The organism is Kinneretia sp. DJ1R-11 (genome assembly GCF_025717595.1).
In the GTDB taxonomy this organism is placed as follows: domain Bacteria; phylum Pseudomonadota; class Gammaproteobacteria; order Burkholderiales; family Burkholderiaceae_C; genus Paucibacter_A.
The window spans coordinates 558687-608093 of the sequence record NZ_JAJIRR010000002.1; the positions used below are offsets into that span (position 1 = coordinate 558687).

Annotated in this window: 31 protein-coding genes, 4 tRNA genes and 2 pseudogenes (1 of these 37 cut by a window edge); 18 read left to right on the plus strand and 19 right to left on the minus strand. The window is 60.5% G+C overall.

Features of this window, described 5'->3' with window-relative positions:
* The 5 genes from mnmE to rpmH all read right to left on the minus strand — a co-directional run.
* A protein-coding gene (gene mnmE / locus LNV23_RS06555; RefSeq protein ID WP_263562239.1) for a tRNA uridine-5-carboxymethylaminomethyl(34) synthesis GTPase MnmE crosses the window boundary here: on the minus strand, window positions 1-630 show its start. It extends 753 nt beyond the left edge of the window; 630 of the gene's 1383 nt are visible here — the first part of the coding sequence; it begins with the start codon at window positions 628-630; its stop codon lies beyond the left edge, outside the window.
* A gap of 284 nt (window positions 631-914) precedes the next feature.
* Entirely contained in the window at window positions 915-2627 is a 1713-nt protein-coding gene (yidC, locus tag LNV23_RS06560) for a membrane protein insertase YidC (protein ID WP_263562240.1), read from the minus strand.
* Window positions 2624-2932, minus strand: coding sequence for a membrane protein insertion efficiency factor YidD (gene yidD, locus LNV23_RS06565; protein WP_263517122.1), 309 nt, complete (start codon window positions 2930-2932; stop codon window positions 2624-2626). Before yidD ends, yidC begins: the two co-directional genes overlap by 4 nt.
* A 54-nt stretch (window positions 2933-2986) precedes the next feature.
* Window positions 2987-3448 (minus strand): ribonuclease P protein component, encoded by a 462-nt coding sequence (locus tag LNV23_RS06570; RefSeq protein WP_263562241.1) that lies wholly within the window; start codon window positions 3446-3448, stop codon window positions 2987-2989.
* A gap of 23 nt (window positions 3449-3471) precedes the next feature.
* A complete protein-coding gene (rpmH, locus tag LNV23_RS06575; RefSeq protein WP_054021782.1) occupies window positions 3472-3606 on the minus strand; it encodes a 50S ribosomal protein L34 in 135 nt (44 codons plus the stop codon).
* 676 nt (window positions 3607-4282) lie between these two features.
* On the opposite strand from rpmH, the gene dnaA reads away from it, so the two are divergent.
* From dnaA to gyrB, 3 genes are all read left to right on the plus strand, one after another.
* Window positions 4283-5809, plus strand: a complete 1527-nt coding sequence (dnaA, locus tag LNV23_RS06580; protein WP_263562277.1) for a chromosomal replication initiator protein DnaA — start codon at window positions 4283-4285, stop codon at window positions 5807-5809.
* Between the two features lie 240 nt (window positions 5810-6049).
* Complete coding sequence (gene dnaN / locus LNV23_RS06585; RefSeq protein WP_263515988.1) at window positions 6050-7186, plus strand: DNA polymerase III subunit beta; 1137 nt, start codon at window positions 6050-6052, stop codon at window positions 7184-7186.
* Window positions 7187-7293: 107 nt separating this feature from the next.
* A complete protein-coding gene (gene gyrB / locus LNV23_RS06590; protein WP_263562242.1) occupies window positions 7294-9846 on the plus strand; it encodes a DNA topoisomerase (ATP-hydrolyzing) subunit B in 2553 nt (850 codons plus the stop codon).
* A gap of 431 nt (window positions 9847-10277) precedes the next feature.
* Here gyrB and LNV23_RS06595 read toward each other — a convergent pair whose 3' ends face one another.
* From LNV23_RS06595 to LNV23_RS06635, 10 genes are all read right to left on the minus strand, one after another.
* The gene (locus LNV23_RS06595) at window positions 10278-12383 is read right to left on the minus strand and encodes a UvrD-helicase domain-containing protein (RefSeq protein ID WP_263562243.1); all 2106 of its coding nucleotides are present in this window, start codon (window positions 12381-12383) and stop codon (window positions 10278-10280) included.
* Window positions 12384-12387: 4 nt separating this feature from the next.
* Window positions 12388-18789 carry a DEAD/DEAH box helicase family protein gene (locus LNV23_RS06600; RefSeq protein WP_263562244.1) on the minus strand — a complete coding sequence of 2134 codons (6402 nt, stop codon included), beginning with the start codon at window positions 18787-18789 and terminating at the stop codon, window positions 12388-12390.
* Between the two features lie 129 nt (window positions 18790-18918).
* Window positions 18919-19647: a hypothetical protein gene (locus LNV23_RS06605; RefSeq protein WP_263562245.1), complete on the minus strand. Its 729-nt coding sequence runs from the start codon at window positions 19645-19647 to the stop codon at window positions 18919-18921.
* A 6-nt stretch (window positions 19648-19653) separates the two neighbouring features.
* The gene (locus tag LNV23_RS06610; RefSeq protein WP_263562246.1) at window positions 19654-21813 is read right to left on the minus strand and encodes a KAP family P-loop NTPase fold protein; all 2160 of its coding nucleotides are present in this window, start codon (window positions 21811-21813) and stop codon (window positions 19654-19656) included.
* Between the two features lie 50 nt (window positions 21814-21863).
* Complete coding sequence (locus LNV23_RS06615) at window positions 21864-26936, minus strand: DNA methyltransferase family protein (protein WP_263562247.1); 5073 nt, start codon at window positions 26934-26936, stop codon at window positions 21864-21866.
* Window positions 26937-26938: 2 nt separating this feature from the next.
* The gene (locus LNV23_RS06620; protein ID WP_263562248.1) at window positions 26939-29875 is read right to left on the minus strand and encodes a DEAD/DEAH box helicase; all 2937 of its coding nucleotides are present in this window, start codon (window positions 29873-29875) and stop codon (window positions 26939-26941) included.
* Window positions 29876-29894: 19 nt separating this feature from the next.
* A complete protein-coding gene (locus LNV23_RS06625; protein WP_263562249.1) occupies window positions 29895-30101 on the minus strand; it encodes a type II toxin-antitoxin system TacA family antitoxin in 207 nt (68 codons plus the stop codon).
* Window positions 30102-30661: 560 nt separating this feature from the next.
* A complete protein-coding gene (locus LNV23_RS24060; protein WP_411910544.1) occupies window positions 30662-31084 on the minus strand; it encodes an HAD domain-containing protein in 423 nt (140 codons plus the stop codon).
* Window positions 31085-31128: 44 nt separating this feature from the next.
* Window positions 31129-31572, minus strand: coding sequence for a hypothetical protein (locus tag LNV23_RS06630; protein WP_263562250.1), 444 nt, complete (start codon window positions 31570-31572; stop codon window positions 31129-31131).
* A 211-nt stretch (window positions 31573-31783) separates the two neighbouring features.
* A complete protein-coding gene (locus tag LNV23_RS06635; RefSeq protein ID WP_263562251.1) occupies window positions 31784-32341 on the minus strand; it encodes a hypothetical protein in 558 nt (185 codons plus the stop codon).
* Window positions 32342-32463: 122 nt separating this feature from the next.
* Here LNV23_RS06635 and LNV23_RS06640 point away from each other — a divergent pair, with 122 nt between their 5' ends.
* The 5 genes and pseudogenes from LNV23_RS06640 to LNV23_RS24065 form a co-directional block, all read left to right on the plus strand.
* A complete protein-coding gene (locus LNV23_RS06640; RefSeq protein ID WP_263562252.1) occupies window positions 32464-32904 on the plus strand; it encodes a helix-turn-helix domain-containing protein in 441 nt (146 codons plus the stop codon).
* A 190-nt stretch (window positions 32905-33094) separates the two neighbouring features.
* Window positions 33095-33766: a PDDEXK family nuclease gene (locus LNV23_RS06645; RefSeq protein WP_263562253.1), complete on the plus strand. Its 672-nt coding sequence runs from the start codon at window positions 33095-33097 to the stop codon at window positions 33764-33766.
* Between the two features lie 10 nt (window positions 33767-33776).
* Window positions 33777-35741 carry a TnsB C-terminal domain-containing protein gene (locus tag LNV23_RS06650; protein WP_263562254.1) on the plus strand — a complete coding sequence of 655 codons (1965 nt, stop codon included), beginning with the start codon at window positions 33777-33779 and terminating at the stop codon, window positions 35739-35741.
* Window positions 35738-36694 carry a TniB family NTP-binding protein gene (locus LNV23_RS06655; protein ID WP_263562255.1) on the plus strand — a complete coding sequence of 319 codons (957 nt, stop codon included), beginning with the start codon at window positions 35738-35740 and terminating at the stop codon, window positions 36692-36694. The genes LNV23_RS06650 and LNV23_RS06655 overlap by 4 nt, the downstream gene beginning before the upstream one ends.
* Window positions 36687-37028: pseudogene (locus LNV23_RS24065) on the plus strand (TniQ family protein); the annotation flags it as partial. The gene LNV23_RS06655 and the pseudogene LNV23_RS24065, both read left to right, overlap by 8 nt.
* Window positions 37029-37649: 621 nt before the next feature.
* Here the strand turns inward: LNV23_RS24065 and LNV23_RS06660 are convergent.
* Window positions 37650-38156 (minus strand): hypothetical protein, encoded by a 507-nt coding sequence (locus LNV23_RS06660; protein ID WP_263516006.1) that lies wholly within the window; start codon window positions 38154-38156, stop codon window positions 37650-37652.
* A gap of 476 nt (window positions 38157-38632) precedes the next feature.
* Here LNV23_RS06660 and LNV23_RS06665 point away from each other — a divergent pair, with 476 nt between their 5' ends.
* The 5 genes from LNV23_RS06665 (at window position 38633) to LNV23_RS06685 (ending at window position 43409) form a co-directional block, all read left to right on the plus strand.
* Complete coding sequence (locus LNV23_RS06665; protein WP_263516007.1) at window positions 38633-40066, plus strand: hypothetical protein; 1434 nt, start codon at window positions 38633-38635, stop codon at window positions 40064-40066.
* A 172-nt stretch (window positions 40067-40238) separates the two neighbouring features.
* Window positions 40239-40577: a hypothetical protein gene (locus tag LNV23_RS06670; RefSeq protein ID WP_263562256.1), complete on the plus strand. Its 339-nt coding sequence runs from the start codon at window positions 40239-40241 to the stop codon at window positions 40575-40577.
* 224 nt (window positions 40578-40801) lie between these two features.
* Window positions 40802-41860: a hypothetical protein gene (locus LNV23_RS06675; protein WP_263562257.1), complete on the plus strand. Its 1059-nt coding sequence runs from the start codon at window positions 40802-40804 to the stop codon at window positions 41858-41860.
* A gap of 5 nt (window positions 41861-41865) precedes the next feature.
* Window positions 41866-42729, plus strand: coding sequence for an MbcA/ParS/Xre antitoxin family protein (locus LNV23_RS06680; RefSeq protein ID WP_263562258.1), 864 nt, complete (start codon window positions 41866-41868; stop codon window positions 42727-42729).
* A 329-nt stretch (window positions 42730-43058) separates the two neighbouring features.
* Entirely contained in the window at window positions 43059-43409 is a 351-nt protein-coding gene (locus tag LNV23_RS06685; protein ID WP_263562259.1) for a hypothetical protein, read from the plus strand.
* A 438-nt stretch (window positions 43410-43847) separates the two neighbouring features.
* On the opposite strand, the gene LNV23_RS06690 is transcribed toward LNV23_RS06685, so the two are convergent.
* Together LNV23_RS06690 and LNV23_RS06695 are read right to left on the minus strand one after the other, a co-directional pair.
* The gene (locus LNV23_RS06690; RefSeq protein ID WP_263562260.1) at window positions 43848-44048 is read right to left on the minus strand and encodes a hypothetical protein; all 201 of its coding nucleotides are present in this window, start codon (window positions 44046-44048) and stop codon (window positions 43848-43850) included.
* A 539-nt stretch (window positions 44049-44587) separates the two neighbouring features.
* A pseudogene (locus tag LNV23_RS06695) lies at window positions 44588-44796 on the minus strand (IS30 family transposase); the annotation flags it as partial.
* Window positions 44797-45049: 253 nt separating this feature from the next.
* On the opposite strand from LNV23_RS06695, the gene LNV23_RS06700 reads away from it, so the two are divergent.
* Entirely contained in the window at window positions 45050-46687 is a 1638-nt protein-coding gene (locus tag LNV23_RS06700; protein ID WP_263562261.1) for an AAA family ATPase, read from the plus strand.
* A 1126-nt stretch (window positions 46688-47813) separates the two neighbouring features.
* Here the strand turns inward: LNV23_RS06700 and LNV23_RS06705 are convergent.
* Window positions 47814-48179, minus strand: coding sequence for a hypothetical protein (locus LNV23_RS06705; protein ID WP_263562262.1), 366 nt, complete (start codon window positions 48177-48179; stop codon window positions 47814-47816).
* 525 nt (window positions 48180-48704) lie between these two features.
* Between LNV23_RS06705 and LNV23_RS06710 the strand changes: the two genes are divergently transcribed.
* The 4 genes from LNV23_RS06710 to LNV23_RS06725 all read left to right on the plus strand — a co-directional run bounded on the left by LNV23_RS06710 (window position 48705) and on the right by LNV23_RS06725 (window position 49131).
* Window positions 48705-48781: transfer RNA gene (locus tag LNV23_RS06710), tRNA-Arg, on the plus strand.
* 12 nt (window positions 48782-48793) lie between these two features.
* Window positions 48794-48868: transfer RNA gene (locus LNV23_RS06715), tRNA-Glu, on the plus strand.
* 101 nt (window positions 48869-48969) lie between these two features.
* Window positions 48970-49046, plus strand: a tRNA-Pro gene (locus LNV23_RS06720).
* A gap of 9 nt (window positions 49047-49055) precedes the next feature.
* Window positions 49056-49131, plus strand: a tRNA-Asp gene (locus LNV23_RS06725).
* Window positions 49132-49407: the final 276 nt, after the last annotated feature.

Sequence of the window (49407 nt, forward strand, 5' to 3'; positions counted from 1 at the left end):
GGCGTCCAGGCGCTGCTGCAGCCGGCTCAGGCGGCCGAGTGCATCGGCCTGCTGCAGGAAATCGATCTCTTCTTCCGGGAAGTCCAGGGTCGCCTCGACCAGCATGCGCAGCTTGATCAGGGCGTCGCGCAGCTCGCCCACCTCGCCCGAGAGCGCGCCGCCCAGCGCCCGGCTGGCGCTGCGGGCCGCGGCCTCGGTGCTGGCGTCGATCAGGTCGCTGACGGCCTCGGCCTGGGCCAGGTCCAGCTTGCCATTGAGAAAGGCGCGCTGGGTGAACTCACCCGGCTCGGCCAGGCGCAGGGCCAAGCCCTGTTCACGCCCCGCTTCCAGGCAGCGCGCCAGCAAGAGTTGCAGCACCACCGGGCCACCGTGGGCCTGCAGCTCCAGCACATGCTCGCCGGTGTAGGAATGTGGCGCCGGGAACAGCAAGGCCAGGCCCTGGTCGATGGCCGCACCGGCCGCGTCGCGAAAAGGCAGGTAGGTGGCCTCGCGCGCCTTCAGTGCCTTGCCGCAGACGGCGGCCACCAAGGGGGTCAGGTCTTGCGGGGACGAGACCCGAACGATGCCAACGGCGCCTCGACCGGGTGCGGTGGCGATGGCGGCAATGGGGTCGTGGTGGCGGGAGAGCATGCTGAATTATCGGTGGCCTGTACCAAGCGAAGACGCCGGCGTTGCTTTGTGCAACGTCGGCGTCAAGTCTTCAGTATGTGGCGCGGGGGAGGCCGGGGCCCAGCGCTCGCGTGAGCCTGGATCTCGGGCCTGGGTCCATCGTCCGGAGTCGGCGATGAAACTCTGCCCCGCATGATCGGATTGGAGGCCTGTCTCGCGCAAGAAAAAAGCCCCCAGCTATGGGGTAGCTGGGGGCTTCGTGAACTATTGCAAGTGTCGGGCACTTGCGAGCGGCTGCGGCAGATCTAGTTCTGCACGCCCAGCTGCTTGTTGATCACCCATTGCTGGGCGATCGACAGGATGTTGTTGGTCAGCCAGTACAGCACCAGGCCCGAGGGGAAGATGAAGAACATGAAGCTGAAGGCCAGCGGCATGATCCACATCATCTTGGCCTGCATCGGGTCCGGCGGGGTCGGGTTCAGCCAGACCTGGAACAGGCTGGAGGCCGTCATCAGCAGGGGCAGGATGAAGTAGGGGTCCTTGGCGGACAGGTCAACGATCCAGCCCAGCCAGGGCGCGCCACGCATTTCCACGGTGGACAGCAGCACCCAGTACAGGCCCATGAAGAAGGGCATCTGCAAGAAGATGGGCAGGCAACCGCCGATGGGGTTGACCTTCTCCTCGCGGTAGATCTTCATCATCTCCTGCTGCATCTGCTGCGGCTTGTCCTTCAGGCGCTCGCGCATTTCCTGAATCTTGGGGCCGACGGCCTTCATCTTGGCCATGCTGCGGTAGGCGCTGGCGTTCAGCCAGTAGAAGGCGATCTTCAGCAGCACCACCAAGGCGATGATGGCCCAGCCCCAGTTGCCCAAGATGGAGTGCAGCTTTTCCAGCAGCCAGAACAGGGGCTTGGCCAGGATGGCGAAGATGCCGTAGTCCTTCACCAGCTCCAAGCCCGGGGCCAGAGCGGCGAGCTTGTTTTCTTCCTGCGGGCCGACAAACAGCTGATCCAGCTTGGTGGCGGTGGCGCCCGGTGCCAGCTGGGGCAGGGTGAAGACCATGCCGACGGCGTACTGCTCGGGAGCGGCGCCCTTGACCTTGTTGACGAAGAACTCGCGCGGCGCGGCTTCGTTGTGCAGCCAGGCGCTGGCGAAGTAATGCTGGACCATGGCCACCCAACCGTCATTGGCGGTCTTTTCGTGGTCGGTCTTGCCCTTCTCGATGTCCTTGAACTCGAACTTCTGGAACTTGTTCTTGTCGTTGTAGATCGCCGGGCCGGTGAAGGTGCCGGTGAAGGCCGTACCGCCGGGGCCGGCCACGCCGTCGCGCACCAGCTGCACATAGACCTGCGGGGTCAGCGGGGCCGCGCCCTTGTTGATGACCTCGTGCTTGACGCCGATGACGTAGTCGCCGCGCTTGAAGCTGTAGGTCTTCACATAGACGACGCCGCCGACTTCGGCCGACTCCAGGCGCACCAGCAGCTCGTTGGCGCCATCGGCCAGCTTGCGCTCGGGGGTGGTCACCGTCATCAGCGTGTTGTGCGTGGGCAGCTGTTCGCCGCGCGTGCCGACCAGGCCGGTCTGGGCCTTGTAGCTTTGCGTGGCCGCGTCCATCAGCACGATGGGCTTGGGCTCGACCTTGGGCTTGTCCTTCAGGCCCACGGCTTGCAGCAGCGGGTCGAACAGGCCGGGCTCGGGCGAAGCCAGGTACTTGGGCAGCTCGACATGGGTGACATCACCGCCCTGGGTGTCCAGGGTGATGGTCATGACATCGGTGCTGATGTTCAGCTTCTCGCTGCGGGCGGCGACGGGCGCACCCGGCACGGCCGTGGCGCCAGCGGCCAGGCCCGCGGCTGCGGGCACACCCGGCTGCGCGGCCGAACCGGCGGCGGCCACCGGCTTGGCGGCCGGCGGGCTGAACATCGACGGATGTCCGTTGTGCTTTTGCCAGCCGTCCCAGAGCAGGACGAGGGACATGGTGAACACCACCCACAGGACGGTGCGGCGAATATCAGTCATGAGGAGGCTTCTGATTGGGTGGAATTGCGGGGGGAAGGGGAAGGCGAATTCGGCGCGCACAGCCCGAGTCGGCTGAACAGCGCAGGCGGATTGTCAGGCACAGCGTCATGGCCGCCGGCACACAAAGGGTGGCAGCGCAACAGACGGTGCAGGGTCAGATAGCTGCCAGCGGCGGCGCCATGGCGCTGCAAGGCCTCGATCGAGTAGACCGAACAAGTCGGCTCGAAACGGCAGGCGCTGCCCAGCCAGGGGCTCAACAGCAGGCGGTAGCCACGCACCAGGCCGACCAAGGCGCGCTGCGCAATCGAAGGGGCGGCGGGGTCGTGGGCCATGGCGGCTGGCAGGAATGCGGCAGCCGCTCAGGGCTGAGCCGGCGTGTTGCGTGGCAACAGGCGGTTCAGCAACTGGGCGAGTTCGGCGTGCGCAGCAGCGCGCAGCGCATCGGAGGCGGCGCTGGGGAACTGCTTGCGATCAAAAGGCGTGCGCAAACGCACCACCCACAGACCCGGCGGCAAAAGCGGCTGGTCGGCAAAGGCGGCGCGGATTTGGCGCTTCAGCAGGGAGCGCGTGACGGAGCGGCGGGCATGGCGTTTGGGCACGATGACCCCCAACCACTGGCCGTCCGGCAGTGCTTCATCCACAGGGCTGTGGGCTTCTTGTGCATCGCCTGTTGATAACTTGCCTGCAGCGGTGGATAAGACCTTGGCAGGCAGGCTCGGCGAGGCCGACAGATGGTGCACGGCGAAGTGACTGCTGCGCACGCGGCTGGGGCGACCCAGCACGCGTTCAAAGTCGGCCGATCGCACGATGCGGCCGATCATGATTCAGGAAGAAAGAACCTGAATTAGACAGCCAGACGCTTGCGGCCCTTGGCGCGGCGCGCGGCGATGACGGCACGGCCACCGCGGGTCTTCATGCGGACCAGGAAGCCATGGGTGCGGGCGCGACGGGTCTTGGATGCTTGGTAAGTACGTTTCATGATGGAGGCCTCTTGAGAAGGTCTAAGGTCGTCGGATGACGCTTTAGCTGTGGTTGGCGATCAATCGCCGGGTGCAAAACGAGTTGCGGATTGCACCTCAAGCGTCGGCTGGCTCAGGGCTGGTGCTCTGCAGGGCGATGGATCGCCCGGCGGGTTACAGCTCTTTCACCAACAGCCACTGATGTGTGCCGCGCCGGGGCGCCGCTCATGCGTTGGCAACATCGAAACCCTGTGCCGCCAGCGGACCTGTGTACAAGTCGCGCCGCCGGTGGCAGAAATTCGATGCTGCGTTCATTGCCAAGTTCGGCCAAAGCCGAAGTCAGCCATTGTCGCAAGGATGATTGCCTGGCGCCGGGTATGGGCTCACGGTTTTCGGATCCGCTGCTGTGGCTGGCATTTATGCAATGCCGCTCGCCAAGGCAGCAGGCCCAAGGAATGTGCCCACCTATGCACCAAACACCCGACCCAAGGTCCGCAGCGTCCGGAAAACCCGCGATTACACCAAAGAATGCGGCCGCGGTCAATGCCCGGGCATTTGCTAGCGGGGTTTACCGGGGATTGACCGCGCCGAAAAATCTGTGGATAACCTTGGATCCGGCGGCCTTGAACCCGTACAATCTGGCCGCTCTAGAACAAGTTTTCCACAATGAGCGCAGACATGTTTGGCGCTGAGGGCATGAGCCCGCAGCCGGTGCCGGAGCAGGGCTTTGACCAGGGGTTCGACCTCTGGCAGCGCGGCTGCGAGAGGCTGGCCGCCGAGTTGCCCGAGCAACAATTCAACACCTGGATCCGCCCCTTGCCGCCCGCCGTGGTGGCCGATGGCGCGGGTGCCGAAGGCCTGGTCGTCTCCCTGCGGGTGCCCAACCGCTTCAAGCTGGATTGGATCCGCAACCAGTACGCCGGCCGCATCGAATCCATCCTCAGCGAACTCGCCGGCAAGCCGGCGCGCCTGGAGCTGGCCCTGGCCGCCCGCGAACCGATGGCGCCCATGGGCCGCCCGGCCACTTTGAGCTCGCCGTCCAGCCCGGCCATCTCGGTCGGCCAGGTGCTGCACAACGGCCTGCGCCCGGTTTCCCACCCGGCCGACCCGCGCCCTGACTCCCGCAGCGCCGCGGCCGGCGCGTCGCCCGCCCAGGCACAGCAGGCGGCCATGCCGGCTGCCAACCTGCCGCCGAGCGCCAGCCGCCACCGCATCAACAGCGCGTTGACCTTTGACAACCTCGTGCCCGGCCGTGCCAACCAGATGGCTCGCACCGCCGCCCTGCACGTGGCCGGCGCTCCGGGTGCCATGTACAACCCGCTGTTCATCTACGGCGGCGTTGGCCTGGGCAAGACCCATCTGATCCACGCCGTGGGCAATGCCTTGCTCAAGGACAAGCCCGATGCGCGCGTGCTCTACCTGCACGCTGAGCAGTTCATCTCCGACGTGGTGAAGAATTACCAGCGCAAGACTTTTGACGAGCTCAAGGCCAAGTACCACTCGCTCGACCTGCTGCTGATCGACGATGTGCAGTTCTTCGCCGGCAAGGAGCGCACGCAGGAGGAGTTCTTCAACGCCTTCGAGGCCCTGCTGGCCAAGCGCGCCCACATCATCATGACCAGCGACACCTACCCCAAGGGTCTGGCCGATATCGATGAGCGCCTGACCAGCCGCTTCGACGCCGGCCTGACGGTGGCCATCGAGCCGCCCGAGCTGGAAATGCGCGTCGCCATCTTGATCAAGAAGGCCGAGGCTGAAGCCACGCCCATGCCCGAGGACGTCGCCTTCTTCATCGCCAAGAACGTGCGCGCCAATGTGCGCGAGCTGGAAGGCGCCCTGCGCAAGGTGCTGGCCTACAGCCGCTTCAGCCACAAGGAAATCAACATCCAGCTGGCGCGCGAGGCGCTGAAAGACCTGCTCTCGATCCAGAACCGGCAGATCTCGGTGGAGAACATCCAGAAGACCGTGGCCGATTTCTACAAGATCAAGATCGCCGACATGTACAGCAAGAAGCGCCCCGCCAGCATCGCCCGGCCGCGCCAGATTGCCATGTACCTGGCCAAGGAGCTCACGCAAAAGAGCCTGCCCGAGATCGGCGAGCTGTTCGGCGGCCGCGACCACACCACCGTGCTGCACGCCGTGCGCAAGATCGGCGGCGAGCGCCAGAAGAACACCGAGCTGAACCAGCAGCTCCACGTGCTCGAGCAGACCTTGAAGGGTTGAAAAACCGCCGGGAGCGGCCAGCTCTTCAGGGCCCAGCCCCTCCCGGTGCGCCCACTGTGCAAAGACAGGGTTCCCACCCCCGGGAAACACCCCATTCCTGGGTCAAAATGCGGGTTGTTTCCGCGCGCGCGGTCTGAATGAAGCGTGCCCGTGGACTTGGGTTTGATCTCAGCGCCGCTGAACAGACCGACGTACGAACAAATAAGCAAGTAAGCAAACAAGCGACAGAGCGAGGTTGACATGATTGTGTTGAAAGCCACCCAGGACAAGGTGCTGAGCGCCCTGCAGGCGGTCGCCGGCATTGTGGAGCGGCGCCACACCCTGCCCATCCTCGCCAATGTGCTGATCCGCAAGACCGGCGGCCAGCTGGAGCTGACCACCTCCGACCTGGAGATCCAGGTCCGCACCTCGGCCGAACTCGGCGGCGACGCCGGCGACTTCAGCACCACGGTCGGCGCCCGCAAGCTGATCGACATCCTGCGCTCCATGCCCGCGGACCAGACCGTCTCGCTGACAGCCAACGGCTCCAAGCTGACCCTGCAAGGCGGCAAAAGCCGTTTCACCCTGCAGACCTTGCCGTCCGACGACTTCCCCCTGGTCCAGGAAGCGGCCGACTTCGGCCCCGCCTTTGCCGTGCCGCAGAAGACGCTCAAGCACCTGATCAACCAGGTGCACTTCTCCATGGCCGTGCATGACATCCGTTACTACCTGAACGGCATCCTGTTCGTCGCCGAAGGCAAGAACCTGACCCTGGTCGCCACCGACGGCCACCGCCTCGCCCTGGCCCAGGCCGAGCTGGAAACGGAAATTCCCAAGCAGGAAGTCATCCTGCCGCGCAAGACCGTGCTGGAGCTGATGCGCTTGCTGAAGGACGGCGCCAAGGCCGACAAGGGTGGCGAGGGCGAAGAAGCCCCGATCGAGATGCGCTTTGCCGGCAACCAGGCCAAGTTCAGCTTCTCGGGCATGGAGTTCGTGACCAAGCTGGTCGAGGGCAAGTTCCCCGACTACAACCGCGTCATCCCCAAGAACCACAAGTTCAACGTCACCCTGGGCCGCCTGCAACTGCTGTCCAGCCTGCAGCGCGCCGCCATCCTGACCAGCGAGAAGTTCAAGGCCGTGCGCCTGTCCTTCGAGCCGGGCCTGCTGAGCATCGCCTCCAGCAACGCCGAGCAGGAAGAAGCCAAGGAAGAAATCGAAATCGATTACGGCGGCGACCTGATCGAAACCGGCTTCAACGTGACCTACCTGATGGACGCGCTGCAGAACATGAGCCAAGACATGGTCAGCATCGACCTGAACGACAGCTCCGCCAGCGCCCTGATCACCATCCCCGAGCAGACCGGCTTCAAGTACGTGGTCATGCCGATGCGAATCTAAGCCACGGCGAGAAATTCAACAGCGGGCGTGGGCTTTGAAAGCCCAGCCCGCTTCAGTGCTTTTAAGGGGCGGTATTTTTGCCCCGTGAGTGAGAGAGAGAGTTCCCGATGAGTGATGTGCCGAGCAACGAAACAAACCCCGAAGGCCTGACCGACAAGCAGCAGGCTGCCGCCGATGCGGACGTGAGCTCTGGCGCGGTCTACGGCGCCGATTCCATCCAGATCCTCGAAGGCCTGGAAGCCGTGCGCAAGCGCCCCGGCATGTACATCGGTGACACCTCCGACGGCACCGGCCTGCACCACCTGGTCTTCGAAGTGGTGGACAACTCCATCGACGAATCCCTGGCCGGCCATTGCGACGACATCGTCGTCACCATCCACACCGACAACTCCATCAGCGTCAGCGACAACGGCCGGGGCATCCCCACCGATGTGAAGATGGACGACAAGCACGAGCCCAAGCGCAGTGCCGCCGAAATTGCACTGACCGAGCTGCACGCCGGCGGCAAGTTCAACCAGAACAGCTACAAGGTCTCGGGCGGCCTGCACGGCGTGGGCGTGTCCTGCGTCAACGGCCTGTCCAAGAGCCTGCGCCTGACTGTGCGCCGCGACGGCAAGATCCACCAGCTGGAGTTCAAGCAAGGCGTGCCGCAAGACCGCGTGCTGGAAATGCGCGAGGGCTTCGAAGTCAGCCCCATGAAGATCGTCGGCGACACCGACAAGCGCGGCACCGAAGTCCACTTCGTGCCCGACACCGAGATCTTCCAGACCAACAACGAGTTCCACTACGACATCCTGGCCAAGCGCCTGCGCGAACTCAGCTTCCTGAACAACGGCGTCAAGATCCGCCTGGTCGACGAGCGCAACAACAAGGAAGACAACTTCGCCTATGCCGGTGGCGTGAAGGGCTTTGTTGAGTTCATCAACAAGGGCAAGAACACCCTGCACCCGACCATCTTCCACGCCCAGGGCGACAAGATCAGCGAGAACGGCACCAACGTTGGCGTCGAAGTCTCCATGCAGTGGAACGAGAGCTACAACGAAAACGTGCTCTGCTTCACCAACAACATCCCGCAGCGCGACGGCGGCACCCACCTGACCGGCCTGCGCGCCGCCATGACCCGGGTGCTCAACAAGTACATCGCCGACAATGACCTGGCCAAGAAGGCCAAGGTCGAAGTGGCCGGTGATGACATGCGCGAAGGCCTGGCCTGCGTGGTGAGCGTCAAGGTGCCCGAGCCCAAGTTCAGCTCGCAGACCAAGGACAAGCTGGTGTCCAGCGAAGTGCGCGCCCCGGTGGAAGACATCGTCAGCCGACTGCTGACCGACTTCCTGCTCGAGAACCCGATCGACGCCAAGATGATCTGCGGCAAGATCCTCGACGCCGCCCGCGCCCGCGAAGCCGCCCGCAAGGCCCGCGAAATGACCCGCCGCAAGGGCGTGCTCGACGGCCTGGGCCTGCCCGGCAAGCTGGCCGACTGCCAGGAAAAAGACCCCGCCCTGTGCGAGATCTACATCGTGGAGGGTGACTCCGCCGGTGGCTCCGCCAAGCAAGGGCGCGACCGCAAGTTCCAGGCCATCCTGCCGCTGCGCGGCAAGATCCTGAACGTCGAGAAAGCGCGTTATGAAAAGCTGCTCACCAGCAACGAAATCCTGACGCTGATCACCGCACTGGGCACCGGCATTGGCCGCGGCGCCGGCAGTGACGACTTCAACCCCGACAAGCTCCGCTACCACCGCATCATCATCATGACCGACGCGGACGTGGACGGCGCCCACATCCGCACCCTGCTGCTGACCTTCTTCTACCGCCAGATGCCCGAGCTCTGCGAGCGCGGCCACATCTACATCGCCCAGCCGCCGCTCTACAAGGTCAAGGTCGGCAAGCATGAGCAGTACCTGAAAGACGGCCACGAGCTCGACGGCTTCCTGCTCAAGATCGCCATGCAAGACGCCCACCTGCACACCGGCATCGGTGACCAGGTGCTCAGCGGCGAGGCCCTGGAAACCCTGGCCCGCCAGTACGTGGCCGCCGAAAGCGTGATCACCCGCCTGTCCAACTGGATGGACTTTGAAGCGCTGCGCGTGCTGTCCGGTGGCCTGGCCATCAACCTCGACAGCAAGGAAGCCTCGGAAGCCGCCGCCGCCGCCATGCAGGCCGCCCTGCACCAGGCCGAAGTCAGCAGCGAATACGACGAACGCAGCGACAAGCACCTGCTGCGCATCAGCCGCAAGCAACACGGCAACACCCGCTCCAGCATCATCAATGCCGACTTCGTGCACAGCGCCGACTACGAAGTGCTCAGCACCGCCGGCACCTCCTTCAAGGCCTTGATGGCCGAAGGCGCCACCGTGCGCAAGGGCGAGGGCGAAAAGGCCAAGGAAGCGAAAATTAGCGACTTCCGCGCTGCCATGGCCTGGCTGATGGGCCAAGCCGAGAACTCTGTGGGCCGCCAGCGCTATAAAGGCTTGGGTGAAATGAACCCAGAGCAGCTCTGGGAAACGACGATGGACCCGAATGTTCGCCGCCTGCTGCGCGTGCAGATCGATGACGCCATCGAAGCCGACCGCGTGTTCACCATGCTGATGGGCGACGAGGTCGAGCCACGCAGGGATTTCATTGAAACCAACGCTCTTCGTGCTGGGAATATTGACGTTTGATGTTCCTGAGCTGACGTAGGCCGCCGAATTAGTTGCGACTCGCGCCACTCGTTTGCGACTGGCGGGAGTTAGTTGTTGCGACTGGCCTATTGCTTACTTGGCAGTAAGGGCAGGGCAAAGTCGGTAAGAAACGATTTGTCTTAGGCGTGGCGCGCACTTCAAGCCCTGCTGGCCAGTGCAGCGGGCTTTCTTCCTGTGATGTACAGACTAGACCGTTCTAGGTTGAGTCAACATTGAGGGTGTTGCTGCGCTCAGCGTTTTGTTGGGCGAAATTGGATTCAAGGAATGAAGGCAGCTTCGCGTCGTCGGACTTGATTCTCGCAATCCGACAATGGGCATAAGCGGCGACTCTGGGCTAGCGCTGCACCGATGAAAGCGCCATCGGTGCTGCCAGTCCGCCGCACATGTGTGCGGCTCCGTGAGTTCTACGGTCAATAAAGCGCAAGCAGCGCGCCTCTCTTGGCGCGAGTCAGGGCCACATACAACAGCTGGCGTTGATTGCCGCCTTCGACGACCGCTTCTGCAAACGAACTCGGTGCAACAACCGCGACGCAATCAAACTCCAAGCCCTTGGCTCGGTGCATCGTCGAAAGATGGACCACGCCGCGCGCATCGGTGTGGTTGGTCTGGGCCGTGATGGCGACCGTTTGAACGCCCTTGGCCTGTAGCTGCTGCGCCAGGGCGTCACGCACCTTCTCGCTAGGCGCTACGACGCAGTAGGTCAACTCGGCCCCAGCGCCCTCAGCCGAACGCCATTGTTCCAAGAAGGCGGCGACCTCTGCGTAGGCCCCTTCCAGCCCTTCGACGGAAACGACCTTCGGAACCGGTCCGTGGGATAGTGACCGGTACCGCCGGGTCTCATCGTGCCCATCGTCTAGGTCATCGACTTCGATGCCTTCAAGCAGCGCAACCGCCTGTCGCCGAATCTCGTCCGTCGTCCGATAGTTGATATAGAGCTTCTTCGAGCGGCCCCGAATATCAATGCCGCACCGACTCATCGCAGCCTTGTTGCGACTGTAGATGCGCTGGTGCCCATCACCGACGAAGAACAAGTCATTAGGGCCCAACGGAACCATTGCTCTGAGCAGCTTCAACGCCTGGGGACCAAAGTCCTGGGTTTCATCAATAACTATCGAGCTGTAGGGCGCGGCAAAGTCCGCCTCCGCAGACAAGAGCGCCGCGACTTCGCGATAGGCGTCATCGACCGCCTTGAGCTTGCGCGAAGCAAGTTGGCCTCGGTACTCCTCGAACACCGGCCACACAGCATCGCGCTTAGAGCGACTCAGAATCACCCCGCGCCCGGTGCGACGCGCGGTGCGGTACTCATCTAGCGTGGTGATTCCAAGGGCGAGCACGACCTGCTCAAGCTCTTGCTCGTAGAAATTGTCTGGCAGGTCGAGGCTTGTATCGCGGACTGCCAACGCAGCCTGCCAAGCCTGGACTGCGCCTTCTTGCTTCCGGTCGTAAACAATTCGCTGTTCGAGCTTTCTACTCCGCATGAAGGTGTTGACCCATGCGTCAAGATTTCGAACCTCCAGCTTCTCGAGCGTTGCGGAGCTACACAGTGTTTTGAGGTTTTGCTCGATGTCGCCTGCCAGGTTTCGAGTGAAGGTCGTGAACAGCACCTTCTGCCCGTCCTTGGTACGGTTCTCGGCCAACCACTTCGCCCTGTGCATGGCGAGGACGGTCTTGCCGGTCCCCGCGCCGCCAAGCACCCGGACAGGGCCACTGCGGTCGCCTACGGCGAGCCTCTGCTGGGTGGGGTGGAGGAACACCCGCCATTGCGCCAGGGGCGCGTTCAGAATCGCTGCCAATGTCTCATCGTCGCTGACCACGACGAAGCGTGATTGAGACTCCGGCGTGGCCAGCGCAGCCGCGAAGTCTTCGAGGTCTACGACCTTGTCGACGCGCGTCTCCCGAGCATTCAGAACCTGGCTGACCGTATCACCAGCTGCCACCAGGAACAGACCCTCGTAAGCCTCCACTGGAAGCTGTGGCTGCACGGCATCCAGTTCGGCATCCGACCGGACACCCTTCACCAGGGGCAGCAGGTCCTCTGGTACGCCAAGGCTCATCAGCTCCCTATCCTGCAGGTCCGCAAACAACGGTGCCGCCGTCGGCGCAGGCGCCGGGACAGCGGATGCCTGATGAGAGGTCTCAGCGACCGCTTCCGCCTCGGCCGCTTCAGTCAGCTGCTCCAGGCTCACCAGCTGCATCGCACCGGTTACTGGGTTGATGGCGAGCTTACGGTTCTCCGCCCAGCGGTAGGCCGAGTCGTGGTGGTCTACGTAAAGCAGCACATAGACGTCGCCCGATGACGGCTTGAACACGATGCCCCGCCAGTCTCCATCAATGCGCACCGACTTCAGGTTCGGGTCCCTAGCCCCGTTGATGTTTTCGTAATTGATGCCTGAGCTTCTCGGGTCCGACTGGAACTTCACCGCCCACTTCATCACTTTCGTGTGAACGCTGGAAGGGAGTTTGGACAGCTGGATGAGGAAGTCGTTGCTCAGCGCAACCTTTGGTTCTAGGCTCATCGTTTCAATCCTTGTTCATTGGGCTCAGCCCGAGGTGTTGAGCAACTGCTCCCGCCCAATCAGTACCTGCAATTTGGCCAAGAGCCTCATCCAGCAACACCGCTGTCCAGCCCTGAGAGACCCACGCATCCAACAGGTCAGCCTGGTCGTCGCGCAGTACAGCGAGTTTCTCGGCGACCCAACAAAGCTCAGCGTCGGCCAACACCTTCCCGTTCGCGTCAGCCAATTCCAGGCCAACTTCAGGAAGTTCTGCACCAGCCTTGGCAAGTGAGCGCAGTCCATCCTGCAGCGGCGTCAGTGTCTGCTTCAAGACGGCATCCCATGCTGCGCCCAAGCCATCAGGCTGCGCTGATGTTGCAGACTGAGTTTGAGAGGCTCCACTGAGCACGTGGAACGCCCCTTCGTCGAGGCCCGAGGAAGTAACCAGCCAAATGCCAGGCAAGGTCTGGCTCGTGTTGAACACGTGCAACCACTGCCTCCACGCGAGATGCAGCTCCTCCTCATTTTCGGCGGCTACATCGTCAAGGACCAGCACGCCAGGCGCCGACCAATGGTCAGCAACATCCGCCCCTGCCTTCGCCATGTCGAGCGGCCAAGCACCAAAGTGCAGGCACCTGCCGCCGGCCTTTGCGACGCTAGGCGCAAATTCCTTGCCGCTCGCCAGAGCATGGTCCGGCAGCCGATGCTTCCATTGCCCCAAGGTCACATCACACGCGCTGCGCTCCTGCGGGTTGTGGGGGACCATCAAGAAACCCAGCCAAAGCGCGTTGCGTTGAAGCTGCAGTACCGCCTTGTCCACCATCTCGCTATCGACAGGTGTCGCGAGCCAGGCGAGCAGCCGTGCCACCGCATGGTGGGTGAAAGCCTGCTCCTGCGCGCGCGGAACCCCTGGCGGTGCAATGCTCCCGTTGTGTCGCGACATGGTGACCAGCGGCGAGTCCAGGTCCGTGTTCAGGTCGCCCTTGAGCGCCGTCGAAACATCGTTGTGGGTCACCGACCAAACCCAGAACTTTCCGCTCGTAGCCAGTGCACTGCGCTTGAGCGCATCGGCTCCCAATGAGCCCTTGTGATACGCCCACCCATCGCAAAACACTGCAATTGGCCGGCGACTGCTGGACGCAGACCAAGGCCAGATAACGAAGTCAGGCTTGCTGGCGACTGCGACGCCATCGTCCGGTCCAACATCGCGCTGAGGCTCAATCTTGTAACGCTGGCCGCCCACCTCGAGGACGTAGCCGGACTTCCCATGCACGATGTCCTGCACCAGCTTGGTCAGCGGAACGCTGCCCACTCCGCCCAGCCGCTTGAGGCTCTCGATGAAACGCGCTTCGAGCACCGAGTCGAAGTTGGGGTTGATGTAAATGTCCGAAATGGTCTTCACTCGCTCCAGCTGGCCTAGAGACCCAACCAGCTCGGTCAACACGGCCTTAGCGTTGTCGCGCGATACCAGCTCCATGTTCCTGCCCAGGCGATATTGGTAGACGCAGCGGTAACAGCCGTCTTTGTCGGGGTCCTGGTTACACGGACACGCCGTTACAGCCTGCAAGGCCATGGTCAGCACATCACTCAGAGTGCTTGCGTCATGGGCGAGGAGCTGGTGCAGGTATCCAGTGCCGCCAGGTACTGAATCGAACAGCATCACGTAATGCCGCCGGGGCCCACCGTTCTTGCCTGGCTCATCCTGAAGCACCATCCGAAGATGGTCCACCTTGCCGCCGAAGCGCTTCTTCAGACCCAGCTGAACGGCCGCCATGAAAGACTGCACGACGCGCTCATCGACTCCGTTTTTTGTATAGGGCACAAGGATTCGCAAGGCCTCCGATTCGAACTCCCGGTACAGATACAGACATTCGAGGATGTTGGCCGGGTCGTCGTTTCCATGCTTGGGGCAATCGAAGCTGTGGTTCTGCTCCGCCGCATCGCCATTGCGCTTAGGCGCCTTCTGCACCTTGCCGCAATGGCGGCATAGTCGGAAGCCGGGACGGCCGGACTCCTTGTCCGCGACCTTGAATGACTCTCCGGGCTTGCTCAACTCGCCGAAGTTGACGTCGCGGAAAGTAACGCGTGAGATGAACTCGAAGCCGAACGGCAGCTCACCGGTGTTGATTTGCCAGGCCTCACGCACGTTCTGCGGCAAGAAGTCAGCCATCAGCTGCCGTACGTAGTACTTTGGCTCCCGGTCGTCCGCGCTATCGTCAATGCGAACCTCGGCATCGTTGCTGTTGGCAATAGCTTGCTTGAAGCGCAGCAGGGTTCGGCGCTGGGCTGAATCCGACCACATCGCGTCACCGCAGCGCGGGCAGGCCATGTGCACATCAGCCTCCAGCGTCAGGTTCTGCATGTGGTGGCACGACGGACAGAAGCGCCAATCATCCGTGCTAGCCAGACTCATGTTGACCTGGTCCACCTCCACGCGGCGCTGGTTTGCGTAGAACCGGTTCTCCGGCGCGAACTCCGACAGTGCGGACTGCGCTGGTCGCTCGTACTTCAGCGTGGTCAGAGTGACGTAGGCGCCCTGGCCAGGTTCGTCATTCCCTCGCTTGCGCCACAAGACCGACTTGAGCTCGACACCCGACTCCGGGAACGCATAGTTCGGAATCAATCCGGCATCGGTCAGGGTGTTCAGTAGGTCGCGACCATTGATTTCCTTGATGAGTTCGAGCAGCTTGTCCCGTTCACGCAGCAGGTTGCTGAGCTCCTCCTTGGTAGCGTCATCCTGCGGCTTCTGCAGTACGCGGGCTTTCGCCTTGTCGAGTTCGTCCTTGCGCTTCTTGTAGCTTTGGCGTTCGTCCACGAGCTCTTGCAACGACTTCATCAGCCGGATGCGCAAGCCGTCAGCCTCGCCCTGCCCCTGCATGAAGTCCAAAAGCCGGCCGCGCACCACATCGTCAATGTCGCCTGCCAGCATCTTGCAGAAGCCTTGGAACAGGCGGTCTTCGTGTTGCACCACGTAGTCGCAGAAGACGCGAGGGAAGCGTTCCGCTTTGGCTTGCTCCATCGCATCCAGCGCCTGAGAGGTCTTCTCGGGCAGGGCATTCGCGCTGGTCAAACTCGCAACCCAATCGTCCATGCAGAAGGCGAATAGCTGACGGCGCAGCACCTCAGCTGCTTGTAGGAATATGCCCGGCGGCGACACTTCGCCAGACATCATTTCCTGCGTCTCGGCGAAGAAGTAGAGGTCGTGCGGGCTGTTGCCGTCGGCCAGCGTCGTGGTCATCGCATTGCCATCCCGACGACCGGCTCGGCCTACGCGCTGCAGAAAGCTTGCTTGATTCGGTGGAACCGAACACAACAGCACCGACGACAGGTCGCCGATGTCCACGCCCATCTCGAGCGTGGGGGTCGCCGACAGTAGGTTTTCAAACCAGGGCCTGGGCTGCTTGCTCTTGAAGCGACTCTCCAGCGCCTCCCTGACAGGGCGCTCCAGAAGTCCAGTGTGCTCGGCGGCAATAACGCGTCGCAGGTCACCACGGCTGAAACGCTGCGCCCACCAACCGGCAGCGTCGCCGACCAGTACCTCGTACCGGAACTCAGGCGCATCAAGGCATGGCATTCCCAGCAGCAGCTCCGCGTAGCTGCGTGGCACCGTCATGCGGCGTTTGCTCCCCTCGGTCGCGATGAACGCCAGCTCGGTATGAAGCTCCAGCGACTCAGGATTCAACGACCAAGTGTCGCCCTGGTGGTGCGGCGTCTTGATGACCATCCCCCGGCCGAGCATCGCGTTCAGTGCCTCGACATACATATCGGCAGCCATCCCCTTACCGAGCAGCGTTTGACCTCCCAGCGCCGCATGTGCCCAGCGGTCAAACCACGTCGCGCGCCTCTGATTACGCAGCTTGTCGAAGTCACGCTGAGCCCCCAGAGTGAGGAAAACAGGCCTGGGCGTACTCTGACCCATGGACGGCAGCCACTCACGACGCCCGCCAGTCTCACGGAGTGCATACACGTTTCCATCCCCGGCATAGCTGCCAAGCTCGGCGTGCATGACCGCGCCACGGCGCCGCAAGTGCATCAGGAAACCCCAGAGCCACCGCGCCACTGTTCGCTGCTCCAAACCTTTGGCTCCGAACTGCTCGTGGTATGCCGGTAGCAGCTCTTCAGCCAATTTGTCCACTGCTTGCCACGGCACACACAGGACGGCTTTGCCAATCCGCTCCAGAGTCCGCCCCCGCTGGCTTTGATACGTGAACTCCGTGTAGACCTGCCACAGGAATCGCTTCCTGACCTTGGCCGGCAGCTTGCTGTGAGCTGGCAGTTGCAGGTGCTTTGGCAGCTCCACCGACCAGTCGTGCTGCCAGGTCATGTTCGGCGCGATGAACTCGGAGACCAACTCCTCCGCAGAAAGGTGAAGCACCGAGCCCGGGGTGGCGAAGCGTTTCTCCACCTCGTCCAGAAAGGTCGACCAATGCATCACCGGCTGATTGAGCTCGTCCAGCACGTGAGCCAGTGCGGTACGCACGTTGTTCAGCCAGGTGCGCGCCCCAAAGAAGCCTGCACGGTGCGCGGCATCCTGCACCGAGTCAGAAAAGGCGATGAGCTTCTTGTCGTCGTTGAATACGCTGGCCCAACTGCTTTCGACCACCTGCGAACCCAAGGTGGCGTTCCGCGCGCCCAGCAGCAGCAGGGAGTCCGTCTCGCCACATGCCGGGCAGGCGTTGTCATGCAAGGTGAACTGCGCCTGGCCTCGAGTCTGCGACTTCTGGGCGATGACCCGGAATACGTTTAGCAGCTCCTGATGCCCGCATGCCAGGCAAGCGTCCTGCGCCTGCTGCAAGGTGCCGCAGGCCACGCACACGCGCTCAGAAACACCCTCAACGTGACTGCGCTGGATACTCTCGGCGGCATAGAGCCGAGTCGCCTCGGGCCGACGGGAGAACCAGGTGTTGTAAATCTCGTCCAGCTGGGTCGACACCTTGCTGCTGCCTTGAACCAGCCGCGACAGCCAGCCCGTTGTGCGGCACTGGTTGCACTGAACCATCGGCAGGTACACGCCATCGCGCTCGCCGGGCAGGTCGCGCTCACTGCGCAGTCGCGTGCCCTCCGGCGAGACACTGAGCTTGCCGACCATGCGGCGCAACTCGCGAACCCAAAGCTGCATGCGCAGGGTAACCAGGGGCTGCCGGTTTTCACGTAGCGCCCAGGCTACCAACACCAACAAGGCATCCAGCACCTGGCAGACCTGGGCTTGGCTGGCAGCAGGCATGTGACGGGCAAATGCGTCCGTCAGTTCCCGATAGCTGACCACTCCCCCCTTCGACAGCTTGAGCAGGTTCACGAACAGCTGGTGCTGCTTCAGCAGTGCACCCAGTGCCTGTCGCCACGCCGGGTCACTGACGTCGGAGGGCTGCTGCTCGTCGGGGAAGAACAGCCTGAACCAAGCCTGGACTGCCTGCTCTGGTGTTGCATAGAGGCCTGCGTCTAGGTGCGCCCCCAACTCCGGCCGGAAGGCGAACATGAAGTTCACGGGTGCGTCTTCCAGGAAGGCCCCGACCGTCTGTCGGCTTTCGGTCACCACCGATTGCACATCAAACGGCACGCCGAAAACCTGGCGCGCGTAATCGCGCAGCGGCTTGGTATCGGTGGCTCCACCAAGCGTCGCAGAGGTACCAGCACAGATGAGGTGCTGGTCCGGCGTCTGCAGGCGCGCTCTCAGGCGGCGTAGCAGCAGGGCTAAGTCCGTGCCTTGTGCGCCGTCGAAGGTATGCAGCTCATCGACCACGACGTAGCGCAACGTGGTCGGCGCGTTCTGCCCCCAGAGCTGCCGGTCCTTGGGCCGCAGCATCAGGTAGTCCAGCATCTTGTAGTTGGTCAACAAGATGTCCGGCGGGTGCTTGCGTAAGGTCTCCCGGTCGGTAATGACGGAGGTCGCTGTCATGACCGCCCCTTCGCCAGGCGCCGAAGCCTGGCCGCCCACATAAAGCCCTACCCGCAAGCCCGCAAAAGCGGGCGTAGCCGCGACAAGCTCGGCGATGCGGCGTGCCTGGTCCGAAGCCAGTGCATTCATCGGGTAGATGACCAGCGCCTTGACCCCGGTTTCCTTCGCCGCTTTTGCCCGCGAACAGTGGTCCAGCACGGGATACAGGAAGCACTCCGTCTTGCCGCTGCCAGTCCCTGTGGCCACCAGTGTGCTGAGCCCCAGCCGCTGGCTCGACAAGCGCTCCCATGCGCGCTCTTGGTGACTGAATCCGGGGAATGTCGTCTCAAATCCCGAGAAGAAGGCCCGTCCAGCACTACCCACGCTGAATGGCAGGCCAACTTGGACGAAAGGGCCCTTCAGCCAGGCCTCCTCGTCCTCCACGAACCGCGTCATCAACCCATGCGTAAACGAGTCGGCGGGCTCAAATGCGGAAATCAGGAACTGCTTCAGCCCAGTCTGGATATCACGTGCTAGTAGGGAGGGCAGCATCAGGCCATCATCCTTTGCGAGTTGGGTTTCATCTTGATTCGACCTCTCATGCCAATTGAGGCTGTTGCCAGGGGCTCTGCCGACCAGTCCACTGCATATTCCACAAGACGAGTGGTCATCACTTGTCCATCACCGCTTCTTCTTGCCACCGGCTGGCGGCGGTGGCCGCCAGCCAAGCTTTTTCTCAACTTCGGCCCAGGTCGCTTGAAGCAACGCGCGCTCCGCGTCAGCCAGCACCCCTTGCCTGAGGTCATCCAGTGGGTACCAGCTACCACTCGGCTCCTGGTAGAAGATGCGGGCATACACATTGCCCGTATGCGATATCCGATGGACCTCATACTTCTCGGAGAGCAGCGTCAGCGCGTGATTCAGGCTCTGGGCATACGGCGTGTCGAAGCCACTAGGCATCTTGACGGTGCTGCCATGCAACTCACAGCGCTCCATTCCCTTCAGCTTCAGCCAGAGCCCACCTCTCTCCATGTCCTCGTCGAGCGGCAAAGTACTCTCTTTACGCTTGACGGGACCAAGCCATACGCGCTCGAAGCGGGTTGTGCCTGGCGGCACTGCCAAGGGGTGCGGTTTGGGCCATTCGCCCACAAGCCCCCCAAAGGTTCCCCGGTCGCTCAAAGCAACCCGCAGTTCCGCTCCTTCGTCGAGGATACGGACGATGGCCTCTTGAGTAACACGCTGTTTGAACCCGTCGTCGGTGATTTGGTCCGCGCTCAAGGTCAGCTCACCAAGCGTGCCTTCCCGCACAGGGACGTCACCACCGTAGAAAAACTCCCAGCGCTCGCCGACGCGTTTAACAGGCACGGTGACCTTGGCGGTCCAATCAGGGTCGAAGAATGAGTTGCTCATAGCGTTTCAGTGGTCGTTGACCGAACCATCTTTGGCATAAATGCAGCGCTCCTCCACCACGGCTCGCCAAGCTGCGCGCGCGGGATACACCAAGGCGTCGTCCTTCAACCGCTCAGCACCCAACTTTTTGAGCGTCGCGACATCCACGTACTTCTCCAGCACGTCGCGCTCTTTCGGCAGGGCATAGCTCTGGCCCTTGTGGCTGTCGAACGAGTGCTGAAGCATGGACTCGACAAACTGGTCAAGCCTTGCCGGGTGTGGGGCTATCGCGTGGAACACCGCCTTGCACTGCCCAGGTACGAGTCGAGCGAAAGCCCAGAGCAAGCTGCCTCCGCTGACCCTTTCCAGGAGCTCACCGTTCGCCGCAGCGCGCTGGATGTTTCGTCCAAAGAGGGCGAGAGCCCGCTTGCGGCTCGCTTCAGGCGCCTTGAGTTGGTATCCCTGTTCGCGTTCGTAGGGAAAAAAGCTCATGACTGCCAAGTCAGCGGCAACAGAGAGGCCGACTTCATCGCCAATGAGCCGTTCTGCCAATGCTTGCGCAGTTGCCTCGTCCAATCGCTGTGCAATCTGTCCGATGGTCCGGCCAGCCGCACTCTCCCCGCGCAGATACCAAACCTCGTTGCGCTCTCTGGCTCGGCGAACGAAAGGCTCACGCTCGACCAGTCTTGCAACGGCAACCGCCAAATCAGTGGAGTCGATGGAGATGTCGGACCCAAGGCCCTCCACCAAGTCGCCAACATTGACAACGAAATCAATGCCGTTCTCAGCATCGAGACCTGCAGCAAGTTCATCTCGCTTGCCTGACTGAATAACGAACTGACGCACCCGAGCCAAGCTCAGGTCTCCAGGCCGTGCGCTGAGCTGCAGCGCAACCAGCAAACGGTCGGGGTGAGCGAGATGCCCTTCCGAGAACACCACGCGGTCATACGTGAATGCGTCGTCGGCTTTGGCTGTCTTAGGGAATAGCCAATGGACCACACGCCGCACTGCCTTCGAATGACGGTATGAATCAATCGCCGCATCGCGCTCGACGATATGCTCTGCGATGACTTCGTCAGACTTCTTGAAGTCCGAACGCGCGCCCGGCCTACGCCCGACGAAGGCCTGCGGCGAGCGACAGAGGAGCTCGTAGACCACAGGCGCCTTGGTCATCAAGCTGGCCAACCCGATGATGTCGGCCAGGTGAATCTCGCCCCTCAACCCAGGTTCGATGGATTGGACGACATCGAAGAGACGAACAACATCGCGCGGGTGCTCAATCAGTTCACTCAAGCCATGGTGAAAGAGTGAGCCGTTGCGCTCATCGCCATTGGGAAAGTACTCGATGAGGGCACCGCCGGGCAACTCATTCAATGCCCTGTTCATCAGCTTCACACGCTGGGGAAATGACAGGGGCGGAACGGGCAAGCGCACCTGCACGACCTTGTCCAGATAGCTCCCCGCATGAGGCACATTCAATTTCTCAAGCGCGGCGCTGATGTACCGCTCGTCCCAGGCCAGCACGTAGCCCACATTGGGAAGGTCGCCTACGGCTTTGACGATGCGCACCATCTCGTAGGCCTCGGCCGGATACAAACGGTCGAGGTCGTCGAGCAGCACCACGATGCGACGCGGGAACTTGCGAAGAGCCGCTTCCAGCGACTTCTTGTGCTCTTCCAAGTCTGGGGTCTTGTAGTCGAAGACCGCCTCGCTGGCATTCCCCATGGACTCCACAACCGACTTCACGATGCTGGCCCAGGGCTCAGCCCCCGGGATGAGCTTCAGGACATCGAATGCCTTGGAGTAGGTCTTCAGCTCCTTGGCAACCCGCTTGCCCTCTTTGGCATGGTCCGTCAACTTCACGGCCTTGGCCATGCTGGCCAGGAACTGGCGCAATAGGGCATCCCGGTCGCCAATCAGCCAGGGATTGAAGTGGACAACGACCGGGCGTTCATCCTTCGAGGCCTCATTCAACAGCTCTTCGACCATCGCCAGCAGCGAGGTCTTGCCGCTGCCCCAAGCGCCCTCCACTGAAACCACCAAACCGTCTGTTGGCGCCACGCGCTGCAAGACCTCGGTCACGCGGGTCGCAAATGCGCGGCGGTCCAGCGCGTCTGCTTTCAGCGCCGAGCCCACTTTCAATGGGTGGTCAAGGCGGAGGTCCGCCGAATCTTCTAGTTCCGCCATGTCTCTCCCTGAGTACTTATGTGGCAATGTTGGGCGAATGATGCCTGCGGCTAGGCCGGGTTCTCCTCGAAAAAGGCCCAGGCGGTGCGGTAGTCGTCCTCGCGGTTGGCACGAGCGAAGGGGGCGACATAACGGCGCTCCACGGTGCGAGGGCCGCCTGGCAGGGTGTCGTCGGTGACCCACTGGGTGATGACGGTGCCATCGGGAACCTTGGGCTGACCGCTCGCTGGCGTGTCGGCATAGGTCCACAGGTCGTCCCAGCCGAGGTTGCCGTCGCGGGTCTTGCCGTCGGGCGTCTGGATGCGGGTTCTGGGCGTCTTGCTACCGCCTTTGCGGGGCAGGCCGACGCCGACAAGGCCCTTGCTGTTGGTGAAGACAATGCGACCGTTGATGTCGTACCAGGTGTCGCGCTCGTAGCCTTGCATCACCGGGAACTGCACGCGGTAGACAAGCAGAAATTCATCGAGTGTCAGGCCCAGGGCCTGGGCTACCAGCACGTCGATTTCTACCAGCGCCATGCGGCGGACGTAGTCGCTACGCAGCGCGCAGTGGCGAGTCCAGGTGCCGGTCAGATTGCGCCAAAAGTCCTGCGGCAGGCGCGGGTTGGCGGGCTGGCTCCACTGCTGCTCGGTGAACTCTAGTTCGTAGACCTGCTCCCAAAGCGGTGCGTAGTAGGTGGTGAGACAGTTCAGAACTACGTAGCGCGCGACCTGTCGAGGCGCGAGCTCAAGCATGGGCAGCAGTGTCCATGTGCCGTGCAAATTGGCTCGACCGGACGTCTTGATGTAGTAGTCACCAATGACCGTAGAGCAAATGACACCAGCCGCCAAGAGTCCTGACAGGTCGCGAAAGGCGTTCCCTTGAACGCCGTGGGCGTGAGCCACTCCAGGCGGAATCAAGACGCCGTTGAGGGTTCTCTCGTTTGCGGCGGGCAGCATTGCCCGAAATGCAAGGCGGTAGAAGTCAGTAACCGGCCTGTGCGTTGTCCCGCCATCGCCAGACCAGCTGACCCGGGGCGTACGTCGCAAGTACTCCGTACGGTCTGCCAAAGGCCGATAGTTCGTGCGTGGCAGGTAGTCGTCAGGAAGGCTCTCCAAGTCGATGACGTCGTAGTGGCCGTTGGCGGTACAGACCTGGCGCGGCGTCTTGTTGTAAGGGTTCGACAGGAAAAAGTGAGGGCCGGACAGCACCAAGTCTTCGGGCTTGGCCGGGAAGGCGTTATCGCCGGGCGGGCGGCGGTTTAGCGTGCCATCGCGCTGCGAGTAGGTCTCGTCGAACATCACTGTCGAGTAGTAGCCGTCGCCCAAGTCCGCCAGCCGCCGCTTCCATGCGGCCAGCTTGGCTAGTACGCTATTCAAGTTCTGCGCATGCAGGGCGGGCAGGCGAGCGCGGCGGGCCAGGGTGCCGGGTTCGTCGTAGAGCTGAGCGAACACGGCCAACGCAGCCTCATCCACACGCACGATGCGTTTTGTGTGGCCAGCAAAGTTCCACTTTCCATCCAACGTCTTGATGCCCCCAACTTCACCGGTGCCATCGTGTTGATAGCAGGCATCGACCGAGGCAGGCGTAAACAGGTTCGCCAGTTGGTCAAATGCCGGAGAGGCAAACTTTTGGCCGTAGATGTTGATGCTGTACTTGGTTTGGTCGTGGACCTCAGCAAAGAGGAACAGTGCGTTAGCGAACTGGAAGTGACCTCTCAGCCGCGAATACACCATCTCACGGAGCGAGCCTCCCTTCGGGTCGTCATACAGCCCTTCCGGGTGCAGTAGCCCGGTCATACCCTGCGGCCCATTAAGTCCCCAGGCCAGCGGGATAAAGCACTTGTACAGATTGGTCTGCACGCCCTTTAGCAGTGGGTAGTTCTGTATGGCATTCAGGAAATTTTGTGCGCCCTCGGCCTCTTCCAGTTCGGCCGTCCAGGCGTCCTGCAACCCAGGGTTACGCGCGAAGGCCTGTTCGCGCGCTCTAGCCAGTTCGGTCGCGCTGAAGTTGCGAATCGCAAACTGAGGGTTGAACTCGCCCAGCACGCCAGCCTCGTTCCATTCCACCCTTAGCCACGGCGGATTCCCCAGAATAAGGTCGAAGCCGCCGCGTTGAATCAGGACATCGGCGAAGCAAAGCTCCCAGTGCATAAAGCGTCGCCGCGACGCGATGCCCTCCACCACTGCTACGCGAGGAAAGTGCTCTCGCAGTTTCTTGATGCGCAACTGCCCGAACCGGTCGTGCAGGTTGGGCTGCTCAGCCGGCTGCTGCAGCGTGAGCTGCACTTCGAACCCCGCCAAGGTGGGCTGCACCTCCGGCACGAGTAACTGAGGCTCATCCGTGGCCGGCATTAGGTCCAGCGTGCCCTGCGGTGCGAGGTCAACGACGTTGCCCTCCAGAATGGCCCCAACCTCCATCCACCAGGCTTCCCGACTCGGCAGTCGCTCGCTTTCGGCGATGGGCCAGAACCACAGCGCGCACCAGTAGTCCATCACCAGTTTCAATCGGCGGAACGGCGTAGCGAGGTCACCGTCCTCGTTCAACAGGCCTTGCTTCCGAACGTCCTCCTTCTGGGCGCGTGAGAGCGGCGAGGCATCACCATCCTGGTCCTTGCGATGCGGCCAGATGTCGAGCGGGTCCTCAGTCTTGGCGCGGTCACGGGCCAGCGCCTGCGTATGCTCCACCCACAGCTCTTCAACCTTGACGCTGAGCTGCTGCAGACGCGCAACCTCGTGCTGCTCCAGCAGCGCATTGAAGGCTTTGCGCCATTTCTTCAGCCGCTCGAAGTCGTCGGGGTAGAGCTTCTTGGCGTCCTTGTCGCCGTAGTCGGCCATGCCCGGGTCGGGCAGCAGGAAGTGCCAGATTTCGTCGGGCCTAAGCGGCTCGGCCAAGGTGACTTTGCGCGGGGGCTCCTCATGCCAAGCGGGCTTGGCGCCCTTGATGACGCTGGTGGCGCGGAACACCTGGCGGCGTGCGCCAATGAGGCTGTTGCCGGCGAAGAGCTGGTAGCCGAACCAGGGCACGCGGGCTGGCCTGAGCGGCAGTGGGTTGCCGTCCTTGTCTTGGGTGGGTTCGCCGTAGATGGCATTCAGCCACAGCGAGACCTCGGCCAACTCCACGGCCACGGGGTTCAAGTCCACGCCGAACACGTTGCGGTCGGCCAGCACCATACGGACCTTTTGCAGCTCCTGCGGGTACTCGTCGTGAGGGATGCGCTTGCCTTCCTCCTGTTGCTTGCGCTCCAGGTAGGCGTCGGCCAGTTGATTCACGGCCTCGTTCAAGAAGGCCGCGCTGCCCATGGCGGGCTCGCAGACGGTGAGGGTGAGGATGTCGTCGGCAGTCTGGACGCGGCCGTTCTCGGGGGCCAGCAACTCCTTGAGCGCGTACTTCACCAGGCACTGGGTGAGCACCTGCGGGGTGTAGTAGCTGGCGCTCTTCTGGCGGTCACGCCCGGCCAAGCGGTAAATGAAGCTGCCCTTGGGATGCATGCGCAGCTTGCGGTGCCCAGCTTCGTTGAGGTCGTAGACCTTTTCGTCGTCCTTGTACTCGTCGATGCGGCTGCGGGGGACGAACCAGGCGTTCTCCAGCAAGTCGGCATCGTTCTCTTTGGCGCGGGACTTGGTGCTGCTGTCGTCGTCCGAATCGCCGTCTTCGTCGCCATCGTCATCGGCTGTTGCGCGGGCTTTCTTCGGGGCAGACTTGACCTCGTAGAGGTCTTCCTCGGCAAAGAAGCCCCGGTAGCTAAGCAAAGCCTCGTACACAGCGCCCAGCTGGTTGATGGACAGCAGCTGGTAGCTGACGCGGCCAGGGCGCTTGCCCTTGACCTTGCTTAGGGAGAGCAGACGGATGACTCGTTGCCAGACCTCATTGGGGAACTGCACCTTGCTGAGCAAGGGCATGGAGCTGTCGTCGAACAGACGGCTGTCCAGCGGGGCGAGAGCAAAGGTGTCTTTGGCGCCTTGAGTGCTGTCGTGCAGTCCGGCTTGTGCGCCCATGCCGTAGCCCTGAGACACAAGCTTGAACAGCCGGCGCAGGGTGGCGTCGAAGTACTTGCCATCGCGAGACTGCGGCGTGGGGAGGGGCTGCTCCTCAAGGTCCCGCAGGCTCTCCAGGCTGTAACCCCGACGGTAGACCTCGCTCTTTTGGATGGGCACGTAACCAAGCTCGGGTCGTGCCTCGATGTAGAACATGAAAAGCAGCCGGTAGACCATGCGCAGGCTCTCCAGACTGAGCTGCGTGGCGTCCAGCTTGTACTGGCCGGTGTAGATGCTCTTCTTGCTGCCGCTGGCCTGTTCGTCCAACTGGCGGGCGGCCTCGTTACCGAGCAGTTCAATGGCCTCGCGCAGCGCGTACTTCAGGCTCTCGCTGACGCTGAAGGCGTTGGCATGGGCGCGTTCGTCCAGGCGCTCTAGCAGGCTGTTGCCTTCCCCAGGCGCCAGGCAGTCCTTGTGCAGCAGCACCGCGCAGGCCTTGAGTGTGTCGGCGTCCTTGCGGTCCAGGATGTCAGCCCAGCTGAAACGCAGCGCGCGGTTGTTGGGCCACTTGTAACGGTCCAGTAGCAGCCAGTCGTCAAGGCCGAGCAGCAGCACGTAACGAGGCGGCTGGTCGGCGCCGAAGACGGCATCAGACAGCAGGTCGGCCCAGGTCTCACCTGCCAGGTCCTTGGGCACGCTACCGCTTCCGTAGTGGAAGGACAGCAGTTGGTGGTCAAGCAGGTCTTCGCCTTCAGCGCCGGGCTGGTAGGCAGGGATGATGGCCAGGCGCTGCCCCTGGACCTGCCACACCGGCAGTGGAGAGCCGGCGACGAACTCTTCGGTGGTCAGCTCTTTGGGCGCTGCCGGGTAAGCAAGCGCCTGCAGCAGGCCAGACTGCATTTGGGCGAACGCGTGCCAGCGTTCGTTGGGTTCGTTCGCACGCTGTACCTGACCACGCAGCGCGAACCAGCGCTGGGCCCAGGACTGCAGACGCTTGGGCGGCGAACGGTACGCGTCGTCGCCTGCATGCTCGGACTCAGCGGCGTCCCAAGCGTCCAGGCGCTCCTTGACGTCGTTCTTGAAGACTTCCGCCAGGTAGTGGTGGCTGTAGAACTCGTTCTCGTTGGTGATGCCGGCGAAGGTTTGAACGGCTTCCAGGACGGGCATGGTCAGGCTCCGGCAGCTTGTGGGTGGCAGACCCCGGCGAGCACCTGAATCCAGGGCTGCGGCTCGGTGGTGAGGGTGTCGCGCACCCACTGGCGGTAGTCGTCGAAGACGCGATTGATTTGCTGGCTGCGCTGCTCGAAGCGACCGCGTTTCACGGTTTCAAGCTGCTTCTCCAGGTCCAGCTGAAGCTGCTCGACCTGACGGCCTTGCAGGCGCTCCAGTTCCGCTAGCGTGCCTTCCAGCCGCTGGCTCAGGTGCGCCGCAAAGGCTTGCTGGCGCTCCAACATGTGCTGATGCATACGTTGCACGGCGGCGGGCAGTGCTTGCTGCATCATGTCCTGGAGCGCTGGCAGGCCGTCGCTGTAACCACGGTTGGGCAGGCCGCCTGCGCGGATGCCAGCCCTGGCGATGAAGACGTCAAAGTCCTCAAGCTGAAAGGCACCTTGGCCGACCCGGCTGGCCACCTGCCATTCAACCAGCAGTGGCTGGCCTTTGCGGTTAGGGACCAGGCTAATCACGATGAATGCCTGCTCGCTCGGGGCGAGCTTCTGGCTTTGCAGTAATGGCGCTGTGTGGCGGCCGAACTGGGTGAGCACGCGGTCACCCAGCCATTCCATGATGGGGTGCTGCGGCCAGAGGTAGTGAAGCTGCGGCCAGGTGTCTTGCTCTTGCCGCGCTTGGCGAGCCGTCTCAATGGCGGCCGCCATGCGCTTGGGGTCGGCACATAGCGAGTAATGGTCGTTGTCGGCCTGGACCTCTCGCGGAAGCTGTTTGAGGCGGTCCTGAAGGTCGCGTGGCGCTGTGAGCGCGATGACCTTTTCACCATCGTGCGGTGTCCACTGACACAAGGTCTGGCCCTGGTTCAGCTGGGTCAACGCAGTCTTGGCGTAGTGGTAGTCACTGTCGAACAGCGAGGCCGGCTCGTTGATTTGCTGGAGGCTGCTGGGGGCGGCCGGCTCCGGCGCAGTGGCTGCGGCGTCGCCTCCACCGAAGAGCTGCATCAGCCAGTCGCCTTCGTTGTCGGAGTCGTCGGTGGCTGCCTGCTCCAGCTTGGCTTCCACTGTTTCGGGGGCCAGGCCCTGGGACATGAAGTCAGAGACCTTCTCGGCCTCCTTCTCAGGGTCGTAGACGTTCAAGAAGGCGGAAGGGTCGCCGAGGTTCAGGTAAGCCTGTTCATCCTTGGCTTGGAGGATTTCAAGAATGCGCAGGTCACCACGAACGCGGTCGGTCACCGTCTCGGTGAACAGGTAGACGATTTGCGGCTGGTGCTTCTGGCCGTAACGGTCCACGCGGCCATTGCGCTGCTGGAAGACCATCAGCGACCATGGCAGGTCGAAGTGAACCAGTCGGTGGCAGAAGTAGTGAAGGTTCAGGCCTTCGCTGGCAACGTCGGAGCAGAGGAGGACGCGGATAGGGTCGTCTAGGCGCCCAAAGCGGTCGACCAGCTCCTGCTGCTCGGTATCGGACATCTGCCCGTGGAGGATGGCGACCTGGTTGGGCTTGAGCTTGAGGTCGGAGATAAGCTGGCGCTCAAGCCAGCGGAGGGTCTCGATGCGCTCGGAGAACACAACGAGGCGGTCGGCCTGGTCTTGGCGGGTCCAGCCGAACGCAGGGTCACGAAGCTGCGCCAGCAAACGCTGGTACTTGCTGAAGGACGCGGCTGAGGAGTCGCCAACGATGGCCTGCAAGGCATCGGCGAAGACGCGCAGGCCATCCACCTCTTGCTGCTCCTCGGGTGTCGCGTTGGGTTTCTCGGTCAGCAGCTTGATGCGCTTCAGGGTTGACTCCAGAGCTGCAGCAGGGCTGGAGAACAGTGCCTTCTGCATACCGACGCGCTGCAGCTCCTGCTGGCGGCCGGCCTTGTGCTGGCCGCCCTGCGTGAAGGGAATCGCCAGCAGCGCTCTGTAGGCCGCTTCTTCGTGCGCGCTTGCAGGCTTACGCAGACGCACCGTGTTGCGCTCCTGGAAGTCGGACTGAACCTGGTCCTTGATGTCCTTCTTGAAGCGGCGGATGACCAGGCCCTTGTTACGGAAGTCGTCCGGGGTGTAATGGTCCGGGTCGGAAATGGCCGTCGGGTCCAGCAGGCTCATCAGGGACGCGAAGCTGCGAGCCGAGCCGTCGTGCGGCGTGGCCGACAGCAGCATCAGGGTGTCGGAGCGGTTGGACAGCAGCCGCGCCAGGCGGGCACGGCGTGACAGGCCGGATTCGCCGGCACGGGCCGCAACGTTGTGGCATTCGTCGATGACGATGATGTCCCACCAGGCGTTCTCAAGATAATTCCTGTACTCCAGGTTGTTCTTGAGGGTGTCGATGGAGATGATGCTGCGGTCGAAGTAGTTGAAGGGGTTGTGGTTAGCAGGGATGCGGTTGCGCACACGGGCCAAGCCCACGGAGTCCAGGCGCACCAGCGGGATGGAGAAGCGGCTCCACCACTCCTTCTGGAACTGGGTGAGCATGGCCTTCTGGGTGACGACCAGGATGCGCTTGCCTCGACCGCGCTGAATCAGCTCGGTGGCAAGGACACCGGCCTCCAGCGTTTTGCCCAGACCTACGGCATCGGCAATGAGGATGCGCGAGCGCGGCTGCCGCAGCGCCTGCAGGGCAGGGTCAAGCTGGTAGGGCACGAGGTTCATGACCCCGCGATGGCCCAGGTGGATGCGCTCGTCGTTGGCGACGCTGCGTCGGCGCATGCTCTCCAGGAACAGCACCGAGGCGTTGTAGGTCGGGCTGGTGTCCGGCTCCAGCTTGGTCTTGGCAGGGTCAAGGACCTCGATAGCGTCTTCCAGCGAGGTCAAGAAGAGCGCTGTTTGCCCTCGGATCAGGTCGGATATGCCGTCGCAGGTCAGCAACCAGCCACCATCGGTCGCCGGGTCTACCCGGCGGACGAGCCATTCTTCATCTCGGATGACCGCTCGGGCACCCGGTGCGATTGGAAGCATCTTGTTGTTCTCCCTGCTTCTATTTCGTTTTGTTTGCGCCAGGCGTCGATTCCCGGCTCGCCTCAGAACCGCCTGCCGTCAGCCCGTGCTGATGGCAGTAGTCGAGTATCAACACCTCCAACATGTTCGAGAGCGTCCGGCGTTCACGCTCAGCGGCAAGGCGGAGCAGTTCTTTCAACTCAGGGGTCATGCGGAGATTGATGGCCTCGCTCTTGCGCTGGTTCATAGTCGCTCCATCTGTACAACGCCTTTACGGTGTACAGAATGTATACGACACTCAAATGTCTAGTAACTGTCCACTGCGCCTGGCTCACCAGACGAGCTAGGACTCAAAACAAACGAACAGGGCAATCAGCGTGTATCGGAGCTCACGCGTAACGGCGGATTGACGAACTACTGCGCGTTACGCGGCTGCGGCATATCCTCACCGCCGAGCGAGCAGTGTCAATGCATGCTCGGCCCAAAGGAGCCAAGCGCTTGCCATTCGTACACCAAGCGCACACTCGTCGAGGCATTCACCCGAGTGCATTGCCAGACAGTTGCTGCGTGCAGTGGGCGATGGGCTTGCGGGGCCTGTTTTGCGGCATCTGCTGCTCTAGCTAACTGGGCCGGTAGCGGCTTTGGGGTTTGCACAGGCGAAATGTCGGCTTCCGAAGCACGTATGGCCATTTTTTGGCCGGGAAGAGAGGGATGCTTCGTGTGCGGATACGACCAAGAAGCCGCTAGCCTGACAAAAAAGAAGGGGCGTGAGAATTGCCTGCAGCACTAGCTCGAGGCGCATAAATTTCAAAAGCTTTGACCGCATAACCATGCTTTGAGTCTTAATTGGACCTCAGGGTCATGTATCCCCGTCAGAGGCTCGCAAGTCAGAAGGCGGGCGCGGAGATTCGAGCTGAATTCAGCGGGGCTATCGTCAAGAATGAGGTAGTCCCGGACCTCTGGGTTTGACTTCAAAAATGATTGGATTGCATTCGACTTGGGTCCATTTGGAACCGATCCAAGAACACGTGAACCGAGTGGCCCGAGGAAATCTTTGAGGTACTCCATCGCGTGAACCTCCCTCCAACTTGAATGGACGGCAAGAAAAACGTTAGGCGCCGGGTCAAGCAGATCCACAAGTGTCGGTAGCCACTCAAACGGCATGCAGGTACCAGGGGCGCCTCCTGCTGGATGAAGCACGCCGTCGAAATCAAGAAACAGCAACTTCATTCCGATTCGTCTCAGATCAGGTCCTATTGATTCAGCCAGCCGTGTCAGCCATGCAGTGGGCCCAGCTTTTGAGCTTTGGCAGCAGCGATCACAGCCGCAGGATCATGCGCAATCAGTTCTCGAGGACGAACGCCACCCAGCTGCGAACTTGCCGACTCGAACCAGGCTGCCAGGCGAAAAGGTGAGTAGCCCTCGAACACACTGAGAACTTCCTTTAGCGCCGGAATCGGCTCACCTGAATCATTGAATGCGTAGCCTGGAAAGAGTCGGCGGCCTTCGTGATCAATAGCAAACAAGAGGCCCTCTCTCAGCCAATCACCGGCCGAGTAAAGGGCATCTGCCGGTTCTGACTTCCACAGGCTCGCGACCCCCTGTGCAGTTAGCCACTTTGCTCCGTTGAGTACGGCTACGACTGTGTGTTGCTCCAGTGTTTCGCGGAGGGCTTCCCGAGTGCCTAAGGGTTGTCCGTCGATCAAATGCTTGTTCATTCTCATGAGAGTCCATCAAGACACTGAAAAGTGAAGTGAGCCAGAAAAAAGTCTGGAGAAGGCCGCGTCGCAAGTTCCATGATGGCTACACAACCAAGCGCTACCAAACACAATTTATCCATCGAGATTGATGGTTATGTGAAACATCTGAGCGAAGAGTTCCGGCTTCAATTGGCTCGCCATGGAGAGCCCCACTCGATAGTTTGCGATGTCATTCGCCACTTTGCTTCTTGCCTGACTTGTATATGACTGATTTCAACTTGGAAGATGCTGGCTTGCAAGCCGCATTCATTGAGTTCCATTTGCTACTCATGTACTTCTTCGCCTGAGCAACCAAAGTCCTCTCGATAGCAGGCAGGTTTTCTGAACAGACCAAGAACACGCCCGGAGATACGGAATGCACCGTACCTTTGAAGCATTGCATCGCTGCGGTTCGTTTCGTTGATTGAACTTTGGGTGAGCGCTGGTGGCCAGCACGCTCTGACCCAACTGCCGAACACGCGGCTGCTCTAGATAGCCCGAAGCGCTCCTGAGTGACCAGGACCATTTTGATCTGTGCCAAGTGCTGATGGCCGTACCTGGCGTGACGGCCATGGCCTTTGGGCCCTTCAGCAGCGCCACTGGCCAGCATTTGCGAAAACTGTCGCCTAGTGATTCCCGATCTCTCAAGCAGTTCATCAAGCGTCCACTTCTCGGATTGACTTGACATGGATTTTTCCGGGACCGGATTTCGCGGCAGCAATGATTCGGTCGACGTTGCGTTCTTCATAACGGCCTATTCATAGGGACCATGCGGGGTTCAGCATGATCGACCATTTAGGTTCGCGTCAGTTGCTGACATGCCTTTCTACCGGATTGGCTTTTTTCCACTGAGCAGGTAACTTTGGCCTTATGAAGGTCCAAAAGAATTTTGCTCTCCCAGATCGTCTTCTTGAGGCGCGGCGTCAACGCGGGCTCTCCCAGGGGGAAGCCGCATCGAATTCAAGAATCAGTCAGTCCATGTTGTGCGCCTTTGAACGCGGCCGTCGGACCCCAGAAAGCCAGGAGGCGCTTCGAAGGCTGTGTGATGCGTACGGCCTGGACGAAGCCGAATGGGACGAAGTCTGGTTCCTCGCTCAACATGACCAGTTGATGTTGTTCATGCAGGGAACCGACCTGGCGCCGGCGGCAGAGTTCATATCCGAAATGCTTAAGACCCATCGAGTGATGAGTTCGGACGAGTGTCGCGGCCTGATGGTGGAAATGAGCGCCATTAGAGATAGTCGACTGCGGACGCAGGATCTAGCTCGCAAGGCCCGACACCAACAGGAAAGGGAGTCCAACATGAGCTAAGAAAAACGGCGAGCTGTCATTGCTGAGCAGCCCGCCGGGAGGTGGTCCTGGGCCGAAGTCCAAAAACCGTGTGCAAGCGAAGTATTGAGGCACGGACCCCTCTCGTCAAGGTTGGATTCGCCACCGACCCCAATTGCTCAGCCCATCTGATCAATCTTGAGTCCATTTTTGGACAACGAGGGGACCACTCATGCCTGTCATTTCTCAACAACCCAACACCGTGGAGCCTGGGCTTCAGGAGTTTCTGAAGCGCGTTGCTCGGCTCCATTCCAATCGGCCTGTCCGGCCTGTCGTAACTCCCTCGGGCAAACGAGCTCGAGGGCATTTCCCTTCGCTCAAGGCGCGTGGCCATGCGCGCTTTGAAAGCCTCCTAGAACAGGACGTGCTCCGTGTGTTCGAGGTGTCATCAACGGTCGTTCGGTTCCAAACGCACCCGGTTGTCCTGGCTCTGCCCGGTGTGCCGGTCAAGCACTACACGCCGGATGTCCAGATCGAGGAGTTGTCTGGCGGCGCGCTCGTCGAAACGAAAGCCACGTACTTCATCAGCAAGCCTGAATCCCGCCGCCAGCTACAGGAGGTCGTGAAGCGCCTGGCTGAGCAGGACCTGCGTCTGGTGCTCATCGACGAGCGGGACGTTCGCCCCGCGGGCTTTCAGGACGAACTCAAGGAACTGTTGCGCCTCCGACCCTGTGTTGGTCACAACCGTCCCAGCATCGATCCAACGACCTGGGATCCTCTTGGGCGCAGCGCTTTTGATCCAGTGCTTGAACGCCGCTGGCGCGCGGCGCAACAGGAGTGCGACCAGCTCCTGCAGCGAGTGATGCGCCGTGATCCCGATGAACTGATTGCTTCTACCCGCTGAGGAGTCAAACATGAATCCATTTTTGAAGGACAAGACGGTTTGGCTTTCCGGTGTCGAGATGCGCGTCGTCCGCCAGTTAGGAGACGAGGAGGTCCAGCTGGAAAACGTGAACTCCGGAGAGCTCGTCAACCACAAGACCTTTAACTTGCTGGAGCAGTACACGAGCGGAGAACTTCTTACAGAAGGCCAGCGGCGGCACTTGCTTCGTACCAGTCAAAAGGTGTCCAGGCCGCCAGCGCGGATGGACCATATGTCAGCGGCGGCGAAGTGTGAGACCCGAAGGAGGATGGACTACCTCATTCGTTTGGAGCGAATGGGTGCTTTCCAAAAATCCCGTTTGGACCTCGTTCAGGACATCAAGATCGTCGCTGCGACCAAAGGTGAAGGCCGTCCACCGCACGTCACGACTATTTACCGATGGAAAGAAAAATACCAGAAGGCCCAGAACGACGTCCGAGCCCTGTTTTGTAGGTTCGACGAACAAGGGGGAAAAGGGCGATCCCGGCTCGACCCTGAGGTCGAGGCCATCATTCACGACAAGATTGAGACAGTGTTCCTCTCCAAGAAGAAAAGCAGCGGTGAAGAAGTTCATAACGCTGTGTTCTTGGAGATCCAGAGACGTAACACCCAGAGGGTTGAGTCCGAGTGGCTGGAAGTGCCTGGATTGCGTACGATCCAGCGCCGTTTGACTGAGATATTTGCATTTGAACTCGCAGTTGCCCGTTTCGGCCAGAAGGAGGCGGAGCGGCGCTTCGCTCATCACCTGGGGGCCCGAGCGGTCGCTCGCATTCTTGAGCTTGTCGAAATCGACCACTCGCCGGTCGACATTCTTGTTACGGACGAAGACGGGCTCGTCATCGGTCGACCAAACATAACTGTCGTTATAGACAGATATTCCCGTTGCGTCCTGGGGTTCCATTTGAGTTTGGTTGGGCACGGAACGCCGGAAGTTTTCGCGGCTCTGCGGCACGCTTTGCTGCCCAAGACCTACCTTAAAGACCGGTATGCCGATCTTTTGCTTGAGTGGGAGTGCTTTGGTTGGTTCGAAGTCTTGCTCATGGACAACGGCCGGGAGTTCCATGCCGAGTCGGTCACTGATGCGTTGCTCAATCTTTCAATTGCCACTGAGTACGCCAAGTCCAAAACGCCGAATGACAAGCCGCATGTCGAACGCTTTCTGAAGACATTCAACTACTCCTTCATCCATCGGCTACCGGGCACGACCCTCGACAAGGTGCATAAGCGCATCGGCTTCAAGGCCGAAGACAGCGCCTGCATGACTCTGACAGAGCTCGACAGGGCAATCCATGTTTGGATCTGTCAGGTCTACCACCTGCGTCCTAATGCCGGCTTGAACGGTCGAGCACCTATGACGGTCTGGCGCGAGGGCGCAAAGGCGTTCCCTCCTCAGCTGAAGGCCAATGCCGAGGACCTGGACATTGAGTTCTCGCAGGTGTGTACGAGCGCCCTTCAGCACTATGGCATCGACTTGAACACCTTTGTCTATGTCTCGCCGCGACTGCTGACGCTGCGACGCATGCTGCCGGAGGGCACTCGAGTCGATGTGAAGTGGCCGGCCCAAGATGCCGGTCATATTTTTGTGTGGGACCGCCTCAACGAGGAGTACTTCAAGGTTGGAAACAAGGACAAAGAGTACGTAGGTCTCACGGTCGAGCAGGCTCAGGTCGCAAAGAAGGCCAAAGCCAAGGCCGATCCGAACAGTCAGCTCGCACAAGCTTCCGCTGAAGCAGTGATTCGCGAGATGGCCGATTCCGCGCTCAAGGACAAGAAGCTCAAGAATCGCCGAAAGGGAACTCGACTGGCCAATGACACCACCGAGGTGTCGCGTAGACCCGCGGCTGCCGCTGAGCGCAGCGATGAGACGAGCATTGAAGCCCCTCTTCAGCCCAACCAGGAGAACGTCACCACTACGACGCCGGAGATTGAGATGGAATGGTCGGAGGCCCTGCCATGAGCGTTCCAGATCTTCATCGAGTCGCGCGATCCATCCGGCAGGCCTTCATCAAGTTTGACCACGTGAACGCCATCCACGGCGTCCTGGCCACGCTTGTCACGACGGACTATGGACAGTGCGAGCCGGACATCGTGTTCGTCGTTGGCGAACCGGGTACGGGCAAGACCTGGCTAATCAAACGCTTTGTCGCCAACTACCCCCGGGAGGACAGCGAGACCGTCACGCGTGTTCCCGTGCTTCTGGTCAATGTCCCTCCAAAGTGCGCCCTCAAGCGCCTTCCTGGGGCCATGTTGCAGGCGCTGGGCTCTCCGCTGTGGAACGTGGGAGACGAGGAGCAGCGCAGCTATCAACTTGAGACCTTGCTGAGGAAGTGCGGAGTTCGTCTGGTCATTCTCAACGAGGCCAATCATCTGGTGGATCGCGGCAAGGAGAAGTCGCACTACCTGCTCGGTGACTGGATCAAGCTGATGTCTGAAAAGACAGGCATTCCGTTTGTTCTAGTCGGAATACCGCGGGTCAAAGTCTTGTTGGGGGTGAATGAGCAACTGGCCGATCGGGTTCGGGAGGTGGTCACGGTTGAGCCCTTCGGGGTTGACCCGCGCTGCAGGAACCAGATGACCACCGCGCTGGGGGCCTTCGATAAGTTGCTGGATGGCGTGAGCAGGATTCCACTCTCGGATCCGGCCAATGCGCAGCGCTTCGCGCTCGCCACGGCGGGCCGGCTTCGTCGGATTCGCCGGGTTCTTGAGGAGGCGGCGCGAGCCGCTGGATCCCTGCCCAAGCCGAAGATCGACCTGCCGCTCCTTGCTGAGGTTTTTCGAACGCATGTCTTCAGCGGGGCGCCGGATCAACGGAATCCATTCGTGCCTGCGAAGTTCGATGGACGCCCTCTGACGGGACCCGGCGAGCCGTACGAGCCCCGTCGCCAAACCAAGGAGGAAGTCGATGCATAAGCTGCTGCAACGACCTCCGATCAAGCATGGGGAGTGGTGGGAAGGCTATGTGGCCCGCATTCTTGTCGAAAACGGCTGCCCGTCGAAAGGCAAGTACTTGCTTGGCAAGCTGGAGCCTCTCGTCACAGCCATGGTGTCTGAGAACATCAAGCGCGGTACCCAGGCAGGAGAGGCGCTAACCGAGGGGATGCGGAGCTTTCAGCAGTACAGGCTGCCCAAGTGGGCAGTGAAGGGGCATGGCGCACCGGCTGCACATTGTCCCGACTGCATGAGGGAGGATCCCTTCATTAGGCTCAGCTGGCGCTTGCCAGCAGTCACACACTGTGAAACTCACAACCGGCCCTTACAGATCAGTTGTGGCGTGTGTGAGAGGCTGGCGTTTCACTGGGACTTGGCTCGCCAGTCTTGTCGCTGTGGTGCACCCTTCGCCGGGCTGCCCAGCGGACCGTCATTGAATGAGATGGCGCCAGTGGCCAGACAAGGTGTTCCTGCTACCGACAGTCAGCGGGAGAGCTGGATCTTCTCGGCTCAACAGGCGGACCGCATTCTGGCTCTCGCCGATGGCAGTTCAAAGTCGGGTCCCAGTCCGATTGCTCTGATGACGTTTGTGGGGCACTTGCTTTCTTGCCTAACGGCGGGCCGCCAGCGCAACAAGCAGGCAACGAAGCGAACCATTGGTGGACTTCTGATGCAACTGGGTGTGTCGGCAACACCCTCAGTGACTTGGATTGAAGAGCTCTGGCTCGCATTGCCTTCGGCGGCCTACTTGAGAAGTGCGCTGAACTTGGTGCTTTGCATGCACCACTCGGAGCAGCTCTCCCCGAGCGAAATGGGCTCCTTGCCGCTCAGGGATTGGGCCGAGACCCTTTGCGGCCTTGGAGCTTCTCCGGCATCGGCTGAACGCCGGGGATGGGTTTCCGCTGGATCCCTGAGGCCAGGCCTTGTCTCGGCCACGTCAGCGGCCAAGCTGGCAGGTGTGCAGGTCAACTACTTCCTGGCTCTCAGGGCTAAAGGGCTTGCCCGTCCAGTACGAACGCTCGAGGTGGGGCTCCGTCAGTATCAGTTCTCTGCTGAGCAAGTTCAGCAATTGAAGCCTCTGCATCGGCGTGATGGCCGAAGCAGAAGTAGCCGATGCTCTGGCATCGAGGGGAATGGTCGGAAGATCCTCGGTAGAGCCGGCGTCATTGACCTTGTGACCGGTCCAGACGGGCGTACTTGGCTTCATCCTTTGAGCCTTCAGGAGCTGTTGACCGAGCTCGATCGTCATGCGGTGTCCGTCGAGCGGATCGACGCTTCGAAGGTCAGTCTCGGGTCCAAGCGTATCTGGCAAAGCCTCTACATCCCAGCGCTCAAGCCACTGTTCACCAAGCTGCGCAATGGTGAGATCAAGTTGTGGACCTGGGGTGATCAGGCAGGGTTGGCGCGCTTTTACGTGGGGCCCGATGCATTGGAGTTTCTCCACCGCGGAAGCGTCGGCAGAGCCGGGGCCTCCTCAGTCCACGGGCGACAACCTGAGCTACCTCTCTTTGGCGGTGAGATGGCCTGGGTGCCGTCTCCCCAGTCCTGGGGGCGGCCTGTGCGTATGGGTTGGGTGCAGAGGCCAAGTCCTCAAGCATTCCAGCTGCCCTTGCAATTGGCTTAGAGGTCGATATGGAGCTACCGCGCATACATGCCGACCTTCTGGTCCGACCGCAACCGAAGCAGGGTGAGAGCCAATGGGGATACTGGCTTCGCATCGCCAATGAAAACGGGCTCCGCAGGCCGCAATGGTTATTGACCCCGGGCGGCCGATGGGCAACGGGCACAACACGCTATTGCTCGGACTGTCTGCGAGCTGAAGAGGCGCTTTGGCGTGAAGACTGGGTAGATCCTCAGTCGTACTGGTGTTTGCAGCACCTCTCTTGGCTCGTCGATACATGCCCGTCTTGTCATCGACGCTTGCAGTGGAGCCGCGTTGGATTTCAGGAATGCCGCTGTGGGCACGATCTGCGATCTATTGATTCGGTCGCCGTTCACCAGCGCATCCAAGCCTGTGTACTCGCAGGTCAGGCTTCACTGACCGAGATCCGAATCCTCGGTGCCTTTGCTCTGTACGGCACAACAGGAAAGCCAGGAAAAAAAGCCAAGCGGACGGAGCTCAGTGAGGTGAAGGCTCAACTCATGGCCGGCGTCGAGCTTGTTGAGTTGTGGCCAAGCAAGTTCGTCGAGGCCTTGGATCGACACCGTTTCGGCGGAGCCAAGGACGGCACTGCTCAACTGCTGACTGAAGCCTTTCCCCGCCTGACCAAGCTGGTCAAGCAGATACCCGAAGGAGCTTGGCGTCAGCGAGTGCAGATTGCCATCGACGGGTATTGCAGCGGGTCTTTGTCCACTTCATCACCCATCGTGGGTCGCAATGCGGTTCTCCGTACCGGCCCGATGACGATCAAGCAGGTTGCAACAACGCTTGGTCGACGTTCTGAAAGCGTGGCGCGTGTTCTCGATCGTCACGGTGACGGGTTATCCGGCACACGCGTGACTGCTCTGGGACGTCGGCGGCGGGTAGTTTCAGAGGTGGACCTGCCGAAGTTGAACTCTCAGTTGAATGAGCCAATCGCCGTCAGGACGGCGGCCCGCTTGATGGCTCTGCCGGCGTCAAGAGTTCGGTCAATGGTGAGTGCCGGGCTGCTGGATGCAGGGGATCAGCGACTCGTTCGCAGCCAAGTTCTGGCTCTTTCCAAGACTCAAATTGCGTTTGAGCTGGAGAACGATGGCTCGCAGGTAGATCCTGTGCCCGTTCAACTGGCACTTCGCAAATGGATCCGCGTGAAGGATACGGCGGCGTTCATACAGGCCTTGCGACAGGGTGAGCTCAAAGCCCATGCGGCGACAGCTTCGAGCGTCATTGGAGACTGGGTGACGTCGGCGATTGATGTCGAAGCATGGGCCAAGAGGCAACGCAATAGAGCCCCAGAGGAGCTCACGCTGAGTGATGCCGCAGCAGCGCTCGGCTTGAAGCACGACGTGGTGCGAGACCTCATTCGCGTGGGCTTGCTCAAAGGGCGACTTGGATCTGCTCGCGGTCGCAGCAACTGGTGTGTGAGCGTAGGGGATGTCGAGGCGTTCAAGTTGCGCTATGTGCCTCTGGCAGTCCTATGCAGAGAAGCCAAAGTTCGATCACGTGATGGCTTGGTATGGGCACGAAGCCAGGGTATTCAAGTCGTCACGGGGCCGGGCGTCGATGGTTCACGGCAGTACTTCGCCCGCAGGCTCAGCCAGTCACAAATCAACCATCAATGCGGGACTGTCCCGCACCGTGTCGAATTCGCCGGCGTGCCTGGCGATGTCTGTGTCGCAGGAAGCGACAAATCAACAGGAGACCATCATGAATAGATTCCTACCCATGAACTAAGGAATCTTCAAGCGCCTCGCGAAGCATCTCAAGCGAGAGCTTGGGCTTTACCACTGCGAGGCGCTGGAACTACTTGCTGAAGCGAGCGGGTTCAGGAATTTTCAGGAGCTCGCGGTCGCTTGTCGTTCACATGAGTCAAACCACGTACCTTCCGTGCTGCAGTACGCTGGCGATGAGGGGTACTACGTTTGGAGCGACCAACTGGAGGCGACTATCGGCTCAGAGGATTTTTATGAAGTTGAGCCCATGATGAGGAGCTGGTACCAATGGATATTCGAGGTCGGCGGCGATCCGGTTGATTGGCCTGAGTACGAAGTCGAAGCCGATCCAACCAAAATGCATCCAGATGAGCCGTTAGCCAATGCATCATTGGACGAAGTGAGTGATGACCTTGAAGTGCGATCGGTGTCGAGCAACGTTCCCGTGGTCGTCGTGACTTATCGGCAACGTCGCCGACTGATTGAGCAAGCTCCGGCCACTACGGAGGCATAGCCAACAGCTTGCCATGTCTCGACGCGAGTCAACCGCTGGCCCTGCAGCTTCAGGTCGGTAAGCGATAAGGTGAAAGCAGAGGGAATGGCAGCCTCTTTCTAGAAGCGCTCGACGTGATGAAACCGCCCGACATGGGCATTGAGCACAGGTGAGAGGCAAGTAGAGCTCGCTGGCTTTCGTTGCTAGTGAGCATTCCCTTGATTCCCAGATGGAGACTTTGATCCATGAACAGTTTTGATCCTTTGGCCTGGTCGCCAGAGTTGCGCCGCGCATTGATCTCAGTACGCCCAGAGTTCTTTGGCCTGCCGGCCGATCAACAAATGCGATATCGCGTGAAATTGCCGAGGCAAGACCGGCAGGCCATCGTCGCAGCACTTCTGGCGGCGTACGGCCACCCTCAGCCGAGCGAAGTGGCGGATCAGGAGTCGAATGGCCACATCGAAGTGCCGCTCCAGAACCGTATCAATGAGTGGCTGCAACCGCTCGTCGGGATCGGCGAAGACACGTTCAGTCTCAACGAGAGCTTCAGACCGGAACAGACGATTCTCGACTTTCCCACGCTTCTGAGCTACGACGAAGATGATCACGAGTTTCAGGAGCAAGCTCGAAAGGAGGTGGATCCGACCCATCTTCAAAGGCCCTATGCCGGTTCACTGAACGCGACGTGGGCCCGTTGCATCATGGGTGAGCGCCTGTGCTACTTGACGCTCTACATGGCTGGGTTACACATTGCCCATGGCATCGAGAAACTTGCTAACAAGGAAGTCGCGCGACTGATTCCTCACCGCTACGTACCCCGCACTGAAAACGGTCGAACTGACGGTGGGTTCATCGAATGGAACCATCGGGTGGAGGCTGGAGGACAAGAATCCTTGCTTGAGGACCTGCAGAGGAAGGTGTGGACCTACACACACGAGCGCGTGCATGAGTTGCAGGCAGAGTTCAACGTGCTCTCGCAGTCGGGCACTTTCTTTGAAGCTGGCCCTGCCCCTGAAGCTTCTGAGGATGAACGGCACCTGCGTATTGTTTTCAGTGACCCACGTGCCCTTGCGCGGGTCCGGTTCACGACCTTCCTGAGCGACTGTCGTGCGATGGAGCGCCCGGCAGAGGAACTGAACTTGATCGAGAGCCGGGAGGCCGCGCGGGTGATTCAGTTCGTCAATGACCGGTACCAAGAATTGCTGAGTACGTTTGACCCCAAGGTCGTGCCGATGCGACGGCGGACCCGAGTTCTGATCCATCCAGGCGCATGGGACGCACTCAATGGCGGCGAGGATCGGTGACGAGTATGCAAATCAAAGACATTCGACCCGAGACCTACACAAAGCAGATAAGTTGCGATCGCTGTGGGCGGTTGGTCGATAGGGATGAAGTGGCCTTTCATGAGTTCGTCTCTATCGATCTGAAAGCTGGCTACGGGTCCGTTTTCGGCGATGGCAATGATGTCCAGATCGACCTATGCCACCATTGCCTACAACTCACTCTCGGGCGTTGGCTATGCATCGTTAAGCCAGGACATCATCGTCATGCTGTCGAGCGCTTCAAGCACCGGCTCGACCCCAAACGGTCTGGCGAAGAGCCTTCGATGGTCGCGGACAACACCCTTGTTGTACCCGAAGACATGCCTGCCCAAGAACGCAACACCGTCGATGCCGAAGGCCCCGATTCCCTGCCGCAGGGAGGGCATGCGGCTAATCCACTCAAGGCTTCGAGTGACTTTTCCGCACCGTGGGCATCACAAGCTATCAGCACTCTGGAACAAGTGAGCGCGGATGCCCGAGTTGTCCTTGCTTTGATCGAAGCCAGAGGCAACCAGGGAATTTGCAGCCTCGCAGACAGAGGCGAACACCCGCTCATCACGAACTTGTGTCGCTCCATCCACGAGCAACTCGAGGCCGCCACTGAATTCAACGAGGCGCTGATTCGGCAACTCATTCGGACCAAAGATCGTCTCGCCGCCGCTCCCAAGACTTTCGCTATCGAGCAGCTTGCCAATGAAGTCTTCGTGTCGGAAGCTGAAGCCTGGAGCTGGCTGCACAGCCCTCATGTGATGCTCGACGACCTGACGCCGCTTCAAGTCGCTGAGACGCCGAGCGGCGCTGAACGCGTCCATGAAATTCTGGTGGCAGTCAAGTATGGCGGTGCTATTTAGGGGCGAACTGGCTAGTCGGCGCCCCTTCTCTCTGAAGCACAGTTGATACGAGCCTTCGTTTGTCTTTGAACTATCCGATGACCTTGCTTCGTGGCGTGGCTTTGGACGGTAGTAAAAGTCGCTCAAGTTCCTGCGCGTCAGTTCGGTGCCGTGGCGATTCAGAGCGGGCCAGGTCGCCTTGCCAAACTCGAACGACTGCCCGGGCGCCTCGAATTGATGGCGTCTCCACTTGTCGTACTGAGACTTTGGCAAGACCTGGCCAAGTCGCTATTGATGCATGGCGCGGGCTACTTACCTTTGCCCGTGTCGACTACACGAGGAAAGCAACCATGATCATTCTTTTGGCCAACGGGCGCGATGCACCGTCGCCGCAGGATCAGCCTCAGGTAGAGGCGCTTTCGTGGCGGATGCTGAAATCGCCAAATGGCGAATTGCATCTGGTCACACTGAGAGACCGAGACATGGACCGCGGCGTGGTTCGGTTGACGTCAGCCATCACATCCATCGACAACAGTGCGCGGGTGGTTACGACATCTTCGGGCAGGCAGTACTCGCTGCAGGGGCCACCCGAAGGCGAGGCGTTAGAACAGCAAGTGCTCTGTGCAGGTGCAGCGCGACTCGGCCTGCCTGAGGCTACTGACGTCAGCGCGTGGGTCTGGAGTCAAATGACCGCACATTGAGCTGCTGCGGTTTTTGTAGACGCTTACCCGAGTTGGGCGATTGAGGAGAATAGGACGAGTACCCGGATTGGGAACATCGCGTCCGCTACCTCCTGAGGGCAGATCGGCTCCTTTGGGTCGATACCGCCAGTTCGCAGTTCGCAGTTCGCAGTTCGCAGTTCGCGAGAGCAGCTGGTGCCCCGCTGCACACCTTGGGTTCTGGCTGGCCCAAGATCGATTTCCGATGAATGTCAGGTCCTGGGGGTGTAGCGGTCACTCATCCATCGAACTGTCCAATGAATGGTGTTGCCGGCAGCGTTCGCTGGGCCGCCAGAAATCACCGGCACCAGGCAGCCTCAAAGAGTCAAAGTGCCGACGATGTTGGTGCTCCGATGGCAACGAGCAACGCGAAATGACAGAAAGTGGCTGATTTAGATGAGCCAGACCGAGGCCCCGGACTCAGCGGACCTGCTCTGGTTTCCACTCCAGCATTGCTTGTTCCCACGCACCCCAGGTGGACTCTGTCACCTCAAGGCTGTGAAGCGCGTCAGCGCGCTCGGTCGCCTCAACGCGCCGCTCAAGAAGCAGTTCGGTTTGCCGCACGATCTTGAGCAAGGTTGCGGTGAATGTGTGACCAGCAGGTTGGTGGACGGTGTGCATGGGGCTCTCCTACAACGATGGCGCTAGCATCCGTCAATGCTTCTTCGGCAACCATCCCACCGGGGTGGGCCCTCTTTTGGGGGAAGGGGCTTATGCACCACATCGCCGCAAGTTCAGTCCCGGCGGCTCGACTCTCCCTCGCCGACCTTGAAGACCGCATTCAAGCGTCCCAACGTATGCCGCCAATTTGGTCTGGTTGGTTTGCACCCGGTGTTCCTGTAGGCGCCCTTACATGGGCGCCTGCGGCGCGAGTGTCTTGCCGGATCATGTCCCCTGTCCCTCTCGCAAGGCGAGGCTAGAGCGGCCAGTACGTTGGCATCGCATGTGCTTCAGCTGAGTATGAGCGCTTCCAAATCTTGGGAGTACTAGGTGCCGAGCAGGTGGCACAGGTTGGCCGCTTTAGGCGGCTCCAGTTGTTCGGGCATCAAGAATGAACGGCAGCCATGTGCGGCGGATTCAACCGGTCGCCGCACCAACGGTTCTTCAAACGGATGGCAGATGCTCGTTCGAGGCCTATTCCGGAGTCTTTCAGCCCAGCATTTCTCTCGGTCGGTTTTGAGCGCGCTAGCAACGGCTTGGATCTCACGATCGCGCCACCGGGACAGATCAGTTCCCTTCGGCAATACAGACGCTAGAGTCCACTCGTGTTCTCGTTCGTGCCGCGCTGCCATGGGCTGTGCTGGTCAGCAAAGAGGACGCTCACTCCGGACTCGCTGGTGAATCGGGTGTGATCCGATAGCTCCTTGCCTCAATCCCAGACCAGTGCGGCCGCACAGCAGTCTGGGTCGAATCCCTCCGGAGGAGTATGCAGAGCGCCAACTCAGCCAGAACTCATCACCACGGGCTTCCGGCAAAGAGATCAAGTGACCTTCAATCTGGATTTCCGCCTAGGTGGTACCGCGGGTCGGAGAGAGGTCAATCCTTGCGTTGTATCCCCAGAGCGCTCACCTCGCCGGCATACACAATGCCTACACAAGCACTTCGCACTGTGGGAGGGAAAAGTGGCTAGTTCCGAAAGCGGAAATCGGTTCAGTGTTGTCTTCGGCGACGGCTCATTTGCGGATGACAGCCCTGAATATGCGATCCAAATAGCACCGGGTGGGCGTAGTTGGAACGACTTTGGTCATCAGCCGCAGGTCGTGATTTCCATTCGAGGCAAGGTTCGTAAGAGCGTGGTGGTCGAAGGTTTTGTCGGCTTCCTTAGCGGCGCCGCAAGTGGCGCGTCGACTCTCGAAGAAGTGCTGGGCGAGGCACCGGGCCTGGTTATTCCAGCAAATCCGGACAAGCATCGGTTCTTCACAATGCTTCGCGATAGCCAAGCCTACAGGACAGTCGTACAGGCGCTTGGTCCGGACGAAGCCTCAGAGGCGTTGCAAGCCGCAAGGGATCTCGTGGCGCTCGGCGAGTTTGACCCAACTGCACAGATTCTTGAGGTTGCCCCGGCAACTGAAGTGTTTGCAATGTCATTTGTTCGAAATACAGAATCGTTCTTCGCCTACAAAAACGCTGGATCAATTCTCAGAGGCTTAGAGACCGAGACCCTCGGGCAACTGTCGGACCGTTTGTCAGTACGGTTTCTTCTACCCGGCCACGAGAATGAGCATCAACTCGATTTCAGGTTCGACCACACAGGCGTATTGCCTAAGCGGATGGCAGTCGTCATTGGGAAGAACGGGGTGGGGAAGAGCCAGACGTTAGGGCGCCTAGCCCGGGCAGCATTGAAGGGAGGAAATGAACTCACGGATGCAAACGGCGTAGGACCGACGATCAGTCGACTGTTAGCTTTCGCCCCAACCAATGAAGCAGAGTCGGTGTTTCCATCTGATCGCCTTAGGCGACCAAGAATCCGATACCACCGCTTCTCGCTCAACCGGTCCAGGCGGTCGAGGCGGAACGAATACGTCGGCGATCTCGTGGTTCAGCTCGCTCGCTCGGACGAGTCTATCGGGGGACTAGACCGATGGACGATTTTTCTCAACTCGATGGCCGCTCTTGGCAATCCTGAAGAGATTTGCTTGCCCAGCAACAACAGTGAGCGGCTGTACGAGCCGATTGTTCGGCTGCGGGATGGAAATGAGGCAGCTTTCTTGCGACGTTTCGCCTCAGTCGAGATGCGTAAGGAGCCAGTGCGGTTGATTGAGACGCAGGGATTGCCGCTCAGCAGCGGGGAGATTTCGTTCGTCAAATTTGCGGCTCAAGTCAGCCTGCACATTGAGAACGGGTCGCTGATCCTGCTTGACGAGCCCGAAACACATCTGCATCCGAACTTCATCAGTAGATTTGTGAAGCTGCTCGATGGCTTGCTGGAGCAAACCGGATCAGTGGCAATCATTGCAACGCACTCCGCGTACTTTGTGCGCGAAGTGTTCACCGAGCAGGTCACAGTGCTTAGGGTGGATGAGAACCGATTTGTCTCTACCGAGAAACCGCGCCTTAGGACATTCGGCTCTGATGTGGGCGAGATCTCGGTTTTTGTTTTTGGTGAAGAGGATCAATCAGCTCATGCAATCGAATTGAAAAGGCGCCTGCTATCGAAAAATCTACCGTGGAGCGAGATCTATCAACAATTCAGCGACGAACTGTCTACCGAGTTCCTTAACGACCTGAGGGCATCGATCGAAGAGCGAGGTGGCTTGTGAACTCACTTTTGGTCCCTGATGTAGACGACCCAGATGCATTGACGGGAGTTGCCAATGACTGGCGTTTGAAGAGTTATCCCAACCTCGTGCCGGTGCTTTCACAGCTAGTTGCCGCATATGCTCAGTATGAGGCGGTGTCGGGAAACGCACTTCTTGTTCAGCATATCGGGCTCACAGATTTGCAGAAGGACTCTCTGCGTAGCCTTTACAAGAGTCCACCGAGAGCTCTTGGATTCATCAAAATGATGCGCGCAGAGCACTCGGACAAGATCTGCCCAATGTGTGGGTCAACTCACCGAGGAACACTGGACCATTTGCTGCCAAAGGACGGTTTTCCGGAGTTTGCTGTCTTCTCGCGCAACCTAGTTCCAGCATGCAACTGCAACGCGAAGCGCTCAACGAGAACTGTTGGTGCGCTCCCGGGGCAACGAGTACTGCACCCCTACTACGACAAGTGCCTGGCCTTGCGGCTGATAGCGGCGCGGTTCGAAGACTTGGGTCGAGTGCCAAAAGTGTCGATCCGACTACGCCTGGCGCCCACCCATCCAGAGTACAGCGCGGTTGCGTTCCATTTGGACGCTGTTATTCACAAGACCGATCTTCAAAGCTTCTTAGCAAACCGGTGGACCAAAATGTGCAGACGTCCGACCGCAATCATTAGGGATTTCCGAACTCGGCCAATTTCTGTCAAGGCATTGCGAAGAACGCTAGTTTCGGAACTGCGCGAACTTGATGAAGAACATGAGGGACGAAACAACTGGAAGTCGGTTTTTGTGGCTGGGTTGCTTGACCGCAACGTGATCTCATGGCTCTATGCGGCCCTAAATCGACCTGAACGGTCCGCCAGTGGACCGCTAATTGACGCTTGACCTCGGGCCGTGAACTCCTGCGAAATTACCTGCTGCGGGTCGCCCAGAAACCCAATGCTGACGACTTCAACCCGTTTGCTTTTCGCCAGTACTCCTGTCCTAGATGCATCGGACCCCCGCGAACTCCTTGCGGCAGCAGTGCGAAAGACAGCCGATCAAACAGCGCGTTCGGCCCGGTGCCTTTCTGCGGCTCTACATTGTGGAAAGTCCGGCCTCCCTGAATCGACTCGGAGCGATTCAAAGGCCCTGCGGTGGGCCTACTGTTGGAATGTTTTCAGAACCTGCTTCAAGCGCTTTCGCCCATCGCTGTTTGTTTCGCGATAGACCTTCAGGGCAAGCGCCAGGAACTGCTGCTCTCCAGGTGACAGCCCAGTTGGCTCACGCTCTGTATCGAGCCAACCTGACTCCTTGCCGCAATGCTGTTCAATCTGCCGTGCTAGCTTGTCACCAATGGGGCGTGCGCCACTCTTGGCCATCGACCATGTTGCGCCGCTCATCTCGACTTTTTTAGCCCAGGTGGATTCAAGCCCCTTGGGCGGATCGCCTGCGGCGATGCGTTCTTCCGCAAAAGTTTGGAAGAGCGCGATGGCGTTGAGTCGGCGGAATGTAGTGATGCTGGACACGGTTGGTGTTGTTAAAACACTTCACATGCATTCTATGTGATCGAATGTGTTGACGGACTCGTGAACACTCTTCACAATTCTTCTATTCGTTGATTTGCCCCAACCCGCCAGATTTCATCATGCTCCGCACCGTCTTCATCGCCAACGCAACACGACCCATGTCGGTCGAGATGGCTTTGTGCGTAGCAGCGGGTCGTCATGAGTTCGCGATGCAGCTCGCACTGAGCCAGCCGCGGCATGACCGATTTGAGGGTGACTCATCGTTGCCGGGAGGAACTTCAGCCTACTGAAGTTCTGACATTCCAGGGATCCATCTCCGATCCCCTGAAGCCCGGTCTCCTGCAGGAACCGGGCTTTTTGTTTGGCTCTTGCGAATCGGATTGATGCCCTCTCGGGTGTGCCCGTGCACAAGCACCGGCCAGCTCGGTGTGCATGTGTGCCAAGCACGTTCTGCAGACGGAGCCGGCATGCAGCGATCTCGGCTACCTTGCCGATATCGCGTGCGGACACAGCCGAGAGTGCATGGCCTCGTTAGCTCAGCGGAGCAGAGCGCCGGTCTACGAAACCGGAGGCCGGAGGTTCGAATCCTCCACGAGGCGCCAGTTTTCATGACTGTCCCGTTGGACTTCCGGTGAGGTCCTCGGCCCTTCAAGCCGAAGAGGCGGGTTCAACTCCCGCACGGGATGCCAAACCCAAGCCTGTCGTCGAGCTCTCGCTTCGATAGGCGCAAACCGGCCGCAAAGATTGGGCGGCGTCGGAACCCGTCACCGACAACCCTTGGGAGCACGACCCGTGTGTGGCGCAAGTGGAAAGCGCAACTGCTTTGGGAGCAGAGGGTTGCAGGTTCGAGTCCTGCTGCACGGACCAGGAATACATGTCGCCATAGCTCAGCTGGAAGAGCGCCGGTCTGTCCAACCGGAGGTCGCGGGGTCAGGACCCGCTGGCGGCGCCAAGTGAAACAAACGCAATGTGCCGAAACGTGTGTTTGGGTGTGGCCGTCGCCTAGCGGCCCAAGGCTCAAGGTTGTGACCCTTGTATCGCCGGCTCGCTCGACGCAACGCGTCGGACGCGCCTGCGGCGCGGGCCGAAGGCCATGTGTGATGCACATGCAATCCGGCCGGCTACCCCCAAGCACATGCCCTGGCGGAAGCTAAATCAGAAGGAGAACTGCTGTGAAGAAGATCAAGAACGAAGCCAGCTTTTGAGGTCATGAGCAAGCGCCGCAAGG

What these genes read in the sequence shown, in the direction of transcription:
- LNV23_RS06645 (WP_263562253.1), top strand. Translation starts at nt 33,095, where the DNA reads ATGCCTGTCATTTCTCAACAACCCAACACCGTGGAGCCTGGGCTTCAG.
- LNV23_RS06620 (WP_263562248.1), bottom strand. Translation starts at nt 29,875, where the DNA reads ATGCTTCCAATCGCACCGGGTGCCCGAGCGGTCATCCGAGATGAAGAA.
- LNV23_RS06640 (WP_263562252.1), top strand. Translation starts at nt 32,464, where the DNA reads ATGAAGGTCCAAAAGAATTTTGCTCTCCCAGATCGTCTTCTTGAGGCG.
- LNV23_RS06570 (WP_263562241.1), bottom strand. Translation starts at nt 3,448, where the DNA reads ATGATCGGCCGCATCGTGCGATCGGCCGACTTTGAACGCGTGCTGGGT.
- LNV23_RS06680 (WP_263562258.1), top strand. Translation starts at nt 41,866, where the DNA reads ATGCAAATCAAAGACATTCGACCCGAGACCTACACAAAGCAGATAAGT.
- LNV23_RS06635 (WP_263562251.1), bottom strand. Translation starts at nt 32,341, where the DNA reads ATGAAGAACGCAACGTCGACCGAATCATTGCTGCCGCGAAATCCGGTC.
- LNV23_RS06605 (WP_263562245.1), bottom strand. Translation starts at nt 19,647, where the DNA reads ATGAGCAACTCATTCTTCGACCCTGATTGGACCGCCAAGGTCACCGTG.
- LNV23_RS06615 (WP_263562247.1), bottom strand. Translation starts at nt 26,936, where the DNA reads ATGCCCGTCCTGGAAGCCGTTCAAACCTTCGCCGGCATCACCAACGAG.
- LNV23_RS06630 (WP_263562250.1), bottom strand. Translation starts at nt 31,572, where the DNA reads ATGAACAAGCATTTGATCGACGGACAACCCTTAGGCACTCGGGAAGCC.
- LNV23_RS06625 (WP_263562249.1), bottom strand. Translation starts at nt 30,101, where the DNA reads ATGAACCAGCGCAAGAGCGAGGCCATCAATCTCCGCATGACCCCTGAG.
- LNV23_RS06610 (WP_263562246.1), bottom strand. Translation starts at nt 21,813, where the DNA reads ATGGCGGAACTAGAAGATTCGGCGGACCTCCGCCTTGACCACCCATTG.
- rpmH (WP_054021782.1), bottom strand. Translation starts at nt 3,606, where the DNA reads ATGAAACGTACTTACCAAGCATCCAAGACCCGTCGCGCCCGCACCCAT.
- dnaN (WP_263515988.1), top strand. Translation starts at nt 6,050, where the DNA reads ATGATTGTGTTGAAAGCCACCCAGGACAAGGTGCTGAGCGCCCTGCAG.
- LNV23_RS06655 (WP_263562255.1), top strand. Translation starts at nt 35,738, where the DNA reads ATGAGCGTTCCAGATCTTCATCGAGTCGCGCGATCCATCCGGCAGGCC.
- LNV23_RS06595 (WP_263562243.1), bottom strand. Translation starts at nt 12,383, where the DNA reads ATGAGCCTAGAACCAAAGGTTGCGCTGAGCAACGACTTCCTCATCCAG.
- LNV23_RS06675 (WP_263562257.1), top strand. Translation starts at nt 40,802, where the DNA reads ATGAACAGTTTTGATCCTTTGGCCTGGTCGCCAGAGTTGCGCCGCGCA.
- LNV23_RS06650 (WP_263562254.1), top strand. Translation starts at nt 33,777, where the DNA reads ATGAATCCATTTTTGAAGGACAAGACGGTTTGGCTTTCCGGTGTCGAG.
- LNV23_RS06600 (WP_263562244.1), bottom strand. Translation starts at nt 18,789, where the DNA reads ATGCTGCCCTCCCTACTAGCACGTGATATCCAGACTGGGCTGAAGCAG.
- LNV23_RS06685 (WP_263562259.1), top strand. Translation starts at nt 43,059, where the DNA reads ATGATCATTCTTTTGGCCAACGGGCGCGATGCACCGTCGCCGCAGGAT.
- gyrB (WP_263562242.1), top strand. Translation starts at nt 7,294, where the DNA reads ATGAGTGATGTGCCGAGCAACGAAACAAACCCCGAAGGCCTGACCGAC.
- dnaA (WP_263562277.1), top strand. Translation starts at nt 4,283, where the DNA reads ATGAGCCCGCAGCCGGTGCCGGAGCAGGGCTTTGACCAGGGGTTCGAC.
- yidC (WP_263562240.1), bottom strand. Translation starts at nt 2,627, where the DNA reads ATGACTGATATTCGCCGCACCGTCCTGTGGGTGGTGTTCACCATGTCC.
- LNV23_RS24060 (WP_411910544.1), bottom strand. Translation starts at nt 31,084, where the DNA reads ATGAAGTTGCTGTTTCTTGATTTCGACGGCGTGCTTCATCCAGCAGGA.
- LNV23_RS06690 (WP_263562260.1), bottom strand. Translation starts at nt 44,048, where the DNA reads ATGCACACCGTCCACCAACCTGCTGGTCACACATTCACCGCAACCTTG.